Raw genomic sequence first — 56,042 nt, 5'->3', positions numbered from 1 at the left:
GCTGGCGCTGTACGGCGCGCCGGGACCACCCTACGGGCTCCCATATGAGCGCGTAGGATGGGTTGAGCGCAGCGATACCCATGCTGCACCCATCCGCTCTTAAGGCAGCGGGCCGCTCGCCCCTGCCGCGCCTGTTCCCTATAGCACGCAGGCTGAGTCGAGCGCAGCGCTAAACAGGCTGCACAACATCAGGGCGCGGTGGGCTGGCGCTGTACAGCGCGCCGAGACCACCCTACGGCTCCCACGCGAGCGCGTAGGATGGGTTGAGCGCAGCGATACCCATGCTGCCCTAGCCGCTCGCCCCTGCCGCGCCTGTTCCCTATAGCACGCAGGCTGAGTCGAGCGCAGCGATACCCATGCTGCACCCATCGGCTCTTACGGCCGCGGCCCACCCGCCCTTGCCGCACCCTTGCCCTACAGCAGGGGCAGCGTGTAGCTGAGGATCAGGCGGTTTTCGTCCTGATCGCGCTGGCTGGCCACCGAGCTGCGCAGCGAAGCGTTGCGCCAGGACAGGCCGAGCCCCTTGAGGTCACCCTCCGGCACCACGTAGCCCAGGGTGAAATCGCGCTCCCACTCGCACTGCTCGCCGGTGGCGGACTCGATCTGGTCACCCTTGAGGTAGACCACGGAGGTGGTCAGGCCGGGCACGCCCAGCTTGGCGAAGTCGTAGGCGTACTGGGCCAACCAGGTGCGCTCGCCGGCACGCTGGAACTTGCCAATCTGGCGGTCGGTGATCAGGTAGGCGGTGGAGCCGTCGCCCTGGTTGAGAAAGGGGAAATCGCTGTCACCGGACAGCTGCTGGTAACCGGCGCTCAGGGCGTGGCCATTGAGGCTGTAGGTCAACAAACCACTCCAGGCCTGGTTGTCGACCTCGCCGCCGTTATTCTGGTAGCCCGAGCTGCGGTAGCCGGCCAAGCGCCCGGCCTGGCTGCCGTTCTTGCCGTCGGAGTCACTGAGAAAATAGCGCAAGTCGGATTTCAGGCTGCCCACCGGCAGCGCCCAGCTATGGGTCAGGCCGAGGAAGTGCTGCTGGTAGAAGTCTTCCAGGTTGCCGAAGTAATACTGGACCAGCAGGTCCTTGGTCAGCTTGTAGTCGGCGCCGGCGAAATAGAATTCGTTGCTGCGCTGCCCGGCCGCCCCGCCGGCACCGGCGATCGAAAGCGACTCGTTGTCGCTGGAATTGCGGCCCTTGGCGTGTTCCAGCTGGCCGGCGACCAGGGTCAGGTCATCGAACTCGTTGGAGGTGATCTGGCCACCTTCGAAGGTCTGCGGCAGCAGGCGACCATCGTTGTAGTTGACCACGGGCAGCTTGGGCAGCAGGGTACCCAGGCGCACTTCAGTCTTGGAGACCTTGACCTTGCCGGTCAGGCCCAGGCTGGCGAAGGCATCCACCGCGTCACCCTGGCCGTCGGTGGGAAACACCAGGCCGCCGCGGTTGCCGCTGCTGGGGTTGTAGTGGGTGCCGCCGCCCGAGTCAAGCCGCAGCCCCAGCAGGCCGATGGCATCGACGCCAAAGCCGAAGGTGCCTTGGGTATAACCGGAGGCGAAGTTGAAGATAAACCCCTGGCCCCACTCTTCCTGGCGGGACGGATCGGCCACGCCGCTGCGGTTGTCCTGGTTGATGTAGAAGTTGCGCAGGGTCAGGCCGGCTTTGCTGTCTTCGACAAAACCGCCGGCCAGGGCCGACTGGGCCAGCAGCAGGCCGATGGCCGCAGCCAGAAGGGTCTTTTTCATAAGGCTCGATTCCTTGGGGGTCGTTTCTAGGACTGCTGCGGGCCGCGGCGCTGCACGCGCGCGGCATGACCACCAGGGCCCTGCAGACCCGCGGCTGTGCCGGCCTCTCGAGGACCGCACGCCAGGGGCGGACCAGCCAATGCAGATACTGCGCCAGCTTGGCAGGCGACTGCTGCGACGCCTGGCGGACACGGATGCGCAGCCTCCCGGCGCACGCCACCGGCGGATTGTCGCCCAGGGCATTGCGGCGCGTGGCGGCCCGCCGCCAAGGGGACGTCAACGCGCAGGTGTAAGGCCCAAGAGAACGCAGAGGAACGCCGCGACCTGCGCGCCGGCCCGGCATCGAGCACTGCACGACAATACGGCCAGGCCGCCAGCGCTGCCGAGCTGCCCGTCTCCAGACAGCAGTGCCTCCGAGCGAACAGCTGGCGCGCAGGTGTCAGCCTCAGCCCGTGGCAGCCCGCCATGCATGCCGGACTGGAAAAGCGGCCTGCCCTGGTGGGATCAGCGATGCAGATGGCGTGGTGCGTGGGGCGCCTTGATCATGCCTGACCGGCCGACGACCCGCCGCTGCGGGTCGCACACGGCTCAGTGGTCGGCGTTGACCGCCTTACCCCAATACGATCTGGTTTTTGCCCTGGCGCTTGGCCTGGTACATGGCGGCGTCCGCACGGGCGAACAGGCTGTCGAGGCTGGCATCGCTGGGCTGCAGGCTGGTCAGGCCCTGACTGACCGTGACACCGAAGGTTTGGCCGCCGACGGTGAAACGCAAGCGCTGCACCTCGCGTTGCAGGCGCTCGGCGATCTGCAGCGCCAGGGCTGGCTCGCAGCCGGGAAAGACCGCGGCGAATTCCTCGCCACCGATGCGCCCGAACAGGTCCTCGCGACGCAACACCCCGCTGCAGCGGGCGATCTGCTGCAGCACCAGGTCGCCGGTCTGGTGGCCGTAGGTGTCGTTGATGACCTTGAAATTGTCGATGTCCAGCAGCAGAAACGCCAACGGGCTGTCGAGCTCGCAGGCGTACTCGAACTCACGCTGGGCACATTCGAAGAAGTGTCGACGGTTGCTGCTCTGGGTCAGCACATCGATGGTCGCCAGCCGCTGCAGCTGCTCCTCCAGCTGTTTTTTATCGGTGATGTCCTCGGCTATACCCACCACGATCTGTGCTTGCCCCGGCTCTTTCGACGGGCTGAGGAAACACTTGTCGCTGAGCCAGCGCAACTGGCCGTCGGCGCGAATGATGCGGTACTCCCGGTCCTCCACCGCGCCCTTTTCAAGCACCTCGGCAAGGCTGAGCGCCGCGTACTCGAGGTCATCAGGATAGATGCTGTTACGCCACTCGGCCGAGTCGGCCAACAGCGCCGCGGCCGAGCGACCGAACACCCGCTCATAGGCCGGGCTGACATAGATGATTTGCTGGGTCTGCCAATCGAATGCCCAGAGCACCGCGTTGAGGCTGGCCAGCAGGATACTCAGCAGCTGCTCGCGCTCGCCCAGGCGGGCGACCTCGGCCTGGGCATGCATCAACGCCAACAGGGTCTCGACCGGTGCGGGCAGCTCCACCAGTTCGGCGGACGGGGACGTTTCGGCTAGGGGATTGTGTGGATCCAATGGCGCCACCTCCGCCGCGAGCATCTGCCCCCTGGGGTCGGGCAGCCGGCACAACAAAGGCCCGCCAGAGAAGGCGGGCCTTGCTGTATCAGAGGTGTAGCGAGCCGCGAAGTTCCGGTCGCAGAGGTGCAGCGATCGACGGTTCAGGCCAGGTTGATGGCGTCAAACCCAGCCATTGGCGGCTCAGGCCAGGGCAGCAGGACGCAAGGAGTAGGTCTTGAGCTGCTCGGCGAAATCCCGCAAGGACTGGATACCGCTGGCCTCGGCCTCATGGATCCAGAGCTTGATCGCCTCGAGCATCTCGTGGCCATTGGCACTGGTCTTGACCCAGATCTGCTGCAGGGCCAGGCGTTTTTCGTAGATCACCTTGAGTGCCTGACTCTGCTCGAGCATCGCCTGGATACTCGCCTGGTGCTGGTCGTTCAGCAGGCTCGGCTCGCGGGACAGCAGCCGCTTGGCCCGGCGAAACAGGTGACGCACCGAGGCATCGGCCTTGCCCAGTTCCTGCTGCACCAACGGCACTATGACCAACTTGCGGTACTGCGCCATGATCTGGAAGCGGTTATTAAGGATGGCCATCGCGGTGTCCATGTCCAGACTGCGTTTGCCGCTGACCCGATGGGCAATGGGCGCGACCCGTTGCACCTTGGCCAGGCCGAAGAAACTGAACAGCTGGATCCAGGCCCAGCCCAGGTCGAATTCCCAGCGCTTGACCGACATCTTGGCCGAGTTGGGGTAGGTGTGATGGTTGTTGTGCAGCTCTTCGCCGCCGATCAGGATGCCCCAGGGCAGCAGGTTGGTGGCGGCGTCGCGGCACTCGAAGTTGCGGTAGCCGACGGCATGGCCCAAGCCGTTGATCACCCCGGCGGCCCAGATCGGGATCCACATCATCTGGATCGCCCAGACGGTGATGCCCAGTACGCCGAACAGCGCCAGGTCGATGGCGCCCATCAGGGCCACACCGCCGACCGGGTAGCGCGAATAGACCCGGCGCTCCAACCAGTCGTCCGGGCAGTTCTTGCCGTAGATACGCAGGGTGTCGGCGTTCTCCGCCTCCTCCCGATACAGCTCGGCACCGCGCCGCAATACTGTGCTCAGGCCCTTGACCACCGGGCTGTGCGGGTCGTCGACGGTTTCGCACTTGGCGTGATGCTTACGGTGAATGGCGGTCCACTCACGGGTATTCATCGCCGTGCTCAGCCACAGCCAGAAGCGGAAAAAATGCTTGACCGCCGGATGCAACTCCAACGCGCGATGGGCCGAATAACGGTGCAGGTAGACCGTGACCCCAACGATCGTCACATGGGTCATCAGCAGGATCGCCACCACCAGCTGCCAGCTCGACAGGTCGAGTAAACCGTTGTACCACATGGACGCTGTCGCCTCTTGAAAGGGAAATCTGGCCTGTCAGACAATTTGCCAGGCAGGCTGCATTATCCCTGAGCGGAGGTAGAAAACCAGTTGTACTTTTAGATAGGACCGCCCCGCTGACAAGGCTAACTATACTGCTCGGGGCTTATCCCCGGCGGGGCCGCCTGGAGCTCTTGTTCGCGCCACCTGCGGGACCGGGCTTGTTCGGATGCCATACGGCAGTGCGCGTCGCGCGTCGGCAATGGTCAAACGCCGCGCCCCGCGATCGGCTCTCGTTTCACAACAAGCTCGGCGCGGCCGTGCGGGTGTGCCAACAGGTTCCAAGGAAGTGCCATGCGGGTGATGATTCTCGAAGACGATCCCTGGATCGCCGACCTGCTCAAGCAGATCGTGCTCAATCTGCGCCCCGCCGCCCAGGTGGCGTGCCTGGACAAGGTTGCCGACGCCCTACTGGATTGGCAACGCCAGGGCGCCGACCTGTTGATTGTCGACTGGAATCTGCCGGACGGTCCCGGTACCCGCCTGCTCGAACAGGTGCGCCAGCAGGATCGCGCCTTGCCGGTGATCATGGTCACCGGTCGCTCCGACCGTAACAGCGTGCTGGAAGTCCGCCCGCTGGGCATCAGCGCCTTTATCAGCAAACCCTTCCAGGTACCGAAGGTACTCGAGTGCCTGGCGCGCCTGTTGCCCGCCGCGGCTGCGGACAGGATGGCGGCGCTGGAACCGGCAGGCAGTTTCACCGACTATCTGGCTGAACGGCCGGCCGGCGCGCTGGACCTGCCGCTGCAAGCGGGAGTGCTGGACAACCTGCAGCCTGATCCGGACCGCGCACCGACGGTGGCGCAACTGCTCGCCCGCTGGCAACGGGATCCGGCCCTGACCGGACGCCTGCTGGCCGCGGCCAACAGCAGCCCGTACAACCAGACGGGCACCCCCTGCCTGAGCCTGGCCGCGGCCCTGCAGGCGATGGGCGCGGCCACCAGCCTGAACCTCGGCCTGGGCCTGGGACTGCGCCCGGTGGCCGAGCTGCGCGAGCCGGACCTGCAACTGCAGGCGCTGGCACAAATGCAGCAGGTCGAGCGGCTTTACCTGCGGGTGGGTGAGCTGGCCAGGCAGTGCCAGCTCGATCCGGCCCCGCTGCAGACCGCGGCACTGCTGCACCGCATGGGCGAGCTGTGCCTGCTGCACCAGGCCCAGGCGTGGCAGGACAGCGGCCAGCCGCTGAGTGCCGAGCAACTCGATCACGCCCTGCAGAGCGCCAGCCACACCCTGGCCAATCGCCTGAAAGTCCAGTGGCGACTGCCACTGCCGCTGCGTGACCTGATCGGCGCCTGTTACGGCTTGCCGAGCAACAATGTCAAACGCGAAACCATTCTGATGCGCATGGCCGCCTGCGAGCTGGACGCCACCCCCGACGCCCAGGATCAGGCGCGCTTGCGGCGTCTGGCCGGCCTGCCTTGAGCGGGGAACTCGCGATGAAACCACCCGCCTCGGCGCCCCAGGCCGACCCGCCGCTCGATACCGCGCCTTCCGCCGGGAGTTCCCGCAGCCCTGCTCAGCCGGATCATCCCGGTCATCCGCCGCTGCCCGCCAACGAGTTGGAACGCCTCACCGCCCTGCGCGGCTATGAGCTGCTCGACAGCCTGCCGGAGGCGATGTTCGACGACATCACCGCCCTGGCGGCGCAAATCTGCGGCACGCCCATCGCGCTGATCTCGCTGATCGACGCCGACCGCCAATGGTTCAAGAGCCGGGTCGGCCTGGATGCGCCCCAGACGCCCCGGGAGCTGGCCTTCTGCGCCCATGCGATCAACGGTGAGGAACTGTTCCAGGTGCCCAACGCCCTGGAGGATCCGCGGTTTCGCGACAACCCGCTGGTCACCGGTGCCCCGGACATCCGTTTTTACGCCGGCATGCCGCTGCAGGACCCGGCCGGGTTTGCCCTCGGGACCCTGTGCGTGATCGACCGGATCCCCCATCGCCTCGACGAAGACCAGCACCGCGCCCTGGCCAGCCTGGGGCGTCAGGTGATGCGTCTGATCGAGCTGCGCCTGAGCGCCCGCGCCCATGCCGAACAGGCGGCGCTGCAACAGGCGATGCTCGACAATGCCGGCAGCGCAGTGCTGATCACCGATACCCAGGGGTTGATCCGGCGCGCCAATCCGGGCATCGAAGCCCTGCTGGGCTACCGCGGCGAAGACTTGCTCGGACGGCCCCTCGGCGAGCTGCTGCAGGCGCCGCTGCGCGCCACCGCGCCAACGGCGCTGAACGCGCCGCACGCGACGCCCTTTGCCCGAATCACCGGCCGCGCCAGTCAGGGCCTGCGCGAGCTAAGTGAATGGCTCTGCCTGGGCCTCGATGGTCGCCGCGTCCCGGTGCTGCTGAGCCTGTCGCAGATTCGCCAGGCGCCCGACCAGGTGCTGGGTTACCTGGTCCTGGTCCATGACCTGAGTGACCGCGAACAGGCGCAGCAACGCCTGCAACGGCTGGCCGCCGAACTGCCCGGCGTGGTCTACCAGTACCTGTTGCGGGCCGACGGCAGCGCCTGCTTTCTTTATGCCAGCCAAGGCCTGCAAAGCATCTATGGCCTCGACCCGGCCGAGGTCACCGAGGATGCCGGCGCGGTGTTCACGCGCCACTGGCCTGACGACCAGCAGCGGGTCCAGGCAGCCATCGAGGAGTCGGCTCGACAACTGTCGACCTGGCACCAGGAATACCGCGTTCGCCATCCGCAGCGAGGCCTGATCTGGGTCGAAGGCCGCGCCAGCCCCGAGCGCCTGCCTAACGGCGACGTGCTCTGGCATGGCTTTATCAGCGACATCAGCGCACGCAAGCGCCTGGAAGGCCTGAAAGACGAATTCCTCTCCACCGTCAGCCACGAATTGCGCACCCCGCTGACTGCCATCACCGGCTCGCTGGGCCTGGTCAATGGCGGCGCCCTGGGTGAGGTCCCCCTGGCCATGCGCCAAATGCTGGGCATTGCCCAGGATAACTGCCAGCACCTGGGCAATCTGATCAACGACCTGCTGGACATGGAGAAACTGGCCGCCGGCAAGCTCGCCTTCGCCTTCGAGGAGCAGCCCTTGGCGCCGCTGGTCGAACAGGCGCTGCAACACAACCAGCCCTACGCCAGCCAGCATCAGGTCAGCCTGCAACTGGATGGCCCGGCGCCGTCGGTGCAGGTGCGGGTCGACCGCCAGCGACTGGCCCAGGTGCTGGCCAACCTGCTGTCCAACGCCGCCAAGTTTTCCCCGCCGCAACACCCGGTGCGCGTGCGGCTGCAAACGCAGGGCGATCAGGTCCGCGTCAGCGTACGAGACCAGGGGCCGGGCGTGCCCCAGGCTTTTCGCGAACAGATTTTCAGCAAATTCTCCCAGGCCGACAGTAGCGACGCCCGACGCAAGGGCGGTACCGGCCTCGGCCTGGCGATCAGCAAGGAGCTGGTCGAGCGCATGGGCGGCCGCATCGGCTTCGACTCCGTCGAAGGACAGGGCGCCACCTTCTGGTTCGAATTGCCGATCCGCGACACGGCAGGCCAGGCGTGAGTGCCGCTCCACACAGGGTCCTGGCCGCGGCGACGGAAAGCCTCGCGCCGGCGCGGCGCCATCCCTTGGCCTGGGGCGTGCTGCTGGTCAGTCTGTGCGCCGTGCTGCTGGCCTGGAACAACCTGCGCCTGAGCCAGGCCGACGCGGCGAACCAGCAATTCCAGCTGATGACCGAGGACGTGCTGCAGGCGATTCGCGAGCGCATGCTCGATCACGAACGGATCCTGCTCGGCGGGGCCGGGTTGTTCGATGCCAGCCGCACGGTGTCCCGCGAGGAATGGCATACCTATATCACCCGCCTGAACCTCGCCAGCGGCTATCCCGGCATCCAGGGCGTGGGCTTCGCCCAGGTGCTGCAGGCCGAGCAGCGCGCCGCACTGGAGGCCGCGGTGCGCGCCGAGGGGTTCACTGGCTTTAACCTGCACCCGGACGGCCAACGCGAACTGTACAGCGCGGTGCTGTACCTGGAGCCGTCCAGCGGGCGCAACCTGTCGAGTTTCGGTTTCGACATGCTCTCCGAAGCCAACCGGCGCGAGGCCATGCTGGCGGCGGCGCGCAACAACCAGGCCCAGCTCAGCGGCAAGGTGGTGCTGGTGCAGGAAACACACGGCACGGTGCAACCGGGCCTGCTGATGTATGTGCCGGTCTACGCCCCTGACCGCCCACAAACCACCGCCGATGAACGCCTGCAGGCGTTGCGCGGCTTTGTCTACAGCCCCTACCGCATGTACGACCTGATGGCCGGCATTCTCGGCGCCAGCCCCTTGCTGCTGGATTTCGACCTGTATGCCGGGATCCAGGCCAACCCCGAGCGCCTGCTGTACAGCAGTCGTGCCGCGGGTACCGCGTCCGGGGTGGCGGATGCCCAACGCCAACTTGAATTCTATGGGCAGACCTGGACCCTGAACTTCCAGATGAAACCCGGCTTCGCCGCGCGTTTTCGTCAGGGCCAGGCCGCCCTGCTGATCCTGGGCGGCTGCATCAGCCTGCTGTTGTTTTTCCTGGTCGACGGCCTCAGCCGTCGCCGGGCCCAGGCCCTGGCCCTGGCCGCAGGCATGACCGATCAGCTGCGCGAGCAGGGCCAGGCCCTGGAGGAAAGCGAGGAACGCCTGGCCCTGGCGCTCAAGGGCAGCAACGACGGCTGGTGGGATTTCGACTTGCGTGCCCGGCGTTTTTTTATCTCGCCACGGGGCTGGCAGATCCTCGGCCAGCCGGAGGAAGGGCCTGCCGGCGGCCTGCGAGGCTGGGAGCAACTGCTCCATCCCGATGACCTGCAACCGGCGCGCCGGGCCATCGGCCGGGCGCTGCGCCGCGGCGAGACCTTTCTCAGCATCGAGTGCCGGATGCCGCACCGCGACGGCCAGGCTGTGCCGATCCTGCTGCGCGGCTATATTCAGCACGACGAGCAGGGACAGCCGGTGCGCGTCAGCGGCACGGCCATGGACCTGACCGAACGCAAACGCATCGAGCAGATGAAAAGCGAGTTCGTCTCAACCGTCAGTCACGAACTGCGCACGCCCCTGACCTCCATCGCCGGCGCCCTGGGTTTGATTCGCGGCGGTGCACTGGGCGAGGTCCCCGTCGCGATCGGGCCGATGCTCGAGATCGCCCACCAGAACAGCCTGCGCCTGAGTCACCTGATCAACGACCTGCTGGACATGGACAAACTGGTCGCCGGCAAGATGGAGTTCGACCTGCAGCCCCATCACCTGGCCGCCCTGCTCGACGACAGCCTGGCCAGCAACCAGGCCTATGCCGAGTTGCATGGCGTACGGCTGTGGCGTGGCAGCTGCCCGAACCTTTCGGTGCGCACCGATGCCCTGCGCCTGCAGCAGGTGCTGGCCAATTTCCTGTCCAATGCCATCAAGTTTTCACCCGCCGGGGGCCTGGTCGAACTCTGCGCAGCCGAGCGCGGCCAGCGGGTACGCCTCAGTGTCCGCGACCAGGGCCCGGGTATCGCGACGGCCTTTCACGGGCGCATCTTCCAGAAATTTTCCCAGGCCGACGCCAGCGACAGCCGGCAGAAAGGCGGCACCGGGCTGGGACTGGCGATCAGCAAGGAACTGGTCGAACGCATGGGCGGACAGATCGGTTTCGACTCGCTCGAAGGCCAGGGCAGCACCTTCTGGTGCGAGCTGCCGATCCTGGAACCCTCACGGGTCCCGGACGCCCGGCCCTGGGTGCTGGTGATCGAAGACGACGCGAGCACCGCGCAGTTGCTCGAGGGACTGCTGCTGCACGCCGGTTACCAAGTCCGCAGTGCGGCCAGCCTGGCCCAGGCGCGCGCCCTGCTGCGGGCGCAGCCCTTCGCCGCCCTGACCCTGGACCTGCGCCTGCCGGACGGCAACGGCCTGCAACTGCTGCGCGAATTGCGCGAGCAGCCCTCGACCCAGGCGTTGCCCGTGCTGGTGATCTCGGCAAGTGGCGCCCAGGGGCGTCTGAGCCTCAATGGCAGCGTGCAGGCCGTCGACTGGCTGGACAAACCCATCGACCCGCAACGCCTGCTCAACAGCCTGTCCCAGGCCCTGGGCGGGCTACCGGACAAACCCAGGGTATTGCATGTGGAGGACGACGCGGACCTGCGCCGGGTGATCGCCGAACAGGGCCGGGGGCTGGCGGACTTCGTCAGCGCCGGCAGCCTCGCCCAGGCGCGCCAGCAGCTGCGTCATGCCCACTTCGACCTGGTGTTGCTGGACCTTGGCCTGCCCGATGGCAATGGCCTGGAGCTGCTCGACGAGCTGCAGCGCGATCACCCCGAACTGCCCGTGGTGCTACTCAGTGCCCATGACCTGCCCAGCGACCGCCTGGGCCAGGTCGAGGCGGTGCTGGCAAAATCGCGCACCGACGCCACACTGTTCCTGGCCTTGCTCGGCCGACTGCTCACGGCCAGGGAGAACCGCCATGCATGAACTCAGACGCATTCTGCACGTGGAAGACGATCACTCGATCCAGGCGGTGGCCAAAGTCGCCCTCGAGGCGGTCGGCGGCTTTCAGGTGCTCAGTTGCTCCTCCGGCCAGGAGGCTCTCGACCGGGTCCTGGGCTTTGCCCCCGACTTTATCTTACTGGATGTGATGATGCCCGGCATGGATGGCCCCCAGACCCTGAGCAAACTGGCCGGCCTGGTGGACATCAGCCAGGTCCCGGTGGCCTTTATGACTGCCAAGGTACAACCTGCGGAAATCGCCCACTACCGTGGCCTGGGCGCGCGCGACGTGATCCTCAAACCCTTCGACCCCATGCAACTGGCCGCCCAGGTCCGGCAAATCTGGAGTCGGGCCCATGAATGACCCCGGCGCGTCGAACCCGCCCCTGGAGGAGTACCTGCAGCAGCTCGGCCAGCAGTTCGCCGAACGCCTGCAGCAGGAGCTGCCGGCGCTGGCCGAGCAGGCCCGACAGCTGCTGGCGGTCGAGTCCGAAGCGCAGCGCCAGGCCGCCCTGCTGGCGCTGCGCGATCAGTTGCACAAACTGGCCGGCTCCGCCGGGACCTTCGGTTTCGGCGGTCTGGGCGAACGGGCCCGCGCACTGGAGCAGCAGGCCGATCAGTGGCTGCAGCAGACCCAGCAGCAGCGGCAGGTGCTTGAGGCCTTCAGCCTGCAGGTCGCCGAACTGCAGCAGCAGCTGGAGCCCACCGCGCCGGCGCCACCGCTGCCCAGCCCGCCAAGCGCAGTCCCGCGCGGCGAGCCACAGCCGCGCTGCATCTACATCCTGGAAAGCCTGGGCGCGGACGGTGAAAGCGTCCGCCAGACCCTCAGCACCTTCGGCTATCAGGCCGAACACTACAGCGGCATCGCCGAGCTCGACGCCGCCCTGCAGCGGCACGTGCCGGACGCGCTGATCGTCGACAGCGAACTACCCGACGAGACGCAGAGTGGCTTGCAATATGCCAAGGCCTTGCAACAGCGCCTGGACGCCCCCCTGCCGCTGCTGGTCATCAGCGCCCAGGATGATTTCGCCACCCACCTGGAAGCGGTGCGGGCCGGCGCCATCGGCCTGTTCAGCAAACCACTGGACCTGCCCAAGCTGGAAAACTGCCTGGACCGCTGCTTTGTCCAGCAACAGGGCGAACCCTACCGGGTATTGATCATCGACGACGACCGCGACCTGGCCAGTCGTTACAGCCTGGTGCTGCGCGGCGCCAACATGCAGGTGCAGATGCTGCACACCCCGGCCGAGTTGTTCAGCCACCTGCGCGAATTCAACCCCGAGGTGGTGTTGCTGGACGTCAATATGCCGGACTGCAGCGGGCCCGAGCTGGCGCAGATCATCCGGTTCTACGACGACTGGTTGCGCGTGCCGATCATCTACCTGTCCGCGGAAACCGACATCGCCCGACAGATGAATGCCATGCTCAAAGCCGGCGATGACTTCGTCACCAAACCGATTTCCGACAATAGCCTGGTTGCCACTGTCTTCGCCCGGGCCCAGCGCGCCCGCCTGCTGAGCATGGCCCTGGCGCGCGACAGCCTCACCGGCTTGCTGAAACACGCCGATATCAAGGAGCAGGTGGCCATCGAGCTGGAGCGCGCCTTGCGCAATGAGACCCGCGCCAGCGTGGCGATGCTGGACATCGATCATTTCAAGCAGGTCAACGATCGCCATGGACACGCCGCGGGCGACAACGTCATCCGCGCCCTGGCCAACCTGTTGCGCCAGCGCCTGCGTCGGGTCGACAGCCTGGGTCGTTACGGCGGAGAGGAGTTTCTCGCGGTGCTGCCGGATTGTCCGGCGGATCAGGCGCAGCGCATTCTCGATGAAATTCGCGAACGCTTTGCCGCCCTGCAGTTCGTCGCCGCGGGCCAGACGTTTCAGGTGACCTTCAGCGCCGGCTTTGTCCTGACCGACAGCCAGAGCAGCGCCAGCGAGTTGCTGGAGCGCGCCGACCGCGCCCTGTACGGCGCCAAGCATGGCGGCCGCAACCAGGTGCGTCAGGCCGACTGAGACGCGCCCGCACGGACCGGCGTTGCACCGGTCCCGCGTGCGACCTTTCAGAGTTTGGCGATCGACACCTCCGTGGATTTGACGAAGGCGATCACTTCCGAGCCGACGCCCAGCTCGAGCTCGCGCACCGAACGGGTGGTGATCACCGAGGTGACGATGCCCGAGGCGGTCTGCACGTCGATTTCCGACAACACGTCGCCTTCGACGATTTCCTTGATGGTGCCCTTGAACTGGTTACGTACGTTGATGGCTTTGATGGTCATGGTGATGCTCCTGATGGGTAGGGATCTTGCAGGTCTTGCGGTATTCGAGCCGGGCGCCAGGGGCGCTCCAGACCGGTAAAAAAGGGCCGCTGATGGCCAAACCGGAGCGCCTCACAGCGCCCACTGCAATTGCGTGGCGCGGGGCGCGACGGGCACCTCGACGGGCAGTGGCGGCTGCGCCAGCACCCGGCTCAGCACCTGGGCCTCCAACGCCGCCAGGGCCGCCGAGCCCCGGGCATGGGGCCGCGGCAGGTCGACGGCGAGGTCCAGGCCGACCCGGCCATCCTCGATCAGGATCACCCGATCGGCCATGGCCAGCGCTTCGCTGACATCGTGGGTAACCAGCAGCACGGTAAAGCCCTGCTGCAGCCAGAGCTGCTCGATCAGCTGTTGCATTTCGATGCGGGTCAGCGCGTCCAGGGCGCCGAGCGGCTCGTCGAGCAACAGCAGGCGGGGCCGGTGGATCAAGGCCCGGGCCAGCGCCACCCGTTGTTTCTGCCCGCCGGACAGCGCCGCGGGCCACTCCAGGGCGCGGTCGGCCAGGCCGACCGCGGCCAGCGCTTGCCGCGCCCGCGGTTGCCAATCGCCGTCCAGGCCCAGCCCGACGTTCTCCAGCAAGGTTTTCCACGGCAGCAGGCGGGCCTCCTGGAACATCAGGCGAATGTCGTCGCGCACCGCCGCCAGGTCGCCCTGGTCGGCCTGCAACACGCCCTGGGTGGGGGCATCCAGGCCGGCCAACAACCGCAGCAGGGTGCTCTTGCCACAGCCGCTGCGACCGACCACGGCGACGAACTGGCCGGGTTCGATCCGCAGGTCGAGGTGGCGCAGGACCTGGCGTTCGCCAAAGGCCCGGCTGACCTGGTGGATGCCCAGCTCGAGCCCCTGGGCGCGGGCCGGCAGCTGATGAATTGCGTTCATGGGGTCGCTCCCTGGGGCTGATGCGCCGGATGCCAACGCAGCCACAGGCGCTCCAGGCCCCGCGCGGCCAAGTCGGCCAGTTTGCCCAACACGGCGTAGAGCAGGATGGCCAGGACCACCACGTCGGTCTGCAGGAATTCGCGGGCGTTCATCGCCAGGTAACCGATGCCGGCATCGGCAGAAATGGTTTCCGCGACGATCAGGGTCAGCCACATAAAACCCAGGGCAAAACGCACCCCCACCAGAATCGCCGGCAGCGCCCCCGGCAATATCACCTGGCGGAACAGGGCAACGCCGGAGAGGCCGTAACTGCGCGCCATCTCCACCAACGCCGGGTCGACGTTGCGAATGCCGTGGTAGGTGTTGAGGTAGATGGGAAATAGCGTGCCGAGGGCAACCAGGAAGATCTTTGCCGCCTCGTCGATACCGAACCAGAGGATCACCAGGGGAATCAGCGCCAGGTGCGGCACGTTGCGGATCATCTGCACCGAGCTGTCCAGCAGGCGTTCGCCCCAGGTCGACAAGCCGGTGACAAAGCCCAGCAACAGGCCGAGGCCCCCGCCTATGGCAAAACCGATGGCCGCGCGCCAGCCGCTGATCCCCAGGTGCCGCCAGAGTTCGCCGCTCTCGATCAGGCTCACCGCCGCCGCCAGCACCGCGCCGGGCGCCGGCAGGATGCGCGTGGACAACCAGCCGCTGCTGCTCGCCAGCTGCCAGACCGCCAGCAGCAGCAGCGGCAGCAACCAGGGCGCCAGGCGCAGGCCGATGGCCCGAAGGGGCGCGCGGGCGAGGGAGGCGGCCATCTCAGTGACGCTCCGCGGTCTTGGGCAGCAGGTCGCTGGCCATCATTTCACCGAAGGGGCTGATATAGCTGGCCCCCTGGGGTGCGGCGGGCCGCGCCACGTCCAGGTGCGGAAACAACAGCTCGGCGACCCGGTAGGATTCCTCCAGGTGCGGGTAGCCGGAGAGGATAAAGGTGTCGATACCCAGGGCCGCGTATTCCTCGATCCGCGCCGCCACCGTCGGGCCGTCGCCGACCAGCGCGGTGCCTGCGCCGCCGCGCACCAGGCCGACCCCGGCCCAGAGGTTGGGGCTGACTTCCAGGCGATCGCGGTTACCGCCGTGCAGCGCGCTCATGCGCTGTTGGCCGACCGAGTCGAAACGGGCCAGGGAAGCCTGGGCGCGGGCGATGGTGGCATCGTCCAGGTGGGCGATCAGCCGCTCGGCGGCCTGCCAGGCCTCGGCCGTGGTTTCCCGCACGATCACGTGCAGGCGAATGCCGAAGCGCAGGGTGCGCCCGCGGGCGGCGGCCTTTTCCCGCAACTGGGCGATTTTTTCCGCCACCGCGGCAGGGGGTTCGCCCCAGGTCAATGCCAGCTCCACCTGTTCGGCGGCGAGGTCCTGGGCGGCCTCGGAAGAGCCGCCGAAATACAGCGCCGGACGCGGCTGTTGCACCGGCGGGTAGAGCAGCTTGGCGCCCTTGACCTGGATATGCTGGCCCTCGAAGTCGACGGTTTCGCCTTCCAGCACCCGCCGCCAGATATGGGTGAACTCGACGCTCGCCTGGTAACGCTCCTCATGGCTGAGAAACAGGCCATCGCCGGCCAGTTCGTCAGGGTCGCCACCGGTGACCAGGTTGAACAGCGCCCGGCCATTGGACAGCCGATCCAGGGTGGCCGCCTGGCGCGCCGCCACGGTCGGCGAGACGATGCCCGGGCGCAACGCGACGAGGAACTTCAGTCGCTGGGTGACCGGGATCAGGGACGCCGCCACCAGCCAGGAGTCCTCGCAGGAACGGCCGGTGGGGATCAGCACGCCACCGAAGCCCAGGCGATCGGCCGCCTGGGCGATCTGCTGCAGGTAGCCGTGGTCGACCGCCCGCGCGCCCTCGGTGGTGCCCAGGTAATGGCCATCGCCGTGGGTCGGCAGGAACCAGAAGATATTCAGTGCCATGCAATGGTCTCCTTGCGTAGGCGTAAGGGGCAAAATCAGGGCGCCAGGGCGACCTTGGCCGGCGGCGTCCAGACCACGTCGCGAATGCTCAGGGGTTTGGGGATCAACTTGAGTTGGCTGAAGGTGTCGGCGATGCGCTGCTGGGCGGCGACCACCGGCTCGTCGATCCAGCGCGCGCCATAACCCTGGCGCTGCACGGCGATGCGGGTGATGTCGGCGGACAGCCCGAGCAAGGGCGCGACCTGGGCGGTGGCTTCCTCAGGGCTGCGCTGGGTCCATTCACCGACGGTGCGAATTTCCTCGACCAGGGCACCGATCACCTCCGGGTGGCGCTCGGCGAACGGCCGGGCCGCCAGGTAGAACTGATGGTTGCTCACCAGGCCCTGGCCATCGCGCAGGGTGCGCGCCTGCAGCTGCTGCTCGGCGGCGGCCTGGAAGGGGTCCCAGATGACCCAGGCGTCGACGCTGCCGCGCTCGAAGGCGGCCCGAGCATCGGCCGGCGGCAGGTAGACCGGGGTGATGTCGCCGATCGACAGGCCCGCTTCTTCCAGCGCCCGCACCAGCAGGTAATGCACGTTGGAGCCTTTGTTCAGGGCGATTTTCTTGCCCTTGAGCTGCGCCACCGTGGTGATGGACGAGTCCTTGGGCAACAGGATCGCCTCGCTCAGCGGCGCCGGCGGTTCATGGGCGACATACAGCAGGTCGGCACCGGCCGCCTGGGCGAAGATCGGCGGGGCCTCACCGGTGGTGCCGAAATCGATGGAGCCCAGGTTCAGCCCTTCCAGCAGCTGCGGGCCACCGGGGAACTCGGTCCACTTGACGTCGATGCCCTGGCTGGCCAGGCGCTTCTCCAGCGTGCCGCGGGCTTTGAGCAGCACCAGGGTGCCGTATTTCTGATAACCGATTCGCAGGGTCTCGGCCTGAACGTTGCTGTTGACGCCGACCGCCAGGGCCGAGATAAACAGGGCGACCAGGCTTCGACGCAGAGTGACAGGGCGCATGGCGCTCTCCTTTGTCGTCTTGGGGTGGTGGCGCCTGCTGCTCCGTTGACGGCTCAGTAAGGCTGTTTTTAGTGTTTCGCTGATAGAGCCGTTCGGGGCTGTCTTACATGCTCCAACGCGCCGCGATCAGGCGCTCGTTCAACAGCTGTGGGTCGAGCGGCTTGGGCCGCCGCGCCAGGGCGCTGTAGAACTGCTCCAGGGCGTCTTCCAGGCGCTGCTCCAGACCGGGTGCCAGGCGTGCCGCCGCGGCGCCCTCGGCGTAGACGATCTGGCCGTCGTCGGCGAACACGCCGTGCAGCATCTCCTGGGCCTTCAAAGCCGCCAGCACCGGACGCAAGGCGTAGTCCACCGCCAGCATGTGCGCGTTGCTGCCGCCAGTGGACAAGGGCAGTACCACCTTGTGTTCCAGGGCGCGCTCCGGCAGCAGGTCGAGCAGGGTTTTCAACGCGCCGGACAACGAGGCCTTGTACACCGGCGTGGCGATCAACAACCCATCGGCCGCGGCGACCTGTTGCTGCAGGTCGATCACCAACGGGCTGTCGAAGCGCGCATGCAACAAGTCCTCGGCCGGGAAATCACGGATCTGGTAACTCACCACCTCCACCCCACGGCGCTGCAAACCGTGACGGGCTCGCTCGAGCAGGAGGCCCGAACGGGATGTGAGGCTGGGGCTTCCGCCAATCGCAACGACCTGCATCACTCAGTCCTTTCAATCAGGTAAGGGCGCACGCTGGCCATCAACGGTTGGGCTGCGGGGTCAAGCGCAGGTAGGGTCTGACCGCGCGGTAGCCCTTGGGAAAGCGCCGCTGGATTTCCGCTTCGTCCTTCAGCGAGGGCACGATGACCACCTCGTCGCCGTCCTGCCAGTTGGCCGGCGTGGCCACCTTGTGGCTGTCGGTCAGTTGCAGCGAATCGATCACCCGCAGGATCTCGTTGAAGTTACGTCCGGTGCTGGCCGGGTAGGTGATGATCAAGCGGACTTTCTTCTGCGGGTCGATGACGAACAGCGAGCGCACCGTCAGCGTGTCGTTGGCATTGGGGTGGATCAGGTCGTACAGTTGCGAGACCTTGCGGTCGGCATCGGCCAGGATCGGAAAATTGACCTGGGTGTTCTGCGTCTCGTTGATGTCGAGTATCCAGCGCTGGTGCGATTCCACCGGATCCACCGACAGGGCGATGGCCTTGACGTTGCGCGCGGCGAACTGCGGCGCCAGGCTGGCGGTCAAGCCCAGCTCGGTGGTGCACACCGGGGTGAAGTCCGCCGGATGGGAAAACAGCACACCCCAGGCCTCACCCAGCCAGTGGTGAAAGTGGATAGGCCCCTGGCTGGAGTCCTGTTCAAAATCGGGGGCGAGGTCGCCGAGGCGGATACTCATGGTGCGGCTCCTGGTGCAGTGGTGGCGTGGCTGCACTATGGCCAGTCAGCGTAAAATTTAAAAAGAATAAATAACAATTTATTTATTACTTTTTAGAATATAAAAGGCCGCGCTCAGCGCTCGCCCTAAGCAAGCTTAAATCGCATAAGAAAATTACTAATTATTCTATTTGAAGCTATATCGATCCGTTTATAGTCGAGCGTTGTCGCGCCTCCTTTCAGGACTCCCTTCATGAAAACACTGCCCCGCCTGCTGTCCCGCTCCCTGCTCGGCGCTACCCTGCTGCTGGCGTCGGGGGCCCATGCGAGCACGCTACTGAACGTCTCCTACGATGTGATGCGCGACTTCTACAAGGACTACAACGCAGCCTTCCAAAAGCACTGGGAGGCTGAAGGCGGCAAGGCGTTGACCATCCAGATGTCCCACGGCGGCTCGAGCAAACAGGCCCGCGCGGTGATCGACGGCCTGCCGGCCGACGTGATCACCATGAACATGGCCACCGACATCAATGCCCTGCACGATGTCGGCCAACTGATCCCGAAGGACTGGGCCACCCGCCTGCCGGACAACAGTGCCCCCTTTACCTCGGCCACGGTGTTTATCGTGCGCAAGGGCAACCCCAAGGGCCTCAAGGACTGGCCGGACCTGCTCAAGGACGGCGTGCAGGTAGTGGTGCCCAACCCCAAGACCTCAGGCAACGGGCGCTACAGCTACCTGTCGGCCTGGGGTTACGTGCTCAAGCAGGGTGGTGACGAGCAGGCTGCGCGCACGTTCGTCGGCAAGCTGTTCAAGCAGGCGCCGGTGCTGGACACCGGTGGCCGGGCGGCGACCACCACCTTTATGCAGAACCAGATCGGTGACGTGCTGCTGACCTTCGAGAACGAAGCCGAGATGATCGCCCGGGAATTCGGGCGGGGCGAATTCGAGGTGGTCTACCCCAGCGTCTCGGCCGAAGCCGAGCCGCCGGTGACCCTGGTGGACAAGGTGGTCGACAAGAAGGGCACGCGCAAGGAGGCCGAGGCCTACCTGAGCTACCTGTGGTCCCCGGAGGCCCAGCGGATCGCCGCCAATAACTACCTGCGGCCACGGGATCCGGCCATTCTCGCCGAGTTCGCCGACCGCTTCCCCAAGGTGGATTTTCTGCCGGTGGTGAAAACCTTCGGCGAATGGCCGCAGATCCAGCAGACCCACTTCAAGGACGGCGGCGTGTTCGACCAGATCTACAGCACACCCTGATCACCCCGGCATATCGAGCCCGGCCTGCGCCGGGCTTTTTTATGCGCCTTGATCCCCCCATTGTCCGTCGTCATTTGCCAGCGGCAGCAGCCGCGCCGGGTTGCCCACCGCGCTGCGCCCCGGGGGCACGTCGCGGGTGACCACGGCACCGGCACCGATCAGCGCATCGTCGCCAATGCTGACACCGGGCAGCAGCAGCGCCCCAGCCCCGATCCAGACATTGCGCCCGATGCGGATCGGCTTGCCGGACTCCAACCCGGCGCGGCGCTGGCGCGGGTCGCGCGGATGGTCGGCGGTGAGCAGTTGCACCCCGGGGCCGATCTGCGTGCCGTCGCCGATGCTGACCGCCGCCACGTCGAGGATCACGCAATTGAAATTGATAAAGACCCCCGCGCCCAGGCGAATATTGAAGCCATAGTCGCAGTGAAAGGGCGCGCGCACGCAGGTCGCTTCGCCAACCTCGGCGCAACGCTCGCGCAACAGGGCGTGCTGCTGCGCCGGGTCCAGCAGGCGGTTGTAGCGTTGCAACCAGTGCGCCGTCAGCGCCTGCTCGGCGCGCAACTCCGCGTCTGCCGGATCGTATAACTGGCCGTCGAGCATCTTCTGTTTTTCGGTCATGCCTGTCTCCCGGAGCTGTCCGTCACCGGGCATTGGAGTCTGTCCGTGGCCAGGGGTTGCCTGGGCCTTGCCGAGCGACGCGGCGCGGGCCGCCCGCACCGCGCAACCGGCCTCAACTGCCGCCGCGGCTGAACTTCCAGGGCGCGCGGCCGGTCAGTGCTGGGTAAGCGACAGACGACCGGAGCCGCCCCATCGATTTTTCCCAACCGAGCACGACCTGGCCGCAGTGGCACCAGCTGCTGCAACAACCGGCGCTACGCACCCTGCTGGCCGCAGGCGCCGTGTTGCTGGTGCTGTCCCTGGCCGGGCGCCTGCTGACCGCGCTGATGCTGCGCCTGTCCCGGGCCTTTCCCTTCGCCCGGCAATTGAGCGAACAACTCGACCGGCCGCTGCGCCTGCTGCTGCCCTTGGTCGGCCTGCAGGCGGTCTGGACCTCGGCGCCGGACACCCTGGGGTACATCGCCTTCGCGCGCCAGGCGACCCTGCTGCTGATCATCGGCGCCCTGACCTGGCTGGGGCTCGGCGCGGTGCGTGCCGTGGAGCAGTTGGTGATAGTGCGCAATCCACTGGATGTGCTGGACAACCTGCGCGCCCGACGGATCCAGACCCAGGCCCGGGTGCTGGTGCGAACCCTGAGTTTCTTCGTGCTGCTGATCGGCTGCGCGGCCATGCTGATGACCTTCCCCGGAGCGCGCCAGCTGGGCACCAGCCTGCTGGCCTCCGCAGGCCTGGCCGGGCTAGCCGTGGGGTTCGCCGCGCGCCCGGTACTGGCCAACCTGATCGCCGGCCTGCAAATCGCCTTTACCCAGCCGATCCGCCTGGACGACGTAGTCATTATCGAAAACGAATGGGGCCGCATCGAGGAAATCACCGCCACCTACGTCATCGTACGGATCTGGGACGATCGGCGCCTGGTCGTGCCGCTGCAGTATTTCCTGGAAAAACCCTTCCAGAACTGGACCCGCAACAACGCCAACCTGATCGGCTCGGTATTTCTCTGGGTCGATTATTCGCTGCCGCTCGAACCCCTGCGCGAGGAGCTCCGGCGGCTGGTGAACGCCGCACCGCAGCTGTGGGACCAACGGGTCTGCGTGCTGCAGGTGGTCGACAGCAGCGAGCACGCGCTGCAGCTGCGCGCGCTGGTGAGCTCGACGGATTCATCGCGCAATTGGGACCTGCGCTGCCATGTGCGTGAGCACCTGATCGGCTTTATTGCCCGCGAATATCCCCACTGCCTGCCCCAGCTACGGGCGGACCTGAAGGTTGGCCACCCCGACAGCGCCCAGGCGCCGCCGCCGAACGCCCAGCCGCAGCGCCAACCACCGGTATGATACAGACGCCTGCTGCAGCGCCGACTCTACCGTCACTGCCGCGCCCGGCCCCCGGATGAACCGCTATCATCCCCGGCCCTGGGTAGATCCCACCTGAATGCAAATCGCCTGCTGTGACGACGCCCTTGCGCCCCGACCATGCCGCGCCACCATCCTCCCCGCAGGCGTCTTTGCGCGTCATCACTCGCCCGGAAAACACCCGCGGCCAGGCGTTGTTCGCCTGGACCCTCAGCGGCTGCTGGTGGTCAATCATTGATGGGTATCGCTTCGCTCAACACCATCCTACAAGGCGCCGTACAGGTCCGTAGGATGGGTTGAGCACAGCGATACCCATGCTGTACCTCCAAGCCGCGAACGCTGAACACCATCGCGCTGCCCCATGGGGGCGGCGGAGGCCCAGGTGTGGACGGCGCGGACGCAGGGGCTGCTGGTGGTCAATCATTGATGGGTATCGCTTCGCTCAACCCATCCTACAAAGCGCCGTACAGGCCCGTAGGATGGGTTGAGCACAGCGATACCCATGCTGCACCTCCAAGCCGCGAACGCCGAACACCATCGCGTTGCCATCGCCGCGAGAACTTCGGTATAAGTCCGGGCATCGTCTTCGACCTGCCATCAGACCCACGCCATGAACCTGCCCACCGACGAGCTGCTCCAGATTACCCGACTGACCCTGCAGCACTATGAGCAGGCCGCCGAGGCGTTTCGCGAAGGCACGCGCGACCACGATGTCAGCCAGAACATCGCCGCCCTGCTGCGCCACCTCGAGGGCCCGGCACCGCTGCAGATTCTCGATTTCGGCTGCGGGCCGGGGCGCGATCTGAAGACGTTCAGCGCCCTGGGGCACCAGGCCATTGGCCTGGACGGCTGTGCGCGCTTCGCCGAGATGGCGCGGCTCGACAGCGGCTGCGAGGTCTGGCAGCAGGACTTCCTGCAGCTGGACCTGCCGCCCGAGCGCTTCGACGGGGTGTTCGCCAACGCGGTGCTGTTTCACGTGCCGGTTCAGCTGTTGCCGCGGGTGCTGGGCCAACTGCACGGGACGCTCAAGCCGGGCGGCGTGCTGTTCAGCTCCAACCCGCGCGGGGATAACCAGGAGGGCTGGAATGGCGACCGCTACGCGGCCTACCACGACCTGCCTCAATGGCGGCGGCACCTGTTGGCCGCCGGCTTCACGGAACTGGAGCATTACTACCGCCCCCACGGGCTGCCGCGCGCGCAACAACCCTGGCTTGCCAGCCTGTGGCGCAAAACCGCGGATTGATCCGGCCTTCAACAGCCCCTACACTCGCACGCCGCTTTTCTGGGCGGCCCTTACCCGGGCGGCCCTTCCCGGGCGGCCCTGGCTACGCCGAGGTCGTTTCGGGAACCTCGGCCGATCCCCGCCTGGGCTAGCGACTCCATGGTCTAGACCAGTGTCAGCATAAAGCCGCCGCGCCCGACTGCGAGGCAGCTCACGAAACCAAGATAAACGCCGCTCAATACCGGCAGGCGATCACGGTCGCCACTCCCCGCCTGGGACTATGCTCGCAAACATTCCGGTCTTGCGCGGCCGACAGAAGAGTGAGGTCGTTATGGGTGCTGCAATTTACATCGTTCCAGAAAGGCCCCTCCCGGGCGTCGATGACTTCGTCAATGGCAAGGCGATTGCCAAGGTCGACGAAATCGAACTCGAGGAGCTGTGCAAAAGCCTCAAGGTCACCTCGATCTGGGCCTTCGTCAGCCAGAACGCCGACGAATTCATGGAGTTCCTCGACGCCGACGACGAGACCGGCGACTTGCTCACCGAAGCCTGGTTCGAAGCCGAAGATGGCTTGAAGACGGTGCGCGCCCTGCATGGCCACCTGGTGACCCACCCGGGCTCCCTGGCCAATGGCAGCGCGCTGATCGACGACCTGCAGGACTACGAATGGGTGCTGTCGGCCCTCGCCGAGCAGGACATCAAATGGCACTTCGCGGTGGACTGCTAGGGTCTGAGGCCCGCCCCCAGCAGGCGGGCTCAGCTCTGGGCTTTCCCCCATTGCCCTGGTTACCAGGGCCCAAGGCTGGAGCCCCACACGGTCGCGGGCGCATGCCCCATTTCGGTACAGCAATCAATACTGCGATATCACGCAGATCAGTGCCCGTTGAGCGGGGCCGTCCCCGCGCCGGATTGTCGCACTCCCTGCAGCCAGGCCTTTAGCGCCTCTGATCCGCTTTTTCCAGCGCAATCTGAATCTGTTTCCTCCTCGGTCCCAGCGCCATAGTGCGCCGCGCCGCCTTCTTGCGGCGGAGGACCGACCCATGACCGACCCGATTGCCATCGCGCTGCTCGATATCACGCCCCGAGGAAACACGCCCGCCAAGGCCGGCAAGATTCACACCCGCAGTTTCAGCGGACGCTTTCGCACCCTGCGCCTGCTCGGTGGCGGCCTGTTGTTCCTGCTCTATTTCGGCACCCTGTGGCTGCCCTGGAACGGGCGCCAGGCGGTGCTCTGGGACCTGTCCGAGCACAAGTACCATATCTTCGGCGCGACCTTCTGGCCCCAGGACTTTATCCTGCTCTCGGCGCTGCTGATCATCTGCGCCTTCGGGCTGTTTTTTATCACCGTGCTGGCCGGGCGGGTCTGGTGCGGCTACGCCTGCCCGCAGAGCGTCTTCACCTGGGTATTTATGTGGTGCGAACGGGTCACCGAGGGCGAACGCAACCGCCGGATCAAGCTGGACGCCGCGCCCTGGCGCCTGGAGAAACTCGCCCGGCGGACCTCCAAGCACGTCCTCTGGCTGCTGATCAGCCTGGCCACGGCCCTGACCTTCGTCGGCTACTTCACCCCGATCCGGCCGCTGCTGGCCGACCTGGCCAGTGGCGAGATGGGCGGCGCCAGCCTGTTCTGGACGCTGTTCTTCACCGCCGCCACCTACCTCAACGCCGGTTTCCTGCGCGAACAGGTATGCCTGCACATGTGCCCCTACTCGCGGTTCCAGAGTGTGATGTTCGACGCCGATACCCAACTGGTCGCCTACGACACCCGGCGTGGCGAACGGCGCGGCCCGCGGCGCAAGGACAGCACGCCACAGGCCCAGGGGCTCGGCGACTGCATCGACTGCCAGCTGTGTGTCCAGGTCTGTCCGACCGGTATCGATATCCGTGACGGCCTGCAGATCGACTGCATCGGCTGCGCCGCCTGCATCGATGCCTGCGACTCGATCATGGACAAGATGGCCTACCCCCGCGGCCTGGTTGGTTACCGTTCCGAGCGCCGCCTGGCCGGCGGCAAGACCCGCCTGCTGCGGCCGACACTGCTCGGCTATGGCAGCGCGCTGCTGCTGATGCTGCTGGCCTTCGGCTGGGCGCTGGCCAACCGGCCGCTGGTGTCGCTGGACGTGGCCAAGGACCGCGGGCTGTTTCGCGAGAACGAACGAGGCCAGATCGAGAACGTCTACAGCCTCAAGGTAATCAACAAGACCCAGCAGGCCCGGACCTATGGCCTGAGCCTGGAGCAGGCCGAGGGTTTCGAGCTGCACGGGCCGACCCGGATCGAACTGGCGGCAGGCGAGATGCGGGTGCTGCCGGTGTCGGTGGCGCTGCTGGCCGACGCGGCCGGCGCCAGCCGCCAGGCGTTGGCGTTCGCCGTGGTCGACCAGACCGACCCGGCCAGCCGCGACCAGGCCAGCAGCACCTTTATCGCACCGACCCGGCGCTGATGGGGCACGGCACCGGCGGCCCACCAAGGCAGGGTCGCCGCGCCGGCGATTTGCCTTTAGAGTGGCGCCAGCACAGCGCGCCACTCGCCAGCCAGGAGCCGATGAAACGCTACGAGAAATTCGCCGAGGAAATCGCCGAGCTGATCCGCAGCGGCGTATTGGCACCCGACGCGCGCCTGCCCTCGGTACGCTACGCCAGCCAGACCCAGGGGGTCAGCCCGTCCACCGTGTTCCAGGCCTATTACCTGCTGGAACGCCGCGGACTGATCCACGCCCGCCCGCGTTCCGGCTATTTCGTCAGCCGGCACGCCTCGCGCAGCCTGGCCGAGCCCTTGATCAGCAAGGGGCCGCGGCAGTCCACCGAGGTGGATGTCAGTGAGCTGGTGTTTTCCGTGCTGGCCTCGATCAAAGACCCCGCCATCCTGCCGTTCGGTTCGGCGTTCCCCAGCCCGCTGCTGTTCCCCTTGCCACGCCTGGCCCGTTCCCTGGCGCGCAGCGCCCGGGAGATGGATCCACGGCTGCTGGTGGCGGACCTGTCGCCGGGTAACCCGGCGCTGCGCCGGCAGATCGTCCTGCGCTACATGGTCGGCGGGGTCATGCTGCCGCTGGAAGAGCTGCTGATCACCAATGGCGCGCTGGAGGCCCTGAACCTCTGCCTGCAGGCCGTGACCCAACCCGGCGATACGGTGGCAATCGAGGCTCCGGCCTTCTACGCCAGCTTGCAGGTGCTGGAGCGCCTCAAGCTCAAGGCGGTGGAGATACCGGTGCACCCACGCGAAGGCGTCGATCTCGCGGCCCTGGCCGAGGCCCTGGCGCTGCACCCGATCAAGGCCTGCTGGTTTATGACCAGTTTCCAGAACCCCCTGGGCGCGACCTTGCCGGATACCAAGAAGCAGGCGCTGGTCGAATTGCTGGCAGGACACCAGGTGCCGTTGATCGAGGACGACGTCTACGCCGAGCTGTACTTCGGCACGCAACCGCCCAAACCGGCCAAGGCCTTCGACCGCAGCGGGCTGGTGATGCACTGCGGTTCGTTTTCCAAGAGCCTGGCCCCCGGTTACCGGGTCGGCTGGGTGGCCGCCGGGCGATTTGCGCAGATGGTCGAGCGGCTGAAACTGATGACCACCCTGTCCGCCTCGTTGCCGGCCCAGGCCGCCATTGCCGACTACCTGCAGCACGGCGATTACGACCGGCACTTGCGCCGCCTGCGCTATGCCCTGCAGGAGCAACAGGCCGCGCTGCTGGGCGCGGTGGCACGCCACCTGCCGGCCGAAACCCGGGTGACCCAACCGGCCGGGGGCTATTTTCTCTGGCTGGAGTTGCCCGAGCGGGTGGACTCGCTCGCGCTGTTCCAGCTCGCCCTGGCCCAGGGCATCAGCCTCGCCCCCGGACCGATCTTTTCCCCGACCCGGCGGTTTCGCAACTGCGTCCGGCTGAACTACGGCCATCCCTGGGACGCCCGCTGCGAGCAGGGCCTGGCGACCCTCGGGCGGATCATTCAGGCGATGTGAGGTCGGTGCCGGCAAAAACCAGGCAAAAAAAAGCCGGTGCATGGAGCACCGGCATGAGGAAAGCTGGCGAAAACGGTGTGACGGGGCGTGCTTAGAATGCCGGTACCACCGCGCCGTGGTATTTCTCTTCGATAAAGGCTTTGACCTGCGGGCTGGTCAGGGCCAGGGCCAGTTTTTTGATCGCCTCGCTGTTCTGGTTGTCCGGGCGCGCCACCAGGTAGTTCACATAGGGCGAGCTCTTGTCTTCCAGCACCAGCGCATCCTTGCTCGGGTCCAGCTTGGCTTCCAAGGCGTAGTTGGTGTTGATCAACGCCAGGTCGACCTGGTCCAGCACCCGTGGCAACAGCGCCGCCTCGAGTTCCTTGAACTTGAAGTGTTTCGGGTTGCTGGCGATGTCCTTCGGGGTGGACAGGGCATTGCTCGAGTCTTTCAGGGTCAGCAGGCCAGCCTTCTGCAGCAGCAGCAGGGCGCGACCACTGTTGCTGCCTTCATTGGGGATGGCGATGGTGGCGCCGTCCGGCAGATCGCTGAGCTTCTTGTACTTGCTCGAGTAACCGCCGAACGGTTCGACGTGCACGCCCTGGACGATCACCAGATGAGTGCCTTTGCCGCTGTTGAAATTGTCCAGGTAGGGTTTGGTCTGGAAGTAGTTGGCATCCAGGTTTTTCTGATCGACCTGCAGGTTGGGCTGCACATAGTCGGTGAATACTTTCACTTCCAGGTCCACCCCGTCCTTGGCCAGCTGCGGCTTGATCAGCTCGAGGATCTCGGCATGGGGTACCGGGGTCGCGGCGACCACCAGTTTTTCGCCGGCCTGGGCCAGACCGATGGACAGCGCAGCAGCCAGTGCACCGAGCACAAAAATCTTTTTCATGGGAAGCGTCCTTGAGTGAGCCGTCGCCTGGGGCGAGCGGTGAACAGTTGACCGAACCGCAACGATGTCGCGATGGGTGGACAGTACGGTGTTTTTTTATACCGATAAAATATTATTTATCTATTTTGTTATTCTTTTTAGAAATAACAAAATAGAGCCGGTTTCAGCCCAGCACCCGCTCCACCAAGGCCCGGGTCTGGACCAGCGCCTCGGGTCGGCCGCGCAGCCGGGCCAACTGGCGCGCGATGATCGCCAGCGGATCGTCGATGCCGGGCAGGTTCAAATGCTCCGGCAGGATTTCCTCGCCACGGCTGACCAGCAGGGCGAAATGCACCACGTTTTCCAACTCGCGGGTGTTGCCGGGCCAGGCGTGCTGTTCCAGTACCTGCTGGGCGGCCTCGCTGATCAAGGGCACCGGCAGACGCAGGCGTTGGGTGTAACTGCCGAGGAAATACTCGGCCAGCGGCAGGATATCGCCGACCCGCTCACGCAACGGAGGCAGCACCAGCCGGCCCTCACTCAGGTACAGGTAGAGGCGCTCGTCGAACTTGCCCGCCGCTACCGCCTGGGCCAGGTCGATGCTGGTCGCGGCGACCAGGCGCACCTCCACCGGGGTCGCCTGGGATGCGCCGACCCGGGTCACCTCGCGGGTTTCCAGGGCCGCCAGCAGCTGACGTTGCAGCGCCAGCGGCAGGTCGCCGATTTCATCCAGGTACAGGATGCCGCCATTGGCCGAACCGAACCAGCCGGCACGGCTGCTGGCCGAGCGGGTCGGCGTCGTCGTGCTGTAACCGAACAATTCGGCTTCGGCCTGGCTGGGGCTGAGACTGCTGCAACTGAGGGAGACGAACAGCCCGGGGCGATCGCTTTCGCGGTGGATATGCCGGGCCAGCAATTCCTTGCCGGTACCGGTTTCGCCCTCCACCAGTACCGGCAGATCGCGCGGCGCCAATAGCTGCAAGGCCTCGCGCAGTTGCCGTGAACGCGGGTCGATAAACACCAGCGCCTTGGCGCGAATGCTCAGCGCGCTTTTCTCCGCCTCGGGAAAGGTCAAAAACGCATGGACAGGGACAGGGGGACGGCTCATGAAAAACTCCCGCCCCGCCGAACCAGAGGGCGCAGACGGGGCACTGGTAATGAAAAAAACGCGACAGCACCCGTCGCGACCACGCGCCCGGGTGCACTCAGGCCCGGCGCCGAGCCTGTGATTCGATGCGGCTCTGCAGGCGGTACAGGTAGCTGAACCCCTGCTCCCAGCGCTGGTGTCCGGACTTCACGTTGATGTGCCCGGCGCCGCTCAGGATGGCCGCCTCGGCTTGCCACTGCCGCGCCAGTTGCAAGGCGCGGGCGGCACTGGCCGCCGCGTCGTTATCGGAGCCGACCACTTGGCAGGGAAACGGCAGCGGTTGATCGGGAATCGGCGCGAACCCCTGCAGCGCCAGCGGGCAACCGGGGCGTTCGACATCCGCGGGTGCCACCAGCAGCGCGCCGCTGACCCGCTGCAACAGGTGCGCAGGGGCCTGGGCGGCCCAATGCGCCACAGTGATGCAACCCAGGCTGTGAGCCACCAGGATCACCGGCCGCGGATCGGCGGCCACCTGACGCTGCAACTCGGCACACCAGGCGTCGCGATTGGGGGCGAGCCAGTCGAGCCGCTCCAGGCGCTGGGTATTGGGCAGGCTGCGCTGCCAGTGGCTCTGCCAATGGTCATCGGCCGAACCCTGCCAGCCGGGAACTATCAGATAACGGATCGACTCGCTGCCCATGGCGGCGCCCTCGTGTGCAAGACCTGCAATCAGGTGACAGGGGCCAGTGTAGGCAGGCAGGCGTCAGGCATGAAGGAATAAGAATTTATTTGCTTATTACTTTTTGGAAGAATGGTGGTGCGTGAGATTTTTAAATCGGTTATATAAAAATTCTTAAACAGTATTTACGGGAATATGAATCCTCGTTTTAAGATCCGTCCCATGCCCGCCACTTTCGCCAACCGGGCCCCCTCATTCCAAGGAGCAGATTTATGAGCGCCACTCTCAGAAGCGTAGAAGGCCAGGACGACGCCAGCATCCTGCGTGAAATCCAGGCCGCCCTGCAGGGCCTGAAATTCGGCGCGGTGGAAATCACGGTGCACAACGGCCAAGTGGTGCAGATCGAACGCAAGGAGAAGTTCCGCCTGCAGGGCGCCGGCGGCAAGTCCGCCTGAGCACCTCCCGCCCCAGTCCGACCGGGCCACCGGAGGATGCTTCCGCCAAGGCTGTCTCCCCGCTGTACCAGGGCGTTGTCGAGCTTCGATGCGCACTGCCACTGTTAGACCCCAAAAAAACTAGCCAACGCCGCGTGTTATCGCCTGTTTAGGAGCCTCACCATGACCCTTCGCCGTTTTGCCTTGGCCGCGCTGGCCACCAGCCTGTTCGCCGGTCCCACCCTGGCCGCCACCGAGCTGTTGAACGTGTCCTACGACCCGACTCGCGAGCTGTACCAGGAATACAACGCCGCGTTCAATAAGTACTGGACGGCCCAGGGCCACGAAGCGATCAAAGTGCAACAATCCCACGGCGGTTCGGGCAAACAGGCCCGTGCGGTCATCGACGGCCTGCGCGCCGACGTGGTGACCCTGGCCTTGGCCGGCGACATCGACGAGCTCAACAAACTGGGGCAGCTGCTGCCAGCCGACTGGCAAAGCCGCCTGCCGGAGGCGAGTACGCCCTACACCTCGACCATCGTGTTCCTGGTGCGCAAGGGCAACCCCAAGGGCATCAAGGACTGGAATGACCTGGTCAAGCCCGGCGTCGAAGTGATCACCCCCAACCCCAAGACCTCCGGCGGCGCGCGCTGGAACTTCCTGGCCGCCTGGGCCTATGCGCAACAGACCCTGGGCAGTGACGACAAGGCCCAGGATTTCGTGCGCAAGCTGTACAAGAACGTCCCGGTGCTGGACACCGGCGCACGCGGTTCGACCATCACCTTCGTCAACAACCAGATCGGCGACGTGCTGCTGGCCTGGGAGAACGAGGCCTTCCTGGCGCTGAAAGAGCAAGGCGGCGATAACTTCGAAATCATCGCACCCTCGTTGTCCATCCTGGCCGAACCACCGGTGGCGGTGGTCGACAAGAACGTCGACAAGAAAGGCACCCGCGAAGTGGCCGAAGCCTACCTGAAGCACCTGTACAGCGAGGAAGGCCAGCGCATCGCCGCGAAGAACTTCTACCGCCCCCGTGATGCCAAGGTGGCAGCCGAGTTCGCCCAACAGTTCCCGACCCTGAAGCTGGTGACCATCGACAAGGACTTCGGCGGCTGGAAAACTGCACAGCCTAAGTTCTTCAATGATGGCGGGGTGTTCGATCAAATTTATCAGGCCCATTGAAGCTACTGCGCTAGGTCATACGGCGTTGCAAGTCGGCTCGGGCTGCTCATTTACAGTTCGTAAACTCCGCGGCCCTCGCCGGCTTGCGCCTGGTCTGACCGTCGCTCGTCACGCTTCAGAATAATGAATGGGGGGGCTGCCCAGGTTGAGCACAGCGATACCCATGCCGCGCGGCGATGGGTAGCGGCGCTACGCGCCTCAACCCATCCTACGGTTTGCCCTTTCACGGCCCTTTATCACTACCGCCGAGGTCCTATGTCCCGCCGTATTTCCCCCGTCATACCCGGCTTCGGGCTGACGCTGGGCTACACCTTGGTGTACCTCAGCCTCCTGGTGCTGATACCCCTGGGTGCCATGTTCGTGCACGCCTCCCAGCTCACCTGGGAGCAATTCTGGACCATCATCAGTGCGCCCCGGGTGGTCGCCGCGCTCAAGCTGAGCTTCGGCACCGCCCTGTTCGCCGCCCTGCTCAATGGCGTCATCGGCACCCTGCTGGCCTGGGTGCTGGTGCGTTACCGCTTCCCCGGGCGCAAGGTGATCGACGCCATGATCGACCTGCCGTTCGCCCTGCCCACCGCGGTGGCCGGCATTGCCTTGACCGCCCTCTACGCCCCCGCCGGCCTGGTCGGCCAATTCGCCGCCGACCTGGGGTTCAAGATCGCCTACACGCCACTGGGCATTACCCTGGCGCTGACCTTCGTCACCCTGCCGTTCGTGGTGCGCACCGTGCAGCCGGTACTGGCCGATATCCCGCGCGAGGTCGAAGAGGCGGCCGCCTGCCTGGGCGCCAAACCGCTGCAGGTGTTCCGCCATATCCTGGTGCCGGCCTTGCTGCCCGCCTGGCTGACCGGCTTTGCCCTGGCCTTCGCCCGCGGGGTGGGCGAATACGGTTCGGTGATCTTTATCGCCGGCAACATGCCGATGAAGACGGAGATCCTGCCGTTGCTGATCATGGTCAAACTCGACCAGTACGATTACACCGGGGCCACGTCCATCGGGGTACTGATGTTGATGGTGTCTTTTGTCCTGCTGCTGCTGATCAATCTGCTGCAGCGGCGCATTGAAACCCCTTGAGGAGCCTGCCATGAGTGCAATGACCCTTGCTGCCTCCGCCAACGCAGCGCGGCGCAGCAATCCGTTGGCCCGCACCCTGCTGATCGGCGCAGCCTGGCTGGTGTTCGCGCTGTTTCTGCTGCTGCCGCTCTACGTGGTGTTGTCCGAGGCGCTGAAGCTCGGCCTGGGAACCTTCTTCACCTCGATGCTGGAACCCGACGCCCTTTCCGCACTCACCCTGACCCTGCTGGCGGTGGGCATTTCGGTGCCGCTGAACCTGTTGTTCGGGGTCGCCGCCGCCTGGTGCGTAAGCAAATACGAGTTTCGCGGCAAAAGCCTGCTGGTGACCCTGATCGATCTGCCGTTCTCGGTCTCGCCGGTGATCGCCGGCCTGGTCTACGTGCTGCTGTTCGGCGCCCAGGGCTTTTTTGGCGAGTGGCTGCAGGACCGCGATATCCAGATCGTCTTCGCCCTGCCCGGCATCGTGCTGGCAACCATCTTCGTCACCGTACCCTTCGTCGCCCGCGAACTGATCCCGCTGATGCAGGAACAGGGCACCCAGGAAGAAGAGGCCTCGCGCCTGCTGGGCGCCAATGGCTGGCAGATGTTCTGGCACATCACGCTGCCGAACATCCGCTGGGGCCTGATCTACGGGGTGGTGCTGTGCACCGCGCGGGCCATGGGCGAGTTCGGCGCGGTGTCGGTGGTGTCCGGGCATATCCGTGGCTACACCAACACCCTGCCGCTGCATGTCGAGATTCTCTACAACGAATACAACCACGTCGCTGCGTTCAGTGTCGCCAGCCTGCTGTTGATCCTGGCGTTACTCATCCTGCTGCTCAAGCAGTGGAGCGAGTCCCGTATCAACCGCCTACGCCAATCAGGCGCGCCGGAGTAAGCCTTATGTCCATCGAAGTCAGTAATGTCAGCAAGAACTTCAACGCCTTCCGCGCGCTCAACGACATCAGCTTGGATATCAACAGCGGCGAGCTGGTCGCCCTGCTCGGCCCGTCTGGTTGTGGCAAAACCACCTTGCTGCGCATCATCGCCGGCCTGGAGACCCCCGATCGCGGCAGCATCGTGTTCCACGGCGAGGACGTCTCGGGACGCGATGTGCGGGACCGTAACGTCGGTTTCGTGTTTCAGCACTACGCCCTGTTCCGCCATATGACGGTGTTCGACAACGTCGCCTTTGGCCTGCGCATGAAGCCGAAGAAAGAGCGGCCGGACGAGAACCTGATCGCCAAGAAAGTCCACACCCTGCTCGACCTGGTGCAGTTGGACTGGCTGGCCGACCGATACCCCGAACAACTCTCCGGCGGGCAACGCCAGCGCATCGCCCTGGCCCGCGCCTTGGCCGTGGAGCCCAAGGTGCTGCTGCTGGATGAGCCCTTCGGCGCCCTGGACGCCAAGGTGCGCAAGGAGCTGCGGCGCTGGCTGGCGCGCCTGCACGAGGAGGTGCACCTGACCTCGGTGTTCGTCACTCACGACCAGGAGGAGGCGATGGAGGTCGCCGACCGTATCGTGGTGATGAACAAGGGCGTGATCGAGCAGATCGGGGCGCCGGGTGAGGTGTACGAGCATCCGGCCAGCGATTTCGTCTATCACTTCCTCGGCGACTCCAATCGCCTGCACCTGGGCGACGATCACCACGTGCTGTTCCGTCCCCACGAGGTGTCGCTGTCACGCCAGGCCCTGGCCGATCACCTGCCGGCCCAGGTCCGCGATATCCGCCCACTCGGCGCCATCACCCGGATCACCCTCACCGTCTCGGGGCAGGTCGAACCCATCGAAGCGGAAGTGGCCAAGGATCACGGCAGCCTGGCGGACCTCGCGCGGGGCGAGACCCTGTACTTCAAGCCCAAGGGTGGCCAACCGATCAACGCGCCACGCTGATCACCCGGGCGCATCGCGCGCCCCACCTAAAGATGGGTGCCCGGTCTGACGGGCACCTGCGCGCGCAACCCCCCCGCCCTGCCGTCCACCTGCCCGGGCCCTCGGGCTGCGCGACCTGTACCCCTGAGCCCGCTCCGCCGGGGGCCGGCAGCGACCACGCGGGAAAAAATAGCCAGTTGACAGTACGTGGCCATGGGCCTCTAAATCACTCTTTCGGGTAATTCCGCTTGGCCGCCGACCCAGTACGCTGTGAACCTTGTCACGCTTGCGCTGACGCCTGGATTCGCACTGCTTAAAAAAATAATAAGGAGCCCCTCGGCATGCGCTACACATCTTTGATCTACGGCCTGTTCCTGTGGGCCATGGGGTTGATGGTCGGCTTTTCCTCCAGCGCGCTGGCCGCGGCCCTGACGCCGCTGGAGCAGGTTCAGGTGTTCGCCTGCCGAACTACCAGCAGCCTGCTGCTGTTTCGCGGCGAGGGCTTTCAAACCGGCCATCAAAAACGCTTCGACAGCGACCTGCTGGCCCTGGAGAACGCCTTTCAGGCCGTCAGCAAGCCCAGTGCGGCCTTGCGTACCAGCCACCAAGAACTTGTTACCCAGTTGCGCAACGGTGTTTCCTATGGCCCCAAGGAAGAGGACATGCCCTGGCGCTACCCCCAGGAGCTGAGCAAGTCGCTGCGCGAGTTCCTCTTCGCCGCCTACAGCCAGGCCCAAAGCCCAGCCACAGACGAATTGCCCGCCAAGGTCGAATACCTCGCGGTGCAATACCTTTACCGCTCCTACATGGGCAACTTCGAGATCGCCCGTGAACATGGCGAGCAGTACCTGGGCCAGGACGAGCGGCTGCTGGTGCCCTCCATCGATGCGCAACTGGGCAGCCTGACCGCCAAGGACCCGGCCAGTGTCGACAAGCTGCGCACCCGCTGGGGCTATCTGAAAAACGCCCTGAGCGACCTGAACAGTCAGAGCAGCGCACTGGTCAGTGCCTCCGGACGCCCCTTTGCACCGACCACCGTCGACCGTCATACCCGCGCCTTCAGCAACCAGTGGCTGGCGCTGAAAAAATAGCCGCGGGCGGCGGGCGCAACGCCAGCGCAGGCTGGCGCTGTTCCCCTCGCCTCAAACCGGGTGCTTGGCCGTACGAATGCAGGTGGGACCGGCACGACTGACCACGTCGTGCTCCACCTCAGGGCGCAGCCCGAGCAGAAAGGCCAGCTCGGCCACCACGAACAGCGGGCCGATCGCCAGGCCCATCACATCGTCGACGAACGCCGGCTTGCGGCCCTCGTAGTAGTGGCCAATGAACTGGATGATCCAGCCGACCACGAACAGGCCGATACCGGCGCCCAGCCAGGCGGCGGTGGTTTGCAGCGCCCAGGATTGACCGACCCACAGGCTCAAGCCCAGCAGCAGCAGCATGACCCCGCCAAAGCGTCGATCCAGGCGCAGGTAAAACCCCGAGGCCACCAGCGCCGTCAGCGTCGCGGGCGACACCCACAGGCCCGCCAGGCTGAAGCCCGGCCGTGACAACAGCACCGCCACGCCCACCACGATCAGTGGAATGCCGATAAAATGACTGAAGATATTCCGCCGGTCACGGTGATACGCCGCGTACTGCGCCAGATGATCGGTCAAGCTTTTCATGGAAGTATCTCCGCAAGGGGGCCGACAATGATGCGCCCAACCAGCCTGGCACTCTGTCAGCTAACTGACAAACCTGGAGCGAGCATGCGCCGAGAGCAGTGGCACGACCGTCTGGCGCTGGGCCACTGGTTCAACACACTGCCGGCAGCGCTGCAGGAGCGGCTGCTGGCCTGCGCCATCCCCCGTCGGCTGGGGGCCGGCCAGACCTTGTTCTGCCGTGGCGATCCCCCTTGCGGCTTGTACGCGGTGCTCGAGGGTGCCGTGCGGGTCGGGGCGGTCAACCAGGCCGGCAAGGAGGCCCTGCTGACCCTGGTGGAACCGCCCAACTGGTTCGGCGAAATCGCCCTGTTCGATGGCCAGCCGCGCACCCACGACGCCAGCGCCGAAGGCCCGAGCCTGCTGCTGCAGCTTCCCCAGGCCGCGCTGCTGACCCTGCTCCAGGCACAACCGCAGTACTGGCGCGAGTTGGCGCTGCTGATGAGCCAGAAATTGCGCATGGCCTTTATCGCCCTGGAGGACCTCAGCCTGCTGCCTGCGGCACCGCGCCTGGCCCGTCGCCTGCTGCTGATCGCGCACAACTACGGTGAGCAGCGCGGCCCGCGGCGCACCATTCCCCTGGCCCAGGAGCAACTGGCGGCCCTGGTGGGGCTGTCCCGGCAGACCACCAACCAGATTCTCAGGGACCTGGAGGATCGCGGCATCCTGCACCTGGGCTATGGCGAGATCGAACTGCTCGACATCGACCGCCTGGCCGAAGCCACGCGGGGATAAGGCGACCCCACGCAACTCACGCCGAATTAAATCGCGGTACGCTCCCCCCAATACTGAATAACGCTGCCCAACCTTTAATAATTGCCGAGGCTGGAGGGCTTGTTGATACTGGCACCGAAAACCCGAGTAATTATGTTAAGCGCCTTGCGGCGGCCTCCTAATTTGGGCGCACGTGGTGGGCGCAGCCGTCCTGTCGACCGCTCCCGCCCAAGCGCACTACCGGCCCTGCCTGCGTCATTGCCCACAGTAACTCCGGCGAGTGTCCACCGCTCGCACGACCGAATAACCCGCGCCCACCGCCGAACCGTTGCAGTGTATACCTGCACTTGCAGCGCCCGCGCCCAAACGGGCGGCTGACGCGCCAGCGTTTGACCTGGCCCGAAAAAAGCAACAATGGTGCTCCAGCCAAGCCTGCTCCGCGGCAAATGTCGCCACCGCAAGATTATTTAAGTACGGCGGATGCACCGCGCTTTGACCGAGCCAATAACTAGTGCGGCTCCTCAGCCGGTGAGGACAACCGGCTCTCACCGAAGGCGCCTTAATGAAAGAAGTAGTGTTGTGGCCAACCGGGTTGCGCCTATTTAACCCGTTCAACGTTCCTGGTCCTGCTCCTGATTATCGCCTTGCTCCGTATCGCTCTCGACAGCACGGCTACTGCGACTTGCACCGCTGCTCTGGCCACCTTTACGGCCCGCCTCCGCAGCCCGCCCAGGGTCGTTTTTAAAATTACCACCGCTGACTTGTCCACCTTTATGACCGGCTTCGGCGGCGCGCTGCGGGTCGTTCTTGAAGTTACCACCGCTGACTTGTCCACCTTTATGACCGGCTTCGGCGGCGCGCTGCGGATCGTTCTTGAAGTTACCACCGCTGACTTGCCCACCTTTATGGCCGGCTTCGGCGGCGCGCTGCGGATCGTTCTTGAAATTGCCACCGCTGCGTTCGCCTCCGCGTTGTTGGCCGGTTTTCTTGCCGCTCTCATCTTGTTGCTGAGTCATTTCAATTCTCCTGTTGAAAAACGCCAGGAATGCCAAGGAATGCACTGCGGGCATTCAACAGCTCGGACGAGCCCACACAAAAAAAAGTTTTATTCTTTTTAAAGGATTCGGATATTTTATTTATACTCCCAGTACAGCAGCTGCAACACGAAACGCAATTACAGCCCCGACAGAATTCAACCTGACCTGACGCAGCGAAGTACAGTACCAGAAATAAAGCGCTACCCAACCCAACGTATTAAAGCGCCAACTAGACGAAGTATTAGCGGCACCATGGATGTAGCAAACAACGCGGAGCGACAACTTCACGACCCTTTCAAGGGGGCATAACGGCGCATCATAAATGGATAGAAAGTTAAAAAACAAAACGACCTTGCACGGCGAATTGCTCCCAGTGGTCAGTCCAGGCTTTAGCCACCCGGTCATCTGGAACCCGGCGCGCGATGCCATCCAGGCCGTCGCGACGCGAGGACTGACCGGCGCCGGCGCGCTCAACGCCACCGCCACCGACTCGGCAGCTGCGGTCAGGGCTGCTAAACCTAGGGGAATGGACCACACCCGGCCTTACCGCCACGCCCGCTCATGGATGAGCGATAGATGCTCAGCTATAGCGCTCGTCCAAGCCCCTCCCACCTCGCCTGACCGTCCCGGCGGGGTGCTTGCGAGCGGCGGTGGTCCATGCCAAGCACTATCACCCTGAACAGGAGGTTCATCACCATGTGCCGGCACCATCACCCGCGCAACCCGCTGTTTTGCATCATTCCGCCCTATGTGCTCGATGAAATCGTTCACAAAGGCAGCCCCGACCAACGCGCCAAGGCCCTGCGCACGATTTCCGTGGACAACACCTTCCGCGCATTGCGCATGGCCGCGCCGCCCACCCCACGCAGCAGTCTGCCCACCGGCCAGGCCAGTCGGCAGAAACGCCGTACCGTGTTCACCGCCGACGGCTCCCAGGAGCTGCCCGGCCGCAGTGTGCGCATCGAGGGCCAGGGCCCCACGGACGATATCGCGGTGGACGAAGCCTTTGACGGCCTGGGCGCCACCTATGATTTTTTCCATGACATCTTCGACCGCGATTCGATTGACGGCTCCGGCCTGCCCCTGGATGCCACCGTGCATTTTGGCCAGGGTTACAACAACGCGTTCTGGAACTCGGTGCAAATGGTCTTTGGCGACGGCGACGGCGACATATTCAATCGCTTCACCATCGCCCTGGACATCATCGGCCATGAACTGGCCCACGGGGTTACCGAGGACGAGGCGCAGTTGCAGTACTTCAACCAGTCGGGGGCCCTTAACGAATCCATGTCCGACGTGTTCGGCTCCCTGATCAAGCAATACGTGCAAAAACAGACGGCCGAGCAGGCCGACTGGCTGATCGGCCAAGGGCTGCTGGCCAGCGGCGTCAACGGCAAGGCCCTGCGTTCCATGAGCGACCCGGGCAGCGCCTTCGACGACCCGCTGCTGGGCAAGGACCCGCAACCCAAACACATGCGCGATTTCGTGGTCACCTTTGCGGACAACGGCGGCGTGCATATCAACTCGGGCATTCCCAATCACGCGTTTTACCAGGTGGCCATGGAGCTGGGCGGCTTCGCCTGGGAGCGTGCCGGGCGTATCTGGTACGAGGCCCTGCGTGATTCGCGCCTGAGACCCAATAGCGGATTCCGGCGCTTCGCCGGTATCACCCATGATGTGGCCGGCCGCATTTTCGGTCGCAGCAGCCCTGAACGACGCGCTGTCGCGACAGGCTGGTCGGCGGTCGGCATCAAGGTATGACCCTGGAGGCACTGCAGTGCGAATCGAATTGAATCAAAGCGGTGGTCTGGCGTTTTTTCCCGGTCTGAATCGACCGCTGACGCTGGACCTGGAGCAACTCGACCGCGAAACGGCGGACCGGCTCAGGCAATTGGTCGAGGCCGCCGATTTCTTTCACCTGCCGGCGCGCCTGGAGTGCGCGACCGCCGGCAGGGCCGATTGCCAGACCTTTGTGCTGAGCATCGAGGACGGCGCCCGACGGCATCGGGTGCAGACCAGCGTGCCCATCAGCGAACCGGCCTTGGCCGCCTTGATCGAGGCCCTGCAGCGCCTCAAGGCCAAACCCGCGCCGTTGCCCTGAACCCAGGCAGGCCGTGGATCATGCAAAACGCCCGCCCGCCCGGGGGCGCTCATGCACCCTGCATGCAAGGACTTATCAGCAGTTGGGGCTAAGCCCCTGACTTTGCTGCATTCGTGCCAATCGTCGGTTGTGGCACAAAGCCTGCTCCTATTGACTCTGCCGAGTCGCTTTGTCCAGTCGCCTTGGCCACGCGCTGTGCCCGCTCCGCCCTAGTCAGCCGGCCCGCGCCCTTTGCGACCCCTCAGGGGCCGCTGAACGATGAGGAACTGACCATGACCCCAGCAGCGCTGATCCTTCTGATGATTGCGGGCTGGCTGTGTGTGGCGGCAAGCATGCTCTGGGGCATGCTGCGCATCGCCCGCCGCCATCACCCTGTCGTCCCGCTTCGCCCGACCGCCCCCGTCGAGGGCCCAGCCAGGCGCGGCCCGCTCCACCAGGAACGGCGGCGTGCACCACGCGCGCCCTGGACCCAGGTTCCGCTGGGCCATGGCGCAGGCTGATGCGTAACCTGGAAACCGCGGTGCGAAAATTCGCCCTCTACGGGGTCCATTGCAGCCTGGGCAGTGCGCTGCTGGTGGAACTGCTGAACCGCCAGCATGAAACCCTGGCCGTGCTCGAAGACCTCAATGCCCTGAGCGCCCGGCCCGGCCTGCGGACCAAGCTCGGCAGCCTGCAGGTCGCCGACGGCCACCCCCGGGAAGGGTTGGAACGCGGTATCGTCGAAAGCGTCGCGGGCATGCATGGCGTCGTGTGCGTGCTCAACAGCCCGGCGCTGTTCGGTGGGGCGCTCAGCGCATCCCGCCTGGCCGCGGTTCAGCAGCCCATCGAGGGGCTGCTCCAGGCGCTGCCCCAGGCCGGCGTGGAGCATCTGCTGCTGATCGACCACTTCGATTGGCTGGATCAGCCCGAGGCGCAGCCGCTGCACACCCAGCTGCTGGACAGCCCCCTGCCCTGGACCCTGGTAAACGCCCTGGCGGTGACCGAGCAGTTTCACCTCGACGACCTGCGCCACCCCGAAGGCTTGGCCGAGGACGACCCGCGCCGGCCGCTGGTGACCTACGCCAACGCCGTAGTCGACGAGTTGGAGTCCCCTTGCCACCTGCGCCAGCGACTCCAGTTGCACTGTTGACCCACTCAGGAGCTGCAGCCCATGGAAAGCACCGAGCTGTTGTTCCAAGTCGTTCGCACCAGTGTCATGGCCGCCCTGGCCTCGGCCTTCGTGCTGTTCTGCAAATCGGTCAAACCCTATGACCTGCGCAGTTTCTGGTACTACCTGGCGTTGCTGCCGGCACTGGCCGTGGTCGCGGTGTACCCCTACGGTTGGCAGTACCTGCAGGGGGGCGGCGCACAAGATCGGCCGCTGTTTATCGCCGACCTGCTGGGCACCGGCATCGGCCTGGGACTGGGTTGGGGGGTGGCCAAGCTGTTACAGCTGAGCCTGCATGACTGACCCGATCCCGTTCCGCAGGCCCGTCAAGCGCCGTTGGGCCCCTGGTGGGCCTGGATAAAGGCCAGGTCCAGGCGCTCCTTCCACCACCCGTAGAGCCGGCCACCGCCACTCCAGCGGCCCCACGCCATAAGCGCGCCACCGTCGCCGCTGGCCAGCAAGGCCAGGCTCCGCGGTTGCGGCCGGTAGCGGCGCAGCGCCTGGCCCGACAGGGCCGCCGCCAGGTTGTCGGCCAACACCGGGCCCTGGCGCACCGCGTATACCCCATTGCGAACCGCGCCTGGCAGGCTGGCGCAGTCGCCGACCGCAAACACCCGGGGGTGGGACTGGCACTGCAGGGTCGCGGCGATGGTCAGGAACCCCGCGTCGTCGCACGCCAGCCCGCTCTCGTGCAACCAGGGCCAGGGGCTGGCGCCACTGGCCAACAGCAGCCGCGGGCCGCGCCAGACCGTCTCGCCGCCGCTCTGCAGCTGGTCTTCCACCACCCGTTGGATGGGGCAATCTTCCCGCACCTGTACGCCCCGTTGGCGCAGCTGACTCAGGGCCCGCAGACGCAATCCCGGCGCCAGCCCCGCGAGCAACGGACCACCGGCAAACAGGGCCAGGGCCGGTACCCGACCCGCCAGGGCCAGCGCCAGTTCGACGCCGGCGGCACCGCCGCCCACAATCGCCAGGGGTTGTGGATCGGCCTGCCAAGCCGGCCAGGCCGCCACGAAGGCATCGAAGGGCTTGACCGTCAGCAGCTGCAAGCCCAGGTCCTGGCTGGGCGGTGCCAGCACCCGGGCGCCCACGTTCAGCGACAACCAGGCCGCCTCCAGCGCAGTGCCTGCGCTCAAGCCCAGGCGCAGCGCGGCCGCATCCAGCGCCGCGACCTGGTCGATCACTAACGCCACCCCGGCGGCCCGGCACAGGGGCGCCAGTTCGACCCGGCATTGCTCCGGGCGGTAACGGCCGCCAAGCAGCCCCGGCAGCATGCCGGAATACCAGGCCCAGGGCCCCTCGCTCAGCAGAGCGATACGCCCCGCCGGCCGTTTACCCCGCGTCCAGCGGCGCAGCACTCCCAGGTGCGCATGGCCGGCGCCGACCAGCAACAGATCGAAGGGCATCACGGCCGCACCTGCCGCTCGCGGTATTGGCTGGGGGCCTCGCCGGTCCAGCGCTTGAAGGCCCGGCTGAAGCTGCTGGTATCGGCGAAACCCAGCAGGTAGGCGATCTCGCTGATGCTGCAGCGCGGGTCGCGCAGATGCCGCAGCGCCAGCTGCTGGCGGGTTTCGGCCAGCAGCCGGTCGTAGCTCAGGCCTTCCTGCGCCAGGTGCCGCTGCAGGCTGCGCAGGCTCAGGTGCAGGGTCTGGGCGATGCGCTCGGCCGACGGCTCACCCGCCGGCAGCTGCGCCTGCAGGCAGGCACGCACGCGGCTGCGCCACGTGTCGGCCTGCAACTGATCGAGGGTCCGTTCGAGGACGGTCTCGTTGTGCTCGGCCAACTCCGGGTTGCCGTCGTCCAGGCGCTGCTCGAAGGTCTCGCGGGAAAAACGCAGCAGGTTCTGCGCGGCCGCGAACTGCAGCGGCGCCCGAAAGACCTGGTGCCAGGGCTGTTCATCCAGCGGCGCCGGCCGCTGCAAGTGCACCGCCAGGGGAGCGAAGTCCCGACCCAGGCGATTGCGGCAGCTGCGCACATAGATGGCGGCGAACGCATCCAGCGCCTCGGCAGCCGGCGACGGACCTCCAGGCGGCACCCAGAAGCAAAACTCATAACCCTCGGTGCACTCGCGCAACTCCAATGCCAGGGCATCGCTGACCACCCGGTGGTAGCGCACGATGCGCTCGAACATCTCCCGCAGGCTGCTGCTGGCGACCAGGGCATATCCCAGGGCATGGAAAGTGGTCGGGCTGACGTACTGCGAGGTGCGCAAGCCCAGTGCCGGATCGCCACTGGCGATCACCGCCAGGTGCCACAGCCGGGTGGTCGCCGACAGCGTACAACGGGCATTCGGCGCCTCCAGCAGGCTCAGCTCGAGCCCCGCCGCGCGGCACAGCGCGGCGCTGTCCAGACCCAGGGCTTCGAGCTGCTTGCGCAGGGCACGGGTCCAGCTGGCAAGGGTGGTGGGTTCGGCGGTCATGCGATTGGCGTGTCCGGTCAACAGGTTGGCGTCTGGGGTCAGGCGCCTTCGCGAGCCTCGCGGGATAGTAGTCACCTGTCAACCGAGGATCTCAGCATGCCCCCTGCCAACGCAATTGCCGGCCTGCAAACGGACGCGCAACGGTCCGCCCATATACGGGCCCAGGTGCTGGCCCACGGCATCGAGCTGCGCCAGCGCTATCCCCTGCTGCGCCACCAGGACGCCCTCGGTGTGGCCATTCTGGCCCTGGCCCTAGGCGGGATGCTGGGTTCGGCGGCGCTGTACTTCGACGGTCACCTGGCCGGCTGGGCCTGCGTGCTGCTCAACGCCTTTTTCGCGTCCCTGACCCACGAGCTGGAACACGACCTGATCCACTCCATGTATTTCCGCCAGCGCCGGCTGCCGCATAACCTGATGCTGGCGCTGGTCTGGCTGGCGCGGCCGAGTACCATCAACCCCTGGGTGCGCCGGCACCTGCACCTCAATCACCACAAGGTGTCGGGTACCGAGGCCGACCTCGAGGAGCGGGCCATCACCAACGGCGAGCCCTGGGGCCCGGCACGCCTGCTGATGGTGGGCGATAACATGATGTCGTCGTTTATCCGCTTGTTGCGGGCCAGGACCGCTCGCCACAAATGGTCGATCCTCAGCCGCACGCTGAAGGTCTATGCGCCCCTGGGCCTGCTCCATTGGGCCACCTGGTACCTGTTCCTCGGCTTCCACGCCATCGATGGCCTGGGAGCCTGGCTGGCCACGCCGCCAGCCTGGTCGGCCAGCACCCTGCAGCTGATGGCGGTGGTCAATGGCGCCGTGGTGGTGCTGGTGGGGCCCAATGTATTGCGCACCTTCTGCCTGCACTTCGTCAGTTCGAACATGCACTACTACGGCGATGTGGAGCCGGGCAACCTGATCCAGCAGACCCAGGTCCTCAATCCCTGGTGGCTATGGCCGCTGCAGCTGTTCTGCTGCAACTTCGGCAGCAGCCATGCAATCCATCATTTCGTGGTCAAGGAGCCCTTTTACATCCGCCAGCTGAGCCTGCCGGTCGCCCACCGGGTGATGCGCGACATGGGCGTGCGCTTCAACGACTTTGGCACCTTCACCCGGGCCAACCGCTGGACCCGCCGCGCCGAACGGCAGTCGACGACGCCCCACGCCGCGACCCTGACCGGCAGCGAATAACCCCACCGCCGCCGCGTACCTCGCCTCAGGGGCGGGCGACGGGCTCCAGCCGCGGTTCGGCGAACTCGCTCAGCACCCGCTCTGCGGTGTTGTCGCTGTCCGCGGCGAAGACCACCCCGAGGATGCGCCGCGGCGCGCTGCCAAAGGCGGCGATGGCGTCGCTGCGCAGATCGCGGCGCTCCGTCAGCCATTGCCCCAGGGGCGCTTCCGGACCGCGCAGCACGCGCATCTCCACCGTCTCGGTATAGGCGCTGCGGGCCGCGGTGCCGGGGGCCTCGCGGTTGTCCCAGACGTAGCTCAGGGTAGCCGCCGGCAGGTCCGGGTCGAAGAAGGCGCGGGCCAGGCGCAGCTTCTGCCGGGTGACGAACGACAGGCTGTCCAGCGGGTAATCGAGCAGCACGTAGACCCGGGCCACGTAGTCGTCACCCTCGCGGGTGGCGAAGCGCGCCGTCTGCAGGGACTGTTCGGTGCGCCACTGCCAGCTCAGTTGCCAGGCCGTGGCGCCGTCCAGGTCCAGGGGATGCAGCAGGCCGCCAGCGGCGGCCTCGGCCTCGATGCGCAGGACGGGCCGACCCTGCTGCTGCTCCAGGCGGCGAACCGAAGGCTTGAGCTTGGGGATATCCGCCAGGCGCCAGGGCGACGACCATTCGCCAGCGGGCGGGCCGGCGGTCCAGGGCGTGAGGCGGTTGTCGGCCAGGGCCAGGGGGGCAAACACCCAAAGGAGCAGCGCCAGGACGCGCATCATCCCCGCCGCCAGGCATGAAAACCCTCGACCCAGCGCAATAGCCGCTGTGGTGCATGGGCGCGCTTCCATTCGCCGGCCACATACTTGTTGGCCTCGGCCAGGGTCGGGTAGCTGTGGAGGGTGCCGAGGATCTTGTTCAATCCCAAGCCGTGTTTCATCGCTAGCACGTATTCGGCCAGCAGCTCGCCGGCCTGCTCACCGACAATGGTCACCCCGAGAATGCGGTCCTTACCGGGCACGGTCAGCACCTTCACGTAACCCCGGGCGACGTCGTCGACTATGGCGCGGTCCAGGTCCTCGATGCCGTAGCGGGTCACTTCGAAGGCAATCTTCTGCAGGCTCGCCTCGGTTTCCGAGAGGCCGACGCGGGCCACCTCGGGGTCGGTGAAGGTGCAGGCCGGGATCACCCGGTAATCGACCTTGAAACGCTTGAAGCCGTGGAACAGCGCATTGACCGCCGCATACCAGGCCTGGTGCGCCGCCACATGGGTGAACTGGTAGGGACCGGTGACATCGCCCACCGCGTAGATATTGGGAAAACGCGTGGCCAGGTAGTCGTCGGTTTCCAGGGTGCCGTTGGGTCGCAGCGTCAGACCCAGGGTCTCGACGCCGTAGCCGCTGACATTCGCCACCCGACCCAGGGCCAGCAACAGGCAATCGAAGGCGATGGTCACCTGCTCCCCGGTGTCCAGCCGCCGGGCGATCATGCGCTGCTCGCCGTCGATCCGCTCGAAGCGTTCGGCGCGGTGCTGCAGGCGCACATCCACCCCATCGGTCCGCAGGCTCTCGAGCACCCGCGCGCTGGCATCGGGGTCCTCGCGCGTCAGCAGACGCTCGGCCAGCTCGACCTGGATCACCTGGCTGCCGAGGCGCTGGAAGGCCTGGGCCAACTCGCAGCCGATCGGCCCGCCGCCCAGCACCAGCAGCCAGCGCGGTTGCTCGCGCAGCGCCCAGATGCTGTCCGAGGTGAAGGCCTGCACCTGCTCCAGGCCGGGGATGGTCGGTACCAGGGGGCGCGCCCCGGCGGCAATGATGATGCTGCGCGCGCTCAGGCACTGGCCGTTGACGCTGACCGTCCAGGGCGAGATCAGGGTCGCCTGGCCCTGAATCACCTCGACCCCCAGCCCGGTGTAACGTTCGACTGAGTCATGGGGCTCGATCGCGCTGATCACCCGCTGGATGCGCGTCATGACCGCGGCGAAATCCACCCGCGGTTGCAGCGCCTCGAATCCTAGCGCCTCGGCCTGGGTCAGCGCGTGGGCCAGTTTGGCCGATCGCAGCAGGGCCTTGGAAGGCACGCAGCCGCTGTTCAGGCAATCGCCGCCCATCCTGTGCTTTTCGATCAGGCTGACCTTGGCCTTGACCGCGGCGGCAATATAGGCGCTGACCAGGCCCCCGGCACCGGCACCGATCACCAGCAGGTTGCGGTCGAAGGCCTTGGGTTTGTGCCAGCCGGCATAGACCCGGCGTGCCTGCAGCCACCCCAGCAGCTTGCCGGCAATCAACGGGAACAGCCCCAGCAACACGAAGGCACCGAGCAGCCCCGGCGAGAGGATTCCGCTCAGCGAATCGAGCCGGCCCAGCTCGCGCCCGGCATTCACATAGACCAGGGTGCCAGGCAGCATGCCGAGCTGGCTGACCCACCAATAGCGGCGCACCGGCAGGCGGGTCAGGCCCATGGCCAGGTTGATCAGGAAGAACGGGAACAGCGGCACCAAGCGCAAGGCGAACAGGTAGAACGCACCTTCGCGCTCGACCCCCGCATCGATACCCGCCAGGCGCGGACCAAAGCGCCCCCGTACCCAGTCACGCAGCAGGTAACGGCTGCTGAGCATGGCCAGGGTGGCCCCCAGGGTCGAGGCGAAGGACACCAGCACAAAGCCTTGGAGCAAGCCGAACAGGGCGCCGGCCAGCAAGGTCATCAGCGCCGCCCCCGGCAGCGACAGCCCGGTGACCGCCACGTAGGCCAGGAAGAACAGCCCGGCTGCGGCCCAGGGGTGCGCCTGCACCTGGGCCGCCAGGGCCGCCTGCTGGGCCTTGAGGGCCTGCAGATCGAGATAATGGCCCAAGTCGAAGGCGAAAAAACTGCCGATCGCCGTCAGCAACAGCACCAACAGGAGCAACTTGCGGCTATTCATCGGGTTTCCCGCTCAGTGCATGGGGCAAGGCACGCCGCTGGGGTCACGCCGGAGCGGTCGAGCACGACAGTTGGCGCGCAGGCCAACCGCGGCGCGTTTCGAGGCGACCTCAACAACAGCCGCCGCTGGCATCGGCCAGCTGGGGGTCGAACGGCAGCAGGCTGCCGCAGCCGGCGAAGATGCCGTAATGGGTGGAGAAATCGCCGATAAACTGGAAATGCTCGGCAAAGCGCGATTCCTTGAGCATGCGGTAGGTGTTGCCGCACACCGGGAACACCTTGCCCCGCTCGATGACATGGTGTTTGTCCAGGCGGAACGCCTGCGGCTGGTGGGCCAGGCTGCCCCGATAGACCACCGCCTGGCCATAGTCCTCGCACGCCGGTTCCAGGCCCTCGAGCTTGAACAGGCGGTAGGTCGCGCTGAAAAAGCCGATATGGCCGATGCGCTCGGCGATACGCGGGTTGTTCAGCTGCAGCGGACGGTCTTCCACCAGGCGCGGGTCGGCAAAGCCGGCGGCCTTGGCCAACCCCAGGAAATCCCCCCAATAGAGCGCGCCGGACAGGCATTCGCCATAGAGCTCCGGGTCCGCGGCCAACTCCGCCGGCACCCGGCGATCGGCATAGACATCGGAAAAATACAGCTCGCCCCCGGGCTTGAGCACCCGCCAGGCCTCTCGCAGCACCCGCGCCTTGTCCGGTACCAGGTTGATCACGCAGTTGGACACCAGCACGTCGAAACGCTCGCTCTCCAGGCCCAGGCGATCCAGCGCCTCGATCTCGCCCTCGAGAAACTCCAGGTTGGACTCGGCGTAGCCGAATGCCTCGGCATGGTAGGCCTGATGACGGCGGGCCACGGCCAATTGCTCGACCGTCATGTCGACCCCCGTCACCCGCCCCGACTCACCGACCAGGGCCGACAGGCAGTAGGCATCCCGACCGGCGCCACAGCCGAGATCCAGCACCGTGCAGCCCTCGAGGGCGGCCGGGGCGATCAGGCCACAGCCGTAGTAACGGCTAAGCACCTCGTCATGCAGCCGGCCGAGGATCCGCTTCACATACTCGGGGGGCGCCGCGGTGGTGCAGCAGGCACTGGTCTGCAGGTCCGCCGAGGACTGCAGGGTCTGGCCGTAATAGGTCTTTACCTGTTCGTGCATAAAGCGGGTCCTTGTCGAAGGTGCGAGCGATGCCTCAGGCCAGGGCGCCGGAACAACTGGAGCCCTGGCCCGCGGTGCAGGCGAAACAATGATCACGGGTGGCGATGGGGTTGCCGTCCAGCCCCGTCTGTAGCAAGTCGCGCAGGTGGGCGCGTTCGCGCCCGATCAATGCCAGCGGCAGCTCGAGCATCTGGTTGAAGTCGCAATCGTACAGGTAACCCTGCCAGTCGACGCTGACCAGGCTGCGGCACATCAGCGGCGCGAGGTTTTCCGCACGGTAACTGTCGCGCAGCAATTGCATGTAGTCGGTGAACTGGCCACGGCTGACCAGGGTGCTGCCAAAGCGCGCGATCGGCTGGTTGGTGATGGTCAGCAGATGGTTGAAATGGATGCCGAAATCCTCGGCCAGGTGACGTTTATAGTCGAGTTCCAGCGCTTGCTGGGGCGGCGGCAGGCTGGGACCCTGAGGGTTGTACACCAGGTTGAGCAGCAGCCCGCTGTCTGGCTGGCCATAACCCAGCGCGTTGAGTTGGCGCAGACCGGCGATGCTGGCATCGAAAACGCCATCGCCACGCTGCTGGTCGACGTTGCCACGCGAATAACAGGGCAAGGAGGCGCTGACCTCGACCCGCTGGTCGGCGAGAAAGTCTGCCAGGTCTTCCTGGTCTGGCTCGCTGAGAATGGTCAGGTTGCAGCGGTCGATCACCCGCAGGCCTTCGCGCCGCGCATGCCGCACCAGCTCGCGGAACCGCGGGTGCAGTTCCGGCGCCCCGCCCGTGAGGTCTAGGGTCTCCACCGGATGGGCATCGATGACCTGGTGCAGCACGGCCAGGCACTCGTCGGTCATTGCCTCGGTGCGGTTCGGCCCGGCGTTCACATGGCAATGCAGGCAACGTTGATTGCAGCGGTAGGTCAGGTTGACCTGCAGGGCCTGCAACGCGCCGCGACGGATCGCGGGAAAGGCCAGCTGGTCGAGCAAGGGCAACATGGCGTGCACGGTAGACTCCTGCGGGGCCAAGGCAGAAGACCCCTGGCCGGGTGAACCTGTTACAGCGGAATTGCCCGGCGCCTCCCGGCCCCGACACCCATCCGTTGGCTGTTTCGGGCAGCGTCGATGTTACGCCTATTCGCCCACAGGCTACAGCTGACCCCGCCTGGACTTGGCGAGGCCGTTGATGGCCCGACGCCTGCCCGCTCAGCGGGCCTGCACCGATGCGCGGATGTCGCCATCGAGACGGCTGAGTGAGACTCCCCCCGCAATCAGCGAACCGGCACTCGGCTAAACTGCCTGGGCGTTATTGTCGGCCGGAACCCTTGTTCTGGCACGCGGGCGCCGTTCTCGAGGGATCATGAATGTCTGTATGCCTGCGCCTGCTACTGGTGCTGCTGAGCCTCTATGGCGGGCTGGGCGCGCGCACGGCCATGGCCGAGCTGCCGCTGCTGGATTTACGCCGCCTCGACTTGCAACACGCCGTCAGCGTGGAACACAGCCGGGTACTGGAAGACCCCGCCGGCAGCCTGCAGCCCGCCCTGGCCCTGCAGCGCTTGCGGCAACAGGGAAGCCCCATCGAGGGCAGCCCGCGCCTGGGTTACAGCGACAGCACCTGGTGGGTCGGGTTCGCCCTGCAAAGCGCCGCGGATGAGCATCTGCGGTTGATCATTGACCACCCGTTCCTCGAAGACCTCGAGGTCTGGCTGTACCGCGGCGACCAAGTCCTGGCCCAGCTGCACAGCGGCAGTCGCCTGCCATTCGACGCACGCGGCGAACCCTATCCGCACTTTATGCTGCGCCTGCCGCCATTGGGCGAAGGGCCCCATAGCCTGCTGCTACGGGTCAAAAGCCATTCGTCCCTGAACCTGCCCATGCAGCTGATCGGGGGGGACCAAAGCACGACGGTAATGGCGCGCAACTGGCTGCAAAGCGGGGTGGTGTTCGGCGCACTGCTGATGATGGCGCTGTTCCACCTGCTCAAGTACAGCGCCCTGCGCCGGCCGCAGTTGGGCTTCTTTTGCGCCACCGCCCTCAGCGTGGCGCTGTATAACGCCGCGACCCAAGGCATCGTTGGCCTGTTGCTGCAGCAGTGGCCGCGGTTCCCCTCGGTGCTGGCCGACCTGAGCGGCTCGGCGATGCTGATCTTCAGCACCTTGTTTATCTGCTCGGCGTTAAAGCTGCAGGAGCGCCGTTTGCGCTGGGCCCGCAACAGCCTGTTCACGGCCATTCTGGCCACGGCGCTGTGGGCCATCTGTGGGCCGTACAGCCATCGCGCCTACGCCCTGCTCAACAGCCTGATCCTGCTCACCGGCCTGTTCCAGCTGAGCCTGACCCTGGCCGCCGTCTGGTTGCAACGCCCCTTCGCCCGCGGTTTCCTCGCCTGCTGGGGCGGCGCCATTATGCTGATGATGCTGGTGCCGCTGAGCCGCGCCGGCGCCATTGCCACCACCCCGACGCTGAACTACCTGCACGCCTATCTGCCGGTGATCAGCGTCTTTCTGTTCGGCCTGCTCAACGGCAAGCAACTGGAGCGAATCCGCCAGGCACTGCTGGCCAGCCAGCAGCAGGCCATCGGCAACCTGGAACAGTACCAGGCGCTGTTTCGCAATGCCGGTGAAGGCATCCTGCGCTGCACCCGCGGCGGCCGGGTACTGGAGGCCAACCCGAGCTTTCTGCGCCTGTGGGGCGGCGAGTCGAAAGACCTGCTGGAAACGCCGCTGCAGCAGGTGTTTTTAGGCGTTGGCTGGACCGCCCTGAGCGCACGTTTGAGTGCCGAGCAACCCACCGTCAGCGGCGAATGCCAGCTGCACAGCCGCGGCGGCGGCCACTGCTGGGTATACCTGTCGCTGCACCTGCGCCCCGCCCAGGACTGCGTTGAAGGCATAGTGGTGGACCTGAGCGAACGCCGCGCCCTGGAAGAGCGCCTGCAACGCCTGGCGGCGCACGACTCCCTGACCGGACTGCTCAACCGCCGCGAGCTCGAGCGCCTGCTGCAGGAAAGCCTGGGCGCGTCACACCCGCCTTTCAGCCATTTGCTCTACCTCGACCTGGACCAGTTCAAGCAGGTCAACGACCTGTGCGGGCATTCGGCCGGCGACCAGCTGCTACGCCAGTTGGCCACGCACCTGCAGCGCCAGCTGCCAACAACCCAGGCGCAACTGGCACGGATCGGAGGCGACGAGTTCGCGGTGATGCTCGGCGCGCTGGACACCGACGCGGCCCTGTTGCAGGCGGAAACCTTGCGCCAGGCGGTCGAGCAATTTGTCTTCACCTGGGAAGGGCGGCCCTTCCGCTTGGGCGTGAGCATCGGCGTACTGGCCCTGAGCTCCGGCGTGGCCGATTGGGAAACGGCCTTGAACTGGGCCGACAGCGCCGCCCTGCTGGCCAAGCACCAGGGGCGCAACCGCGTGCACCTGTTCAATCCGGCTGACGGTGCCTTGCGCGAACACCGCCGCCAGTTGCAGTGGACCACGCGCCTGCGCGCCGCCCTCGAACAGGGACACTTCGCCCTGTATTTCCAAAGCGTGGTACCGCTGCAGGGGCCCTCGGCGGGCCAGCACTACGAGGTACTGCTGCGTTACCGTGACCCGCAGAGCGGCGAGTGGGTCACCCCCGGGCAGTTTCTCGGCGCGGCCGAGCGCTACGGCCTGCTGGGCGCCGTCGACCGCTGGGTGATCCATCACCTGCTGCAGTGGCTGGCGGCCAACCCCCGACACCAGCGGCAGTTGGCCCAAGCCAACGTCAATCTCAGTGCCGGTTCCTTGCTCGACCCGGAGTTTCACCTGTGGCTGCGGGCCGAACTGGAACGCTACCCCCTGGCGCCGGGCAAGCTGTGCATCGAGGTCACGGAAATGGTCGCCCTGGGCGAACTGGCGGTCTCGGCCAACTGGATCGCCCAGCTGCGCGAGCGGGGGCTCAAGGTGGCACTGGACGACTTCGGCAGCGGCTTCGCCTCCTACGCGTATCTGCGTCATCTGCCGTTAGACACCCTGAAGATCGACGGCAGCTTTATTCATGGCCTGGAACAGGATCCGATCAACCAAGCCATGGTCGGCTCCATGCAGCAGATCGCCACGCAGCTGGGACTCAAGACGGTTGCCGAGTTCGTCGAGAGCCAGGCCACCCTGGACTGCGTCAGGCAGTTGGGCGTCGACTACGCCCAGGGTTACCTGATCGACCGACCGCGGCCGCTGGCCGAGCTGGCCGATACCCCGACCCCAGTGTTGAACCTCGATCCGTCGAACAGCTGAAGATCGCGCCCTGGACCAGCTCGGGCCAGGCCTATAGCGCTCAGCCGCACCGAATCGACAGGGGTCCCTCAGCAAAGTGCCGCCTGGTTACAACGCCCAATAAAAAGACCCGCCGAAGCGGGTCTCTGGACACTCGACTGGGGCTTAGGCCAGTTCGTCGAAGCACTCGGCAATAATCGCCAGACCCTGCTCCAGCACCTCGTCTTCGGCGGTGATCGGCACCAGCACCCGCAACACGTTGCCGTAGGTGCCGCACGACAGCAGGATCAAGCCCTTGTCCCGGGACTTGGCCACGATCTGCCCGACCAGCGCGGCGGCCGGCTTATGATGATCGCCTCCCTCGAACAGCTCCAGGGCGATCATCGCGCCCAGGGCACGCACTTCACCAATGACCGGGTGCTTGGCCTGGATGGCCTTGAGTCCGGTGACCAGCGTTTCGCCGACCGCCTTGCAGCGATCCAGCAGTTTTTCTTCCTCGAACACGTCCATTACCGCCAGGGCGGCCACACAAGCCAGCGGGTTACCGGCATAGGTACCGCCCAGGCCACCCGGCGCGATCGCGTCCATGTATTCGGCCTTGCCGCACACGCCGGCCAGGGGGAAGCCGCCCGCGATGGATTTGGCGAAGGTGGTCAGGTCGGCGGTGACGCCCATCTGCTCCATGGCGAAGAAGGTGCCGGTACGCCCGGCGCCGGTTTGCACTTCGTCGGCGATCAGCAGGATGCCGTGCTGGTCGCACAGGGCCCGCAGGCGCTGCATAAAGGCCTTGGGCGCGACGTAGAAACCACCTTCGCCCTGCACCGGCTCGATGATGATGGCGGCGATGTCCCGGGGTTCGGCATCGTTCTTGAAGATTCGCTCGATGCTCGCGATCGAGTCGTCGACGCTGACGCCGTGCAGCTCACAGGGGAACTGCGCGCGGAAGATACCGCCGGGCATCAGGCCCATGCCCGCGGAATAGGGCACGACCTTGCCGGTCAAACCCAGGGTCATCATGGTGCGACCGTGGTAGGCCCCGGTGAAGGCGATCACGCCGGCGCGGCCGGTGGCGGCACGGGCGATCTTCACGGCGTTTTCCACCGCTTCCGAACCGGTGGTGACCAGCAGGGTTTTTTTCGCAAAGTCACCCGGCACCCGGGCGTTGATCTTCTCGCAGAGCTCAACATAGGGCTCGTAGGCCAACACCTGGAAGCAGGTGTGGGTCAGCTTGGTCAACTGGTCCTGCACGGCCGCGATGATCTTGGGGTGCAAGTGCCCGGTGTTGAGCACCGCGATACCGCCGGCGAAGTCGATAAACTCACGGCCTTCGACGTCGGTCACGCGGGAGTTTTTCGCCGACGCGGCAAAGATCGGATGGATCTGGCCAACACCACGGGGCACGGCGGCCTGGCGGCGTTGCATCAGGGATTCGTTGGTCTTGCTCATGGGTGTCCTCATTCGCCGCTCATCGGGCGGCTCAGTTCAAGGCAGGAAGTCTGTGCAACGGGCTCGGGCAGCATACGATGATCGACTGCCCGAACCCTACCGAGACTTCGGGGGGTTCGGTAAAAGCGCGTTATCGTGGTACCAGGCGGCTCAGATGCCGCCCAGGCACAGGTATTTGATTTCCAGGTAATCCTCGATGCCGTACTTGGACCCTTCGCGGCCCAGGCCCGAGGCCTTGATCCCGCCAAAAGGCGCGACTTCGGTGGAAATGATCCCGGTGTTGACCCCCACGATACCGTACTCCAGTGCCTCGGCGACGCGGAACACACGCCCCAAGTCCCGTGCATAAAAGTAGGAGGCCAGGCCAAATTCGGTGTCGTTGGACAGGGCGATCACTTCGGCCTCGTCCTTGAAGCGGAACAGTGGCGCCAGCGGCCCGAAGGTCTCTTCCTTGGCGACTTTGGCGTTCTTCGGCACATCGAGCAGGATGGTCGGCTCGAAGAAATTGCCGCCCAGACTGTTGCCGCCCGCGACCAAGCGAGCGCCCTTGCTCACCGCGTCCTCGATATGTTCCAGAACCTTGGCAACGGCCTTTTCGTCGATCAGCGGGCCGGTGGTGATACCGGCCTCCAGGCCATTGCCGATCTTCAGCTTGGCCACCGCGGCGATCAGCTTTTCGGCAAAGGCGTCATACACGCCTTCCTGTACATAGAGGCGGTTGGCGCAGACACAGGTCTGCCCGGCGTTACGGTACTTGGACGCCAGGGCGCCCTCCACCGCAGCGTCCAGGTCGGCATCGTCGAACACGATAAAGGGCGCGTTGCCGCCCAGCTCCAGGGACACCTTCTTGATGTCCTTGGCGCATTCGGCCATCAGCTGGCGACCGATCTCGGTGGAGCCGGTAAAGGACAGCTTACGCACGATCGGGTTGCCAGTCAGCTCGCCGCCGATATCGCCAGCGGAACCGGTGACCACCGACAGCACGCCCTTCGGGATGCCGGCACGGTGGGCCAGTTCGACCAAGGCCAGCGCCGAGAACGGCGTCTGGCTGGCTGGTTTGATCACCATGGTGCACCCGGCAGCCAGGGCCGGGCCGGCCTTGCGGGTAATCATCGCCGCGGGGACGTTCCAGGGCGTGATGGCGGCAGTAACCCCGATCGGCTGCTTGAGCACCATCAGACGCTTGTCCGGCTGATGACCGGGGATGGTGTCACCGTAGATGCGTTTGGCTTCTTCGGCGAACCACTCGATAAAGGACGCGGCATAGACGATCTCACCCTTGGCCTCGGCCAGGGGCTTGCCCTGCTCCGTGGTGAGGATGAGCGCGAGGTCGTCGGCGTTGGCGACCATGAGGTCGAACCACTTGCGCAGGATGATCGAGCGCTCGCGGCCGGTCAGCTTGGCCCAGGAGTGCTGGGCGACACGGGCGGCCTCGATGGCGCGCTTGGTCTCCGCCGCACCACAGTTGGGCACGGTGCCCACGACCGACCCGTCGGCCGGGTTGTCCACGTCGATGGTCGTGCCGTTGTCGGCGCCGACCCACTGCCCGTCGATATAGTTTTTATCCTTGAAAAGCGAGGGATCTTTGAGGGTGCTGAGTGCGCTGCGGGCCTGCATGACGGCGGCGTTCATGGGTACCTCCCGGGGGGAAGCTGACGAGTATATCGCTTGGCGTCGGTAGCTGTTACAAGACCGGCCGGGGGCATTCCGGGGCGCTATCATCGGTCCTTTCACCGTGGAGATCGCCCGAATGCGACGCATTGCCCCGTTCGCCGCCGCCCTGT

Annotated in this window: 48 protein-coding genes; 24 read left to right on the top strand and 24 right to left on the bottom strand. The window is 65.8% G+C overall.

Going from position 1 to position 56,042, the window contains the following annotated elements:
- Positions 1–414: 414 nt before the first annotated feature.
- From ABWY06_RS17620 to desA, 3 genes are all read right to left on the bottom strand, one after another.
- Positions 415–1,734, bottom strand: coding sequence for an OprD family porin (locus ABWY06_RS17620; protein ID WP_353926874.1), 1,320 nt, complete (start codon positions 1,732–1,734; stop codon positions 415–417).
- A gap of 610 nt (positions 1,735–2,344) precedes the next feature.
- Positions 2,345–3,259, bottom strand: coding sequence for a GGDEF domain-containing protein (locus ABWY06_RS17615; RefSeq protein ID WP_502948221.1), 915 nt, complete (start codon positions 3,257–3,259; stop codon positions 2,345–2,347).
- A 270-nt stretch (positions 3,260–3,529) separates the two neighbouring features.
- A complete protein-coding gene (gene desA / locus ABWY06_RS17610; RefSeq protein WP_353926873.1) occupies positions 3,530–4,717 on the bottom strand; it encodes a delta-9 fatty acid desaturase DesA in 1,188 nt (395 codons plus the stop codon).
- 333 nt (positions 4,718–5,050) lie between these two features.
- On the opposite strand from desA, the gene ABWY06_RS17605 reads away from it, so the two are divergent.
- From ABWY06_RS17605 to ABWY06_RS17585, 5 genes are read left to right on the top strand one after another with little or no spacing between them, the layout of a single operon-like run.
- A complete protein-coding gene (locus ABWY06_RS17605; RefSeq protein ID WP_353926872.1) occupies positions 5,051–6,178 on the top strand; it encodes a response regulator in 1,128 nt (375 codons plus the stop codon).
- 14 nt (positions 6,179–6,192) lie between these two features.
- Positions 6,193–8,262 (top strand): ATP-binding protein, encoded by a 2,070-nt coding sequence (locus ABWY06_RS17600; RefSeq protein WP_353926871.1) that lies wholly within the window; start codon positions 6,193–6,195, stop codon positions 8,260–8,262.
- Positions 8,259–11,171: a CHASE domain-containing protein gene (locus ABWY06_RS17595; protein WP_353926870.1), complete on the top strand. Its 2,913-nt coding sequence runs from the start codon at positions 8,259–8,261 to the stop codon at positions 11,169–11,171. Before ABWY06_RS17600 ends, ABWY06_RS17595 begins: the two co-directional genes overlap by 4 nt.
- Positions 11,164–11,550, top strand: coding sequence for a response regulator (locus tag ABWY06_RS17590; protein WP_353926869.1), 387 nt, complete (start codon positions 11,164–11,166; stop codon positions 11,548–11,550). The genes ABWY06_RS17595 and ABWY06_RS17590 overlap by 8 nt, the downstream gene beginning before the upstream one ends.
- Positions 11,543–13,201, top strand: coding sequence for a diguanylate cyclase domain-containing protein (locus ABWY06_RS17585; RefSeq protein ID WP_353926868.1), 1,659 nt, complete (start codon positions 11,543–11,545; stop codon positions 13,199–13,201). The genes ABWY06_RS17590 and ABWY06_RS17585 overlap by 8 nt, the downstream gene beginning before the upstream one ends.
- A gap of 47 nt (positions 13,202–13,248) precedes the next feature.
- Here ABWY06_RS17585 and ABWY06_RS17580 read toward each other — a convergent pair whose 3' ends face one another.
- The 7 genes from ABWY06_RS17580 to ABWY06_RS17550 form a co-directional block, all read right to left on the bottom strand.
- A complete protein-coding gene (locus tag ABWY06_RS17580) occupies positions 13,249–13,464 on the bottom strand; it encodes a TOBE domain-containing protein (RefSeq protein ID WP_353926867.1) in 216 nt (71 codons plus the stop codon).
- 111 nt (positions 13,465–13,575) lie between these two features.
- Positions 13,576–14,382 (bottom strand): aliphatic sulfonates ABC transporter ATP-binding protein, encoded by an 807-nt coding sequence (gene ssuB, locus ABWY06_RS17575; protein WP_353926866.1) that lies wholly within the window; start codon positions 14,380–14,382, stop codon positions 13,576–13,578.
- The gene (gene ssuC, locus ABWY06_RS17570; RefSeq protein ID WP_353926865.1) at positions 14,379–15,185 is read right to left on the bottom strand and encodes an aliphatic sulfonate ABC transporter permease SsuC; all 807 of its coding nucleotides are present in this window, start codon (positions 15,183–15,185) and stop codon (positions 14,379–14,381) included. Before ssuC ends, ssuB begins: the two co-directional genes overlap by 4 nt.
- 1 nt (position 15,186) lies before the next feature.
- Positions 15,187–16,335: an FMNH2-dependent alkanesulfonate monooxygenase gene (gene ssuD / locus ABWY06_RS17565; RefSeq protein ID WP_353926864.1), complete on the bottom strand. Its 1,149-nt coding sequence runs from the start codon at positions 16,333–16,335 to the stop codon at positions 15,187–15,189.
- A gap of 35 nt (positions 16,336–16,370) precedes the next feature.
- Positions 16,371–17,336: a sulfonate ABC transporter substrate-binding protein gene (locus ABWY06_RS17560; RefSeq protein WP_353926863.1), complete on the bottom strand. Its 966-nt coding sequence runs from the start codon at positions 17,334–17,336 to the stop codon at positions 16,371–16,373.
- A 103-nt stretch (positions 17,337–17,439) separates the two neighbouring features.
- On the bottom strand, positions 17,440–18,033 hold the full coding sequence (gene ssuE / locus ABWY06_RS17555; RefSeq protein WP_353926862.1) for an NADPH-dependent FMN reductase: 594 nt from the start codon (positions 18,031–18,033) through the stop codon (positions 17,440–17,442).
- Between the two features lie 40 nt (positions 18,034–18,073).
- On the bottom strand, positions 18,074–18,712 hold the full coding sequence (locus ABWY06_RS17550) for a peroxiredoxin (protein ID WP_353926861.1): 639 nt from the start codon (positions 18,710–18,712) through the stop codon (positions 18,074–18,076).
- A gap of 240 nt (positions 18,713–18,952) precedes the next feature.
- On the opposite strand from ABWY06_RS17550, the gene ABWY06_RS17545 reads away from it, so the two are divergent.
- Positions 18,953–19,948, top strand: a complete 996-nt coding sequence (locus ABWY06_RS17545) for a sulfate ABC transporter substrate-binding protein (RefSeq protein WP_353926896.1) — start codon at positions 18,953–18,955, stop codon at positions 19,946–19,948.
- A gap of 39 nt (positions 19,949–19,987) precedes the next feature.
- On the opposite strand, the gene ABWY06_RS17540 is transcribed toward ABWY06_RS17545, so the two are convergent.
- Positions 19,988–20,566 (bottom strand): sugar O-acetyltransferase, encoded by a 579-nt coding sequence (locus ABWY06_RS17540; protein WP_353926860.1) that lies wholly within the window; start codon positions 20,564–20,566, stop codon positions 19,988–19,990.
- Positions 20,567–20,850: 284 nt separating this feature from the next.
- On the opposite strand from ABWY06_RS17540, the gene ABWY06_RS17535 reads away from it, so the two are divergent.
- The 5 genes from ABWY06_RS17535 (at position 20,851) to mapR (ending at position 27,089) form a co-directional block, all read left to right on the top strand.
- Positions 20,851–21,897 (top strand): mechanosensitive ion channel family protein, encoded by a 1,047-nt coding sequence (locus tag ABWY06_RS17535; protein ID WP_353926859.1) that lies wholly within the window; start codon positions 20,851–20,853, stop codon positions 21,895–21,897.
- 628 nt (positions 21,898–22,525) lie between these two features.
- Positions 22,526–23,158 carry a class I SAM-dependent methyltransferase gene (locus ABWY06_RS17530; RefSeq protein WP_353926858.1) on the top strand — a complete coding sequence of 211 codons (633 nt, stop codon included), beginning with the start codon at positions 22,526–22,528 and terminating at the stop codon, positions 23,156–23,158.
- 310 nt (positions 23,159–23,468) lie between these two features.
- Positions 23,469–23,864, top strand: coding sequence for a hypothetical protein (locus ABWY06_RS17525; protein ID WP_353926857.1), 396 nt, complete (start codon positions 23,469–23,471; stop codon positions 23,862–23,864).
- A 313-nt stretch (positions 23,865–24,177) separates the two neighbouring features.
- Positions 24,178–25,578, top strand: a complete 1,401-nt coding sequence (gene ccoG, locus ABWY06_RS17520; protein ID WP_353926856.1) for a cytochrome c oxidase accessory protein CcoG — start codon at positions 24,178–24,180, stop codon at positions 25,576–25,578.
- A gap of 101 nt (positions 25,579–25,679) precedes the next feature.
- Positions 25,680–27,089 (top strand): GntR family transcriptional regulator MpaR, encoded by a 1,410-nt coding sequence (mapR, locus tag ABWY06_RS17515; protein WP_353926855.1) that lies wholly within the window; start codon positions 25,680–25,682, stop codon positions 27,087–27,089.
- Between the two features lie 91 nt (positions 27,090–27,180).
- On the opposite strand, the gene ABWY06_RS17510 is transcribed toward mapR, so the two are convergent.
- From ABWY06_RS17510 to ABWY06_RS17500, 3 genes are all read right to left on the bottom strand, one after another.
- Positions 27,181–27,963, bottom strand: a complete 783-nt coding sequence (locus ABWY06_RS17510; protein WP_353926854.1) for a MetQ/NlpA family ABC transporter substrate-binding protein — start codon at positions 27,961–27,963, stop codon at positions 27,181–27,183.
- Positions 27,964–28,126: 163 nt separating this feature from the next.
- Positions 28,127–29,050, bottom strand: coding sequence for a sigma 54-interacting transcriptional regulator (locus tag ABWY06_RS17505; RefSeq protein WP_353926853.1), 924 nt, complete (start codon positions 29,048–29,050; stop codon positions 28,127–28,129).
- 97 nt (positions 29,051–29,147) lie between these two features.
- A complete protein-coding gene (locus ABWY06_RS17500) occupies positions 29,148–29,729 on the bottom strand; it encodes an alpha/beta hydrolase (protein WP_353926852.1) in 582 nt (193 codons plus the stop codon).
- Between the two features lie 251 nt (positions 29,730–29,980).
- Here ABWY06_RS17500 and oscA point away from each other — a divergent pair, with 251 nt between their 5' ends.
- From oscA to ABWY06_RS17470, 6 genes are all read left to right on the top strand, one after another.
- Positions 29,981–30,163, top strand: coding sequence for a sulfur starvation response protein OscA (oscA, locus tag ABWY06_RS17495; protein WP_353926851.1), 183 nt, complete (start codon positions 29,981–29,983; stop codon positions 30,161–30,163).
- A 162-nt stretch (positions 30,164–30,325) separates the two neighbouring features.
- Positions 30,326–31,324 carry a sulfate ABC transporter substrate-binding protein gene (locus tag ABWY06_RS17490; RefSeq protein ID WP_353926850.1) on the top strand — a complete coding sequence of 333 codons (999 nt, stop codon included), beginning with the start codon at positions 30,326–30,328 and terminating at the stop codon, positions 31,322–31,324.
- A gap of 255 nt (positions 31,325–31,579) precedes the next feature.
- Positions 31,580–32,398 (top strand): sulfate ABC transporter permease subunit CysT, encoded by an 819-nt coding sequence (gene cysT, locus ABWY06_RS17485; protein ID WP_353926849.1) that lies wholly within the window; start codon positions 31,580–31,582, stop codon positions 32,396–32,398.
- A gap of 10 nt (positions 32,399–32,408) precedes the next feature.
- Complete coding sequence (gene cysW / locus ABWY06_RS17480) at positions 32,409–33,275, top strand: sulfate ABC transporter permease subunit CysW (protein WP_353926848.1); 867 nt, start codon at positions 32,409–32,411, stop codon at positions 33,273–33,275.
- Between the two features lie 5 nt (positions 33,276–33,280).
- The gene (locus tag ABWY06_RS17475; RefSeq protein ID WP_353926847.1) at positions 33,281–34,273 is read left to right on the top strand and encodes a sulfate/molybdate ABC transporter ATP-binding protein; all 993 of its coding nucleotides are present in this window, start codon (positions 33,281–33,283) and stop codon (positions 34,271–34,273) included.
- Between the two features lie 320 nt (positions 34,274–34,593).
- Positions 34,594–35,343: a hypothetical protein gene (locus ABWY06_RS17470; protein ID WP_353926846.1), complete on the top strand. Its 750-nt coding sequence runs from the start codon at positions 34,594–34,596 to the stop codon at positions 35,341–35,343.
- A 51-nt stretch (positions 35,344–35,394) separates the two neighbouring features.
- On the opposite strand, the gene ABWY06_RS17465 is transcribed toward ABWY06_RS17470, so the two are convergent.
- A complete protein-coding gene (locus tag ABWY06_RS17465; RefSeq protein WP_353926845.1) occupies positions 35,395–35,919 on the bottom strand; it encodes an Mpo1 family 2-hydroxy fatty acid dioxygenase in 525 nt (174 codons plus the stop codon).
- Positions 35,920–36,003: 84 nt separating this feature from the next.
- Here ABWY06_RS17465 and ABWY06_RS17460 point away from each other — a divergent pair, with 84 nt between their 5' ends.
- Positions 36,004–36,690, top strand: a complete 687-nt coding sequence (locus ABWY06_RS17460; RefSeq protein ID WP_353926844.1) for a Crp/Fnr family transcriptional regulator — start codon at positions 36,004–36,006, stop codon at positions 36,688–36,690.
- Positions 36,691–37,280: 590 nt separating this feature from the next.
- Here the strand turns inward: ABWY06_RS17460 and ABWY06_RS17455 are convergent.
- Complete coding sequence (locus ABWY06_RS17455) at positions 37,281–37,685, bottom strand: con-10 family general stress protein (RefSeq protein WP_353926895.1); 405 nt, start codon at positions 37,683–37,685, stop codon at positions 37,281–37,283.
- Positions 37,686–38,402: 717 nt separating this feature from the next.
- On the opposite strand from ABWY06_RS17455, the gene ABWY06_RS17450 reads away from it, so the two are divergent.
- The 4 genes from ABWY06_RS17450 (at position 38,403) to ABWY06_RS17430 (ending at position 41,257) form a co-directional block, all read left to right on the top strand.
- The gene (locus ABWY06_RS17450) at positions 38,403–39,467 is read left to right on the top strand and encodes a M4 family metallopeptidase (protein WP_353926843.1); all 1,065 of its coding nucleotides are present in this window, start codon (positions 38,403–38,405) and stop codon (positions 39,465–39,467) included.
- Positions 39,468–39,483: 16 nt separating this feature from the next.
- A complete protein-coding gene (locus tag ABWY06_RS17445; protein WP_353926842.1) occupies positions 39,484–39,807 on the top strand; it encodes a protealysin inhibitor emfourin in 324 nt (107 codons plus the stop codon).
- A gap of 499 nt (positions 39,808–40,306) precedes the next feature.
- A complete protein-coding gene (locus ABWY06_RS17435; protein WP_353926840.1) occupies positions 40,307–40,936 on the top strand; it encodes an NAD(P)-dependent oxidoreductase in 630 nt (209 codons plus the stop codon).
- A 21-nt stretch (positions 40,937–40,957) separates the two neighbouring features.
- A complete protein-coding gene (locus ABWY06_RS17430; RefSeq protein WP_353926839.1) occupies positions 40,958–41,257 on the top strand; it encodes a hypothetical protein in 300 nt (99 codons plus the stop codon).
- 23 nt (positions 41,258–41,280) lie between these two features.
- Here the strand turns inward: ABWY06_RS17430 and ABWY06_RS17425 are convergent, their stop codons facing one another.
- Both ABWY06_RS17425 and ABWY06_RS17420 read right to left on the bottom strand, forming a co-directional pair.
- Positions 41,281–42,360: an FAD-dependent oxidoreductase gene (locus ABWY06_RS17425; RefSeq protein WP_353926838.1), complete on the bottom strand. Its 1,080-nt coding sequence runs from the start codon at positions 42,358–42,360 to the stop codon at positions 41,281–41,283.
- Entirely contained in the window at positions 42,360–43,373 is a 1,014-nt protein-coding gene (locus ABWY06_RS17420; protein ID WP_353926837.1) for an AraC family transcriptional regulator, read from the bottom strand. Before ABWY06_RS17420 ends, ABWY06_RS17425 begins: the two co-directional genes overlap by 1 nt.
- A gap of 96 nt (positions 43,374–43,469) precedes the next feature.
- Here ABWY06_RS17420 and ABWY06_RS17415 point away from each other — a divergent pair, with 96 nt between their 5' ends.
- Entirely contained in the window at positions 43,470–44,555 is a 1,086-nt protein-coding gene (locus ABWY06_RS17415; RefSeq protein WP_353926836.1) for a fatty acid desaturase, read from the top strand.
- A 25-nt stretch (positions 44,556–44,580) separates the two neighbouring features.
- Here ABWY06_RS17415 and ABWY06_RS17410 read toward each other — a convergent pair whose 3' ends face one another.
- The 4 genes from ABWY06_RS17410 to arsS all read right to left on the bottom strand — a co-directional run bounded on the left by ABWY06_RS17410 (position 44,581) and on the right by arsS (position 49,579).
- Positions 44,581–45,300, bottom strand: coding sequence for a DUF3047 domain-containing protein (locus tag ABWY06_RS17410; protein ID WP_353926835.1), 720 nt, complete (start codon positions 45,298–45,300; stop codon positions 44,581–44,583).
- Positions 45,297–47,438 (bottom strand): dihydrolipoyl dehydrogenase family protein, encoded by a 2,142-nt coding sequence (locus ABWY06_RS17405; RefSeq protein WP_353926834.1) that lies wholly within the window; start codon positions 47,436–47,438, stop codon positions 45,297–45,299. Before ABWY06_RS17405 ends, ABWY06_RS17410 begins: the two co-directional genes overlap by 4 nt.
- Positions 47,439–47,547: 109 nt before the next feature.
- A complete protein-coding gene (locus ABWY06_RS17400; RefSeq protein ID WP_353926833.1) occupies positions 47,548–48,591 on the bottom strand; it encodes a methyltransferase domain-containing protein in 1,044 nt (347 codons plus the stop codon).
- Positions 48,592–48,625: 34 nt separating this feature from the next.
- Positions 48,626–49,579, bottom strand: a complete 954-nt coding sequence (gene arsS, locus ABWY06_RS17395; protein ID WP_353926894.1) for an arsenosugar biosynthesis radical SAM (seleno)protein ArsS — start codon at positions 49,577–49,579, stop codon at positions 48,626–48,628.
- A 365-nt stretch (positions 49,580–49,944) separates the two neighbouring features.
- Between arsS and ABWY06_RS17390 the strand changes: the two genes are divergently transcribed.
- Positions 49,945–52,833 carry an EAL domain-containing protein gene (locus ABWY06_RS17390; protein ID WP_353926832.1) on the top strand — a complete coding sequence of 963 codons (2,889 nt, stop codon included), beginning with the start codon at positions 49,945–49,947 and terminating at the stop codon, positions 52,831–52,833.
- Between the two features lie 144 nt (positions 52,834–52,977).
- Here the strand turns inward: ABWY06_RS17390 and gabT are convergent, their stop codons facing one another.
- Together gabT and gabD are read right to left on the bottom strand one after the other, a co-directional pair.
- Positions 52,978–54,258, bottom strand: a complete 1,281-nt coding sequence (gabT, locus tag ABWY06_RS17385; protein ID WP_353926831.1) for a 4-aminobutyrate--2-oxoglutarate transaminase — start codon at positions 54,256–54,258, stop codon at positions 52,978–52,980.
- A gap of 150 nt (positions 54,259–54,408) precedes the next feature.
- Positions 54,409–55,875 (bottom strand): NADP-dependent succinate-semialdehyde dehydrogenase, encoded by a 1,467-nt coding sequence (gene gabD / locus ABWY06_RS17380; protein ID WP_353926893.1) that lies wholly within the window; start codon positions 55,873–55,875, stop codon positions 54,409–54,411.
- Positions 55,876–56,042 lie beyond the last annotated feature (167 nt).

Origin of the sequence: Pseudomonas sp., assembly GCF_040514055.1 — a bacterium.
Lineage (GTDB): Bacteria > Pseudomonadota > Gammaproteobacteria > Pseudomonadales > Pseudomonadaceae > Aquipseudomonas.
This window is presented reverse-complemented; position numbering and strand designations above follow the sequence as displayed.

What these genes read in the sequence shown, in the direction of transcription:
- ABWY06_RS17620 (WP_353926874.1), bottom strand. Translation starts at nt 1,734, where the DNA reads ATGAAAAAGACCCTTCTGGCTGCGGCCATCGGCCTGCTGCTGGCCCAG.
- ABWY06_RS17615 (WP_502948221.1), bottom strand. Translation starts at nt 3,259, where the DNA reads ATGCATGCCCAGGCCGAGGTCGCCCGCCTGGGCGAGCGCGAGCAGCTG.
- desA (WP_353926873.1), bottom strand. Translation starts at nt 4,717, where the DNA reads ATGTGGTACAACGGTTTACTCGACCTGTCGAGCTGGCAGCTGGTGGTG.
- ABWY06_RS17605 (WP_353926872.1), top strand. Translation starts at nt 5,051, where the DNA reads ATGCGGGTGATGATTCTCGAAGACGATCCCTGGATCGCCGACCTGCTC.
- ABWY06_RS17600 (WP_353926871.1), top strand. Translation starts at nt 6,193, where the DNA reads ATGAAACCACCCGCCTCGGCGCCCCAGGCCGACCCGCCGCTCGATACC.
- ABWY06_RS17590 (WP_353926869.1), top strand. Translation starts at nt 11,164, where the DNA reads ATGCATGAACTCAGACGCATTCTGCACGTGGAAGACGATCACTCGATC.
- ABWY06_RS17585 (WP_353926868.1), top strand. Translation starts at nt 11,543, where the DNA reads ATGAATGACCCCGGCGCGTCGAACCCGCCCCTGGAGGAGTACCTGCAG.
- ABWY06_RS17580 (WP_353926867.1), bottom strand. Translation starts at nt 13,464, where the DNA reads ATGACCATCAAAGCCATCAACGTACGTAACCAGTTCAAGGGCACCATC.
- ssuB (WP_353926866.1), bottom strand. Translation starts at nt 14,382, where the DNA reads ATGAACGCAATTCATCAGCTGCCGGCCCGCGCCCAGGGGCTCGAGCTG.
- ssuC (WP_353926865.1), bottom strand. Translation starts at nt 15,185, where the DNA reads ATGGCCGCCTCCCTCGCCCGCGCGCCCCTTCGGGCCATCGGCCTGCGC.
- ssuD (WP_353926864.1), bottom strand. Translation starts at nt 16,335, where the DNA reads ATGGCACTGAATATCTTCTGGTTCCTGCCGACCCACGGCGATGGCCAT.
- ABWY06_RS17560 (WP_353926863.1), bottom strand. Translation starts at nt 17,336, where the DNA reads ATGCGCCCTGTCACTCTGCGTCGAAGCCTGGTCGCCCTGTTTATCTCG.
- ssuE (WP_353926862.1), bottom strand. Translation starts at nt 18,033, where the DNA reads ATGCAGGTCGTTGCGATTGGCGGAAGCCCCAGCCTCACATCCCGTTCG.
- ABWY06_RS17550 (WP_353926861.1), bottom strand. Translation starts at nt 18,712, where the DNA reads ATGAGTATCCGCCTCGGCGACCTCGCCCCCGATTTTGAACAGGACTCC.
- ABWY06_RS17540 (WP_353926860.1), bottom strand. Translation starts at nt 20,566, where the DNA reads ATGACCGAAAAACAGAAGATGCTCGACGGCCAGTTATACGATCCGGCA.
- ABWY06_RS17530 (WP_353926858.1), top strand. Translation starts at nt 22,526, where the DNA reads ATGAACCTGCCCACCGACGAGCTGCTCCAGATTACCCGACTGACCCTG.
- ABWY06_RS17525 (WP_353926857.1), top strand. Translation starts at nt 23,469, where the DNA reads ATGGGTGCTGCAATTTACATCGTTCCAGAAAGGCCCCTCCCGGGCGTC.
- ccoG (WP_353926856.1), top strand. Translation starts at nt 24,178, where the DNA reads ATGACCGACCCGATTGCCATCGCGCTGCTCGATATCACGCCCCGAGGA.
- mapR (WP_353926855.1), top strand. Translation starts at nt 25,680, where the DNA reads ATGAAACGCTACGAGAAATTCGCCGAGGAAATCGCCGAGCTGATCCGC.
- ABWY06_RS17510 (WP_353926854.1), bottom strand. Translation starts at nt 27,963, where the DNA reads ATGAAAAAGATTTTTGTGCTCGGTGCACTGGCTGCTGCGCTGTCCATC.
- ABWY06_RS17505 (WP_353926853.1), bottom strand. Translation starts at nt 29,050, where the DNA reads ATGAGCCGTCCCCCTGTCCCTGTCCATGCGTTTTTGACCTTTCCCGAG.
- ABWY06_RS17500 (WP_353926852.1), bottom strand. Translation starts at nt 29,729, where the DNA reads ATGGGCAGCGAGTCGATCCGTTATCTGATAGTTCCCGGCTGGCAGGGT.
- oscA (WP_353926851.1), top strand. Translation starts at nt 29,981, where the DNA reads ATGAGCGCCACTCTCAGAAGCGTAGAAGGCCAGGACGACGCCAGCATC.
- ABWY06_RS17490 (WP_353926850.1), top strand. Translation starts at nt 30,326, where the DNA reads ATGACCCTTCGCCGTTTTGCCTTGGCCGCGCTGGCCACCAGCCTGTTC.
- cysT (WP_353926849.1), top strand. Translation starts at nt 31,580, where the DNA reads ATGTCCCGCCGTATTTCCCCCGTCATACCCGGCTTCGGGCTGACGCTG.
- cysW (WP_353926848.1), top strand. Translation starts at nt 32,409, where the DNA reads ATGAGTGCAATGACCCTTGCTGCCTCCGCCAACGCAGCGCGGCGCAGC.
- ABWY06_RS17475 (WP_353926847.1), top strand. Translation starts at nt 33,281, where the DNA reads ATGTCCATCGAAGTCAGTAATGTCAGCAAGAACTTCAACGCCTTCCGC.
- ABWY06_RS17470 (WP_353926846.1), top strand. Translation starts at nt 34,594, where the DNA reads ATGCGCTACACATCTTTGATCTACGGCCTGTTCCTGTGGGCCATGGGG.
- ABWY06_RS17465 (WP_353926845.1), bottom strand. Translation starts at nt 35,919, where the DNA reads ATGAAAAGCTTGACCGATCATCTGGCGCAGTACGCGGCGTATCACCGT.
- ABWY06_RS17460 (WP_353926844.1), top strand. Translation starts at nt 36,004, where the DNA reads ATGCGCCGAGAGCAGTGGCACGACCGTCTGGCGCTGGGCCACTGGTTC.
- ABWY06_RS17455 (WP_353926895.1), bottom strand. Translation starts at nt 37,685, where the DNA reads ATGACTCAGCAACAAGATGAGAGCGGCAAGAAAACCGGCCAACAACGC.
- ABWY06_RS17450 (WP_353926843.1), top strand. Translation starts at nt 38,403, where the DNA reads ATGTGCCGGCACCATCACCCGCGCAACCCGCTGTTTTGCATCATTCCG.
- ABWY06_RS17435 (WP_353926840.1), top strand. Translation starts at nt 40,307, where the DNA reads ATGCGTAACCTGGAAACCGCGGTGCGAAAATTCGCCCTCTACGGGGTC.
- ABWY06_RS17430 (WP_353926839.1), top strand. Translation starts at nt 40,958, where the DNA reads ATGGAAAGCACCGAGCTGTTGTTCCAAGTCGTTCGCACCAGTGTCATG.
- ABWY06_RS17425 (WP_353926838.1), bottom strand. Translation starts at nt 42,360, where the DNA reads ATGCCCTTCGATCTGTTGCTGGTCGGCGCCGGCCATGCGCACCTGGGA.
- ABWY06_RS17420 (WP_353926837.1), bottom strand. Translation starts at nt 43,373, where the DNA reads ATGACCGCCGAACCCACCACCCTTGCCAGCTGGACCCGTGCCCTGCGC.
- ABWY06_RS17415 (WP_353926836.1), top strand. Translation starts at nt 43,470, where the DNA reads ATGCCCCCTGCCAACGCAATTGCCGGCCTGCAAACGGACGCGCAACGG.
- ABWY06_RS17410 (WP_353926835.1), bottom strand. Translation starts at nt 45,300, where the DNA reads ATGATGCGCGTCCTGGCGCTGCTCCTTTGGGTGTTTGCCCCCCTGGCC.
- ABWY06_RS17405 (WP_353926834.1), bottom strand. Translation starts at nt 47,438, where the DNA reads ATGAATAGCCGCAAGTTGCTCCTGTTGGTGCTGTTGCTGACGGCGATC.
- ABWY06_RS17400 (WP_353926833.1), bottom strand. Translation starts at nt 48,591, where the DNA reads ATGCACGAACAGGTAAAGACCTATTACGGCCAGACCCTGCAGTCCTCG.
- arsS (WP_353926894.1), bottom strand. Translation starts at nt 49,579, where the DNA reads ATGTTGCCCTTGCTCGACCAGCTGGCCTTTCCCGCGATCCGTCGCGGC.
- ABWY06_RS17390 (WP_353926832.1), top strand. Translation starts at nt 49,945, where the DNA reads ATGTCTGTATGCCTGCGCCTGCTACTGGTGCTGCTGAGCCTCTATGGC.
- gabT (WP_353926831.1), bottom strand. Translation starts at nt 54,258, where the DNA reads ATGAGCAAGACCAACGAATCCCTGATGCAACGCCGCCAGGCCGCCGTG.
- gabD (WP_353926893.1), bottom strand. Translation starts at nt 55,875, where the DNA reads ATGCAGGCCCGCAGCGCACTCAGCACCCTCAAAGATCCCTCGCTTTTC.